Here is a 57,671-nt window from a genome sequence, read left to right as displayed (position 1 = left end):
GCCGAGTTGCTGGCCGCCGGCTGTGGGGAAACCGTGACGGTGATGGCAGAGGTTGAGACGGTTGCGGCGCGGACCTCATCGCTGAAGGTGCTGCGTGGTGTCTGTGCATCGCCGGGGTCGGCGTTTGGTCAAGTGGTGCAGATTGCCGAACAGACCCACGATGTGAGCGAATCAGGCGTTAGTCCTCAGGTTGAGCGCGAACACCTGTCCCTGGCGTTGGCGGCGGCGGTTCTGGATTTGCAGCAGTTGCGGGACAAGGCCACGGGGGACGCCCAGGCAGACATCTTCAAGGCGCATCAGGAACTGCTCGAAGACCCTGGCCTGCTGGATCAAGCCCAGGCACTGATTGACGCCGGCAAAAGCGCCGCTTTCGCCTGGCGTGCGGCCACCGAGTCGACGGCAGCCTTGTTCAAAAGCCTGGGCAATGCCTTGCTGGCCGAACGAGCGGCGGATTTGGCCGACGTCGGTCAACGGGTGCTCAAGCTGATTCTCGGCGTCGAGGATCGTGCAATGGAGTTGCCGGAAGGGGCGATTCTGATTGCCGAGCAACTGACGCCTTCCCAGACGGCTGGCCTGGACACGCGCAAGGTGCTGGGGTTCGCGACGGTCGGCGGTGGCGCCACCAGCCACGTGGCGATTCTCGCGCGGGCCTTCGGTTTGCCGGCGATCTGCGGCTTGCCGGTTCAGGTGCTGACACTGATCAATGGCACCCGGGTTTTGCTCGATGCCGACAAGGGCGAGTTGCAGCTGGATCCCGAACTGGCCGTCATTGAGCAGTTGCAAGCCAATCGTCAGCGAAAAAAGAAACGCCAACAATACGAGCTGGAAAATGCAGGGCTGGCCGCCTGTACCCGCGATGGGCGCCACTTTGAAATCACCGCCAATATCGCGTCGCTGGCCGAAGCCGAACAGGCCATGGCGTTGGGGGGCGAGGGCGTTGGTCTGTTGCGTTCGGAGTTTCTTTATCTGGATCGCAATCACGCGCCGAGCCGTGACGAGCAGGCCTCCACCTACAGCGCCATCGCCCGAGTCTTGGGCCCGGCGCGCAATCTGGTGGTGCGAACCCTGGATGTCGGCGGTGACAAACCATTGGCCTACGTGCCGATGGACCGCGAAACCAACCCGTTTCTGGGCATGCGTGGCATTCGTTTGTGCCTGGAGCGTCCGCAGCTATTGCGTGATCAATTCAAGGCAATTTTGAGCAGCGCCGGGCTGGCGCGCCTGCACATCATGTTGCCGATGGTCGCGCAGCTGTCGGAGTTGCGGCTGGCCCGTCAGCTGCTTGAAGAAGAGGCGCTGGCATTAGGGCTTACGGAATTGCCGAAACTGGGAATCATGATCGAAGTACCAGCCGCGGCACTGATGGCTGATCTGTTTGCACCCGAGGTGGATTTCTTCTCCATCGGCACCAATGACCTGACCCAGTACACCCTGGCCATGGACCGCGATCATCCACGACTGGCCAGTCAGGCCGACAGTTTTCATCCGTCGGTGCTGCGTTTGATCGCCACTACAGTGAAAGCCGCTCATGCCCATGGCAAATGGGTAGGTGTGTGCGGCGCCATGGCTTCGGAAAAACTGGCGGTTCCGCTATTGCTGGGGCTTGGGGTGGATGAACTGTCGGTGAGCGTGCCGTTGATTCCGGCGATCAAAGCGGCGGTTCGTGAAGTGGATCTGCTGGATTGCCAGGCCATCGCCCAGCAGGTGCTGGGTCTGGAAAGTGCCGAGCAGGTACGCGAGGCATTGCGGCTGCACCACGAGGCGACGGTCGATACTTCATTGATTCTGGAGAACTGAGCATGTTCGAGAAAATGCAGCGGGCGTTCTGGAAAGCGTTGACGCCGGACCTGGTGGTGGATGAGCCGAAAGTGGTGGCTCAGCCAGTTTCTGGTCTGGCGCCGAATGTCGTGGCCGCCCTGGGCGGTGTGGATAACCTCAAGTCCCAACAGCCGATGGCGCTGACCCGGGTCCGGGTGGAGTTGCGGGATGTGGCGCAGATGGATCGGCAGGCTTTGACGGTGGCTGGAGTGCCGGGAGTGATGATGCTGGAGGGTGGGATTGTTCATCTGATCACCGGGCTTCAGCCATAACCGGACCTTTGTGGTGAGGGGCTTGCCTGTGGCGAGAGAGCTTGCTCCCGCGGACAATCCTGATGTCACCAACTCAACACGGTGATCGTTCCCACGCTCCGCGTGGGAATGCCTCAAGGGACGCTCCGCGTTCCAGCCACACCGCCGCTGTCGAGCCAGACACCGATGCGACGCAGAGCGTCACGGGCTGCATTCCCACGCAGAGCGTGGGAACGATCATTCAGCAACGTTAGTCCGAAGGCCGAGCCCGAAACCGCCGCCCAATCACATCCAGCACATCACACCCATCGCGTAATGGAATGGCACAGAGCAAGGCAAAGTCACTGAGAATGAAGGACTCGCACTCGACCGAACCGCGCATCGACATGTTCTCAAGCACCTGCGTGACGGCGCGAATTCGATAGTTGGCAGCGTCATACAAAACATCGAGCGGCGCGTGGGTATCGACGAACAGGGTGGGCATCATGCGCAGGAGTAGGAGTACCGAGCACTCATGAACCTCGGCCACGCCGAAGCGTGTCCCGCGCACAGCCGCCGCGAACGATCTTACGGACACGAATCGCGGGCAAGCCTCTCTCCTACGGAATCGAGGCGGACCGCTGACTGTGACCATCCGCCGCGCTGCCCTTACTGTTTCTCATCCGCAGGTGTATCGTATTCGCCTTTTGCAGGCCTCGTGCCTGTGGCTGATACGTGAGGTAGTTGAGTTCATGTCCTTTACCCGTCGACAAATACTCGGTGGTCTGGCCGGTCTTGTGGTGGTTGGCGTGGGGGCCGGTGGCGCGTCGCGCTACTGGCTGGGCAAAATGGCCGACGCTGACGCCGGTCACGACTATGAGTTGATCGCCGCACCGCTGGACGTCGAACTGGTGGCCGGGCACAAGACGCCTGCCTGGGCGTTCGGCCCGTCGGCGCCGGGCACTGAGTTGCGCGTGCGTCAGGGCGAATGGCTGCGGGTGCGCTTCATCAACCACCTGCCGGTGGCGACCACCATTCACTGGCACGGCATCCGCCTGCCGCTGGAAATGGACGGCGTACCGTACGTCTCGCAATTGCCGGTGCTGCCGGGCGAGTACTTCGACTATAAATTCCGCGTGCCCGATGCCGGCAGCTACTGGTATCACCCGCACGTGAACAGCAGCGAAGAGCTCGGTCGCGGATTGGTCGGCCCGCTGATCATCGAAGAGCGCGAGCCCACCGGTTTCAAATACGAAAAGACCTTGAGCCTCAAGAGCTGGCACGTCGATGAGGAGGGCGCTTTCGTAGCGTTCAGCATTCCTCGCGAAGCGGCCCGTGGCGGCACGGCGGGGGGCTTGTCGACCATCAACGGCGTCTCACAAGCGGTGATCGATTTGCCCGCCGGGCAGATCACTCGTGTACGTCTGCTTAACCTCGACAATACGCTGACGTACCGCCTCAACATTCCTGGCGTCGAAGCGCAGATCTACGCGTTGGACGGCAATCCCATTGAACCGCGCCCCTTGGGCAAGGAATACTGGCTGGGGCCTGGCATGCGCATTTGCCTGGCGATCAAGGCGCCGCCGGCCGGCGAAGAACTGTCGCTGCGCAATGGCCCGGTACGCCTGGGCACCTTCCGCTCAGTGGCCAATACCGATGCGCCAACCGAGTGGCCGTCGGCGCTGCCCGCCAACCCGGTGGCCGAGCCGGACCTGGCCAATGCCCAGAAACTCAACTTCAATTTTGAATGGGTGGGCTCGGTGTCGGTCAATGTCGAAAACGGCAAGCCGCCAAGCCTGTGGCAGATCAACGGCAAGGCCTGGGACATCACCGACAAGACCTGCGCCGATCGACCGATTGCCAAGCTCGAAAAGGGCAAAAGCTATATTTTCGAATTGAAGAACATGACTCAGTATCAACACCCGATCCACCTGCATGGCATGAGCTTCAAGGTCATTGCCTCGAACCGGCACAAGGTCATCCCGTACTTCACCGACACGTACCTGTTGGGCAAGAACGAGCGCGCGCAAGTGGCGCTGGTGGCGGATAACCCGGGGGTCTGGATGTTCCACTGCCATGTGGTCGATCACATGGAAACCGGCCTGATGGCCGCCATCGAGGTGGCGTGATGCGTCAGATTCGCCCCGCAGCGATTATCGATCGCAGCCGTGATCGTGATTTCATGCGCGAAGCCCTGGCCCTGGCCGCTCAAGGCGCGGCGCTGGGTGAAGTGCCGGTGGGCGCGGTGCTGGTGCAGGACGGTGAAATCATCGGGCGCGGGTTCAATTGCCCGATCAGCCGCAACGACCCCAGCGCCCACGCCGAGATGGTCGCGATTCGCGCTGCTGCCCTGGCCGCCAGCAACTATCGCCTGCCGGGCAGTACGCTTTACGTGACCCTGGAGCCGTGCAGCATGTGCGCCGGGCTGATCGTGCATTCGCGGATCACGCGGGTAGTGTATGGCGCGCTGGAGCCCAAGGCCGGGATTGTGCAGAGCCAGGGGCAGTTTTTTACCCAGGGCTTTTTGAATCATCGGGTGTTGTATGAGGGGGGGGTGTTGGCGGAGGAGTGTGGCGCGGTGTTGAGTGAGTTCTTTAAGGCCCGAAGAGCAAAACCTTCAGAGTAAACACCGATACCTGTGGGAACGGGCTTGCCCGCGATGGCGTCGGCACATCAAGCATTGATGTTGACTGAACCACCGCTATCGCGGGCAAGCCCCGCTCCCACAGGTTTATCTAGTGTCTGGGAGATTGGGGCTACTTGCGGGCGACGATGACGGCACGCATCGGCGCCGGCAGCCCTTCGATCGTTTTGCTGTGATCTTCCGGATCCAGGAAGTCGCTCAACGACTGATACTTCATCCACTCCGTCCCGCGTTGTTCTTCGACCGTGGTCACGCTCACATCCACGCAGCGCACATCGCTGAATCCGGCGCGGCGCAGCCACAGTTCCAGCGCGGGTACCGATGGCAGGAACCACACGTTGCGCATCTGCGCATAACGGTCCTCCGGCACCAACACCTGCTGCTCATCGCCTTCGATCACCAGCGTCTCCAGCACCAGCTCACCACCCTTGACCAGGCAATCCTTCAGCGCCAGCAAATGCTCGATCGGCGAGCGGCGGTGATAGAACACGCCCATGGAAAATACGGTGTCGAAACCTTCGAGGTTCGGCGGCAGGTCTTCAAACGGAAACGGCAAGTGCCAGGCATTGGGTTCGGACAGGTAACGCTGCACCGCCTGGAACTGGCAGAAAAACAGCCAGTTCGGGTCGACGCCAATCACACTGTCGGCACCGGCGCCGAGCATGCGCCACATGTAATAACCGTTGCCGCAACCGACATCGAGAATGCGTTTGCCTTTCAGGTCCAGGTGCGGAGCTACCCGGGACCACTTCCAGTCCGAACGCCATTCAGTGTCGACATGCACACCGAACAGGTCGAACGGCCCTTTGCGCCATGGTGATAATCCCATCAATGCAGTACGCATCTGCGCACGGGTTTCATCGTCGCAATCAGTGTCCAGTTTCAAGCCATTCAACAAGTCGACTTCGCTTGGCTGAATCTTCGGCAGCGCGTCCAGCGCGCTCTGCCAGCGTTCCAGGTCGCCGTGACCCTTTTCCATTTTCTTGTCGAGTTGTGCTTGCAGGGTGTTGGCCCATTCGGCCAGCGGAGTACCGGCCAGACGGCGGGCGAGGGGGGACAGATCAATCATGGCAAGGCAATCAACGAGGCAAAGTTAAGACACTGGAACCACGGCACGACTTTCGAGAACCCGGCGGCCAGCAGGCGCTCGCGGTGTTCTTCGAGGCTGTCGGGCTTCATGACATTTTCGATGGCGCTGCGCTTCTGGGCAATTTCCAGTTCGCTGTAGCCGTTGGCGCGTTTGAAGGCCACGTGCAGGTCGGTGAGCAGCGCGTGTTCTTCGGGGTCGTTGAAGCGCAGCTTCTCCGAGAGGATCAGCGCGCCACCGGGCAACAGCGATTGGCGGATGCGCGAGAGCAGCGCAGTGCGCTGGTCCGGGGCGATGAATTGCAGGGTGAAGTTCAGCGCCACCACCGAGGCCGGCTGAAATTCCAGGGCGAGGATATCGCCTTCGATCACTTCCACCGGCAACAACTCCTGGAACATCGAATCCTGACCGTTGAGGTATTCGCGGCAACGCTCGACCATGGCGGCGGAGTTATCCACAGCGATCACTCGGCAGCCGTCAGTGCGCACGTGACGGCGCAAGGCCTGGGTCACGGCGCCCAACGACGAGCCCAGGTCGTAGAGCACGCTGTTGGGCTGGGCGAACTGCGCGGCGAGCACGCCGAGGTTTTCCACGATAGTCGGATAACCCGGCACCGAGCGCTTGATCATGTCCGGGAACACCCGCACCACGTCCTCGTTAAAGGCGAAGTCAGGCACCTGGGCCAAAGGCTGGGCGAAAAGGCGATCGGATTCTTTGCTCACGGCGGTTCCAGCGGCATAGGTGGAAAAGGCCGGCATTTTAGCCAAATTGACGGGGGGATGCGCGGGTTGTCTGATAAACCGCGTTTACCCCATGATCGTTCCCACGCTCTGCGTGGGAATGCCTCCCATGACGCTCTGCGTCACATCCAACGCGGGACGCGGAGCGTCCGTGGCTGCATTCCCACGCAGAGCGTGGGAACGATCTATAGAGGACGGCGAACTGATTGAGAAAAAGCCGACGCCGCAATCCCCCATTGCCCCAGCCAATAGCTGAGGATGATCACGTAAGGCGCGGCATGGAATGGCATCACAAACCGGTTAATGCCAATCACGCTGTCAGAAAACACAAACGCCACTGCGCCCGCCGCCGCCAGCAGCGCCGAGCGTTGGGGCACGTCGGTGCCGAGGCGGGCCAGCGCGCGCCAGAGCATGGCGCTGATGGCCAGCCCGTAGACGATCACCGGGATCAGCAGCGGTCCCAAGCCATTGGAAATCAGAATCCCCAGCAGCACCGCTCCCACGCTCAACGCAATGATCAACGGCAATAGCGCCAGACGCCGGCAATCGCTCAAATAAGCCTTCAGATACGCCAAATGCGCGACCAAAAACGCCCCAAGGCCAAACACGAACAAATCTTGCGGCAACGCCAGCAACACATCGCCAACCAGGGAGAAAATCAAACCCAGGCTGATCCAGCGCCGATAGTCACTGGGCGGTGCATCGTGCAACCAGCCGAGCAGGGCCAACACTGGCAACGGTTTGACCAGCAGGCAGAGCAGCGTCGCATGCACACTGAGGCCATAGAGAAAGGTCACCGCGCCCATCAGCGCCAGAATCAGCCAGCCCACGATCAGTTAACCGCGATGGCGCAGTCGAAGGTTTGCACCGCTGGTACTTCCGGAGCCCACGGTTGTGAGTAAGTCAGCCGCAAGCGACCCGTTCCGGTGGCAAAGGCCTGGAAGCGCCAGGTTGAGAGGCCGGCGCTGCCGACGACTCCGCCGTCTTCCGGGTTGCTGTAAACCTCGGGGCTGAGCGCGCGCAACACGCCACCGGCCGAATCCTGAATCGCCCAGCGGTAACCCGTGGTCGGGTTGCTGGGCAGGGTCAGGATCAGGTTTTGCCCGCTGTTCAGTTGCACCGGGCATTCGCTTTGTTTTTCCACGGTCACGTTCTGTTTCGATTGCGTGGCGCAAGCGCTCAGCAGGGCGAGGGCGAGGGGGATCAACAGGCGGGTGGGGGACATAAGATCAGCGGCTCCGGCATTCACGACGAACGGCGAGCATAACTGAAGATGAGACAAAGTGTGACAGCCAGCCCGGGATGGCCGTGAGGGAGGGTGTCGTCAGTGCCGACGCCTTCGCGGGCAAGCCCGCTCCCACAGGGTTTTGTGGTGAACACAAGATTTGTGAACACCCCGGATCACTGTGGGAGCGGGCTTGCCCGCGATGGCGGCGGTGCAGGCACTACTTAACTATCAGAACAATATCTTCGCCACATCCGCAAAGCGCTTGGCAAAGTGCACGGTAATCCCTTCTTTCAGATACTCGGGCAGTTCTTCAAAGCTACCGCGGTTTGCTTCCGGCAGAATCAGTTCGAAAATCTTCTGCCGCCGCGCCGCGATCACCTTCTCACGCACGCCGCCAATCGGCAGTACATGCCCGGTCAGCGTCAGCTCACCGGTCATGGCCACACCTTTTTTCGGTGGCTGGTTGCGGGCGAGCGAGAGCAGGGCGCTGGCCATGGTCACGCCGGCGCTCGGGCCGTCTTTCGGCGTGGCGCCTTCCGGTACGTGAAGGTGAACGAAGGCTTCGTCGAAGAACGTCGGATCGCCGCCAAATTGCTTCAGATTGGAGCTGACGTAGCTGTAGGCAATTTCTGCCGATTCTTTCATCACCTCCCCCAGTTGCCCGGTGAGTTTGAAACCACGGTTGAGGGTGTGAATACGCGTGGCTTCGATCGGCAGGGTCGCGCCGCCCATGCTGGTCCAGGCCAGCCCGGTGATAACACCTATACCGGACAATACTTGCTCATTGCGGAACACCGGTCGGCCGAGTGAGGCCTCCAGGTCTTTCGGGCCGAGTTTGATCACTGCTTTCGGCTCGTCGATCAGCTTCATTACGGCCTTGCGCACCAGTTTGCCGAGGTTTTTTTCCAGCTGCCGCACCCCGGCTTCACGGGCGTAGCCGTCGATCAAGGCTTTCAATGCGTTGTCGCTGATGCTCAGGCTGCCTTTGGACACGCCGGCTTTCTCAAGCTGCTTCGGCCACAGGTGACGTTTGGCGATGGCGACTTTCTCTTCGGTGATGTAGCCCGACAGGCGAATCACTTCCATCCGGTCCAGTAACGGGCCGGGTATTGAATCCAGGGTGTTGGCGGTGCAGACGAACAGCACTTTCGACAGGTCCAGGCGCAGATCCAGGTAATGGTCGAGGAATTCGACGTTCTGTTCCGGATCGAGGGTTTCCAGCAGCGCCGAGGCGGGGTCGCCCTGGTAGCTCTGGCCCATTTTGTCGATCTCGTCGAGCATGATCACCGGGTTCATCACTTCAACGTCTTTCAACGCGTGGACGAGTTTGCCCGGTTGTGCACCGATGTAAGTGCGGCGATGGCCCTTGATCTCGGCTTCGTCGCGCATGCCGCCAACGCTGAAGCGATAGAACGGCCGGCCAAGGGTTTCGGCGATGGATTTGCCGACACTGGTCTTGCCCACGCCCGGTGGGCCCACCAGCAACACGATGGAGCCGCTGATCTCGCCTTTATAAGCACCGACCGCGAGGAATTCGAGGATGCGGTCCTTGATGTCGTCGAGGCCTGCGTGGTGTTTGTCCAGCACCTTGCGCGCGTGCTTGAGGTCGAGTTTGTCCTCGCCGTACACGCCCCATGGCACCGAGGTCGCCCAGTCGAGGTAGTTGCGGGTCACTGCGTATTCCGGTGAACCGGTCTCGAGGATCGACAGTTTGTTCATTTCCTCTTCGATGCGTTTCTGCGCCTGGGGCGGCAACACCTTGCCCGTCAGACGTTGCTCGAACTGCTCGATGTCGGCGCTGCGATCGTCCTTGGTCAGGCCCAGCTCTTGCTGGATGACCTTGAGTTGTTCCTTGAGGAAGAACTCGCGCTGATGCTCGCCGATCTTGCGGTTAACTTCGGCGGAGATCTCTTTCTGCAGACGCGCGACTTCGACTTCCTTGCGCAGCATCGGCAGGACTTTTTCCATGCGCTTGAGCATCGGCACGCAGTCGAGCACTTCTTGCAGCTCGCTCCCCGTGGCCGAGGTCAGGGCGGCAGCGAAGTCGGTCAGCGGCGACGGATCGTTGGGGCTGAAGCGGTTGAGGTAGTTTTTCAGCTCTTCGCTGTACAGAGGGTTGAGCGGCAGCAGTTCCTTGATCGCGTTGATCAGCGCCATGCCGTAGGCCTTGACCTCGTCGGTCGGCTCGGTGGGCTGGTGCGGGTATTCGACTTCCACCAGGTACGGCGGGCGATGGTGTTTGAGCCAGGCTTTGATGCGTACGCGGGTCAGCCCTTGAGCGACGAATTGCAGTTTGCCGTTTTCGCGACTGGCGTGATGGACTTTGACCAGAGTGCCGTATTCCGGCAGGGCTTTGGTATCGAAGTGGCGCGGATCTTCCTGGGGGGTGTCCATGAAGAACAGGGCCAGGGAATGGTGGTCGGATTGGCTCACCAGTTCGAGGGTTTCGGCCCACGGCTCTTCGTTGACGATCACCGGCAGTACTTGCGCCGGGAAGAAGGGCCGGTTGTGGATCGGGATGATGTAGACCTTGTCCGGCAGGTTCTGGCCAGGCAGGGCGAGGCCTTTGCCGGTGGGGTGGTGTTCGACGTTGTCTGTTTCGGCGTATTCGCTCGTGTCTTCGGGGAATTCTTGCTGGTCGGTCATGGGGCACCTGCGCAATAGGATATGGGTCTTAGATGGGGCAGGTGGGGGGTGGTTTCAATGGGCCGGGATATTTCAGCGTGTGTGTTCAGGGTTTTGACAGGTGTTGGCGGCCTTCGGGCCGACCATGCTTTGGTTGGGGCGGGTGAATCAAGATCAAGAGCTGCAGGCGAACTAACGCTCGACCTGTTGAGTGGTGAGGGGCGGGTGTACGCCGCTCTATTAATGGGAGCGGGCAAGTCTCGCTCCTACAGGGGGGCGGGGATTGCAGCGCCCACAAAAAAGGCGACCCCCTCACAGGAGTCGCCTTTGCTTTAACTGCCGTTACCGCTTATTCCGACAGTTTGTACGCAATCACATAGTCACCTTGCTTGGTGCCCAGCGATCCATGACCACCCGCAACAACGAGCACGTATTGCTTGCCGTCTTTACCGGTGTAGGTCATCGGTGTGGTTTGCGCGCCAGCTGGCAGGCGGCCTTCCCACAGTTGCTTGCCGTTTTTCACGTCGTAGGCGCGCAGGTACTGGTCGAGGGTGCCGCTCAGGAAGGCCACGCCACTGGCGGTGGTGAAGGCGCCGCCCAGGCTCGGTACGCCCATGCTCAGAGGGATTGGAACCGGCGAGCTGTCGCGCACGGTGCCGTTCTTGTGCATCCAGATGGTTTTGTTGGTGGTCAAATCGACCGCCGCCACGTAACCCCAGGCCGGTGCCTGGCACGGCAGGCCCATTGGCGACAGCAGGGCTTCGAGGATCACGCCATAAGGCGCGCCTTTGTTGGGTTGCACGCCTTCGGTTTCGCTGACGCGAGGGCCTTGTTTGGCGATTTCGGCGGCCGGGATCAGTTTCGATTTGAACGCCATGTAGCTCGGGTTCACGAAAGCAATCTGACGCACCGGGTCAACCGAGATGCCGCCCCAGTCGAACACGCCGAAGTTACCGGGATAAACGATCGAGCCTTGCAGCGATGGCGGGGTGAACATGCCGTCGTAACGCAGGGATTTGAAGTCGATCCGGCACAGCATCTGATCGAACGGGGTCACGCCCCACATGTCGCGTTCCTTGAGGGTCGGCGGCACGAAGTTCAGGTCGGACATCGGTTGGGTCGGCGAAGTGTAGTCGCCTTCCACCGCGCCTTGCGGCACCGGGATTTCCTTGATCGGCACGATCGGCTGACCATTGCTGCGGTCCAGCACGTAGATGCTGCCTTGCTTGGTGGACGCCAGCACCGCCGGTTTCACACCGTCTGCGGTTTTCAGGTCCATCAGGGTTGGCTGGCCACCGACGTCCATGTCCCACAGGTCATGGTGGGTGAACTGGAAGTGCCAGCGCACTTTGCCGGTGGCGATGTCCAGCGCGGTCAGGCCGGCGGCGTGCAGTTCCGATTCAGGGGTACGCGCGCCCCCGAACTGATCCGGGGTCTGGTTGCCCATCGGCAGGTAGATCATGCCGAGTTTTTCGTCGACGCTGAAGATGGACCACATGTTCGGCGAGTTGCGGGTGTAGACCTTGCCTTCGGCAATCGGCGTGGTGTCGTCCGGGTTGCCGCTGTCCCAGTTCCACACCAGTTTGCCGGTGTGCACGTCGAACGCGCGGATCACACCGCTTGGCTCGTCAATGGAAACGTTGTCGGTCACGTGGCCGCCAATCACCACCAGGTCTTTGGTGACCGCCGGTGGAGATGTGGAGTAATAACCGCCGGCGGTGAATTCACCGATGTTGGTCGTCAGGTCAACCTGGCCACCGTTGCCGAAGTCTTCGCACATTTTGCCGGTGTCGGCGTTCAGGGCGATCAGACGGGTGTCGGCGGTCGGCAGGAAGATCCGGCGCGGGCAGACGCTGGCCACTGGCGCGTTGGCAGTGCCGGTCGGGCTCTGCTCGGACGCGTAGGCGGCGTCATCGTGATAGGTCACGCCACGGCAGGTCATGTGCGCCCAACCCTTGAAGTTCGCCGCGTTTTGCGTGGAGAGCTTCGGGTCGAAACGCCAGAGTTCCTTGCCGGTGTCCGGGTCCAGCGCGATCACCTGGCTGTGCGGCGTGCAGACATAAAGCATGCCGTTGGCTTTGAGCGGGGTGTTTTCGGCGGTGGTTTCGCCCGGGTCATTCGGGCCCGGCAGGTCGCCGGTGCGGTAGGTCCAGGCGGGTACCAGTTTGCTGACGTTCTGCGGGGTGATCTGCGCCAGTGGCGAGTAACGATCGCCATGGGCGCTGCGGCCGTAGGAGTTCCAGTCACCATCGGGCATGGCCGGGGCGGTATTGGTCATGCCAGGTACGGCGTCACGATCCAGTTCGCCTTTGATTTCACCGGGGTTGGTGAACAGGCTGGCCAGCGCGGCGATACCGGCGATGACCACAGCAGCACTCAGCACACCGGTGCCGACCGGGTTGAACTCGCCGGTACGCAACGGGCGACGAAACCATGGCAGCAGCATGACGATACCGAGGGCAAAGAGCAGCGCCAGACGTGGCACCAATTGCCACCAGTCCAGGCCAACTTCCCACAGTGCCCAGACCGTACTGGCGAACAGCACCACCGCGTACAGGCTCAGCGCTGCATAACGGTCGGCCAGCAGCAGCCCGCCGGTCAGCATCAGGCCGATACCGGCCAACAGGTAATACAGCGAGCCGCCGAGCATGCTCAGCTTGATCCCCCCGGCCAGCAAGGCCAGGCCCATTAGTAGAAGCACGATACCGAGCAGGCTCGGCAGCAGACGGCTTCGACTGAAAGCACCATCAGCGCTCATAGTGTGGTTCTCCGTGACGTTTTAAGTAGTCCTGCGCAAGTTCACTGTAGATGACGATCTGGCGCGGGCATGGTTCAGTTGAGAAAGGTGTGCGGTTGATGCAATCCCTGTGGGAGCAGGCAAGCCAGCTCCCACAGGTCTTGTGGTTTTAATTAGAACGACGACTGGATCTTGATCCCGCCAATCAGCGCGTCATCGACCTTGTCCACGCCACCGGGGTGGCGGATGTATTGCAGGTTCGGGCGCACGGTCAGCCAGTTCGTGACGTGCACGCCGTAATAGAGTTCGGCGCTGTATTCGGTGTCTTGCGGTGGCAGGAACGACGGGTCGTCGTAGTCGAAGACGGCGCGGGCCTGATTGGTGGCCTCGGCGTTCTTGCGGTAGGCCGGGTTGACGTGGACACGGGCCAGGGCGAAACCGATGTCGTCCCGGGCGCGGGCATCGAACAAGCCCTTGTAGACGACGCCAGCCTGGACGTAGTTATCGATGGCGTTGGTCTTTTTGTCGTGCATCGTGGCGTTGGCGAACACGCTCAGGCCCCGAGAGTTGTCACTGGCGCGGCTGGTCAGTTGCTGCTGTATACCGAGCCACACGCCATGCTTGCTCGATGCGCTGCGGTAAGCCTCGCCACTCAGTGCTGCCGGCTGGCCGTTGCTGTCCTTGTAGACGTCGGTGGCCTTGGCGTTGCTGTAGTAGTAACCGGCGCGGTATTCACCCGGCAGGCCATTGAATTTCGGAGTCCAGACCAGTTCCACCGGCAGGATCGCGCCCTGAGTGCCGCTGCCGCTGAGCTTGAAACCGTTGTCCCGATCCAGATTGGACGGGTTCTGCTCGTAGGCACCAACCTGCGCGTACAACTCCGGCGTCAGGTGATATTTGACCCGCATCGCCCACTGGCTGACCGGCCAGTTGTACCAGATGTCGCCCACCCAGTTACCGACCTGGGAGCCGCAGAACGCCAGGTTCTGGAAGTCGCAGGGGAAGCTGTTGAAGTCTTCACCCTCGCCGAAGCGGCCGACTTTGATATCGAGCTTCTGATCGAAGAATTTCTGCTGATACCACATCTGCGTCAAGCGCCAGGTCTGGCCGCGGCCCCAGACTTCCTGAGCCGAGGTGAAACCGCCGACACGCGGATCGTTGATCCGGTCGTTGCTGATGTTGTTGCCATTGCGCTCGGTGATGGTCAGCTGAAATTCAGCGTCGTCCCAGCCGAGAATCTTCTGCAAGTCCAGGTGGGTGCCAAAGCCGAACTGGTCGCTGTAGCGCGCGGTGCGGTCATGGTCGTAGCCACCGTGCAGATTGCTGCCCATTTCACCGGTGTAATCGACCTTGAAGTCGTAGCCTTTTTCCGAAAGCTCGGTGCGCGTGCCGTTCCAGTCACCGAGCATCCACGGCGAATCGCTGTCGAAGGCGGGTGCAGCCTGGGTGCAGGTGGCGAGGCCCAGTGCGGTGAATCCACCAATCAGGTTGAGAGCTTTTCGACTGGCCACAGGGAGTAAGACAGCGCTGTCTCGCGGAGTTTGAAAATCAGGCATAGAGAAGGAATTCTTGGTCTTTTTCTAAAAGGGGGGGGACTGAACGCAGCGGGGGAGAAGCGTTTCAGCTGGACGGGCGTAAGGATAATGTTCTGTTACACATAGAGAAAGGGCTTTTACTGACATGGATCATTTCGGATTTGGTAATAGTCGGCTGCGACCGGTCGCCGCAGTGTCCGATGGTGCCAAAAAAAAGGCGGACTGAAGCGTCCGCCCGTTATATTTCCGTGCCGTTAATTCAACAGATAGACCGGGAAACATTCACACAAATGCATCACCCGTCGACGGACATTGTCCAGCAGCGCCGCATTGGTCGGTTGCTCAAGCAGGTCGGCAATCAGGTTAGCCACTTCGGCGCATTCGGCTTCGCCGAAGCCGCGCGTGGTCAGGGCGGGTGTGCCGATGCGAATGCCGCTGGTGATCGCAGGTTTTTGCGGATCGTCGGGGATCGCGTTCTTGTTCAAGGTGATATGGGCGCTCTCGAGCAACGCCTCGGCATCTTTTCCGGTGATGTTCTTGGCGCGCAGATCGAGCAGGAACATGTGGCAGTCGGTGCCACCTGACACCACCCGCAGGCCCCGTCGAGTAAGGATGTTCGCCATGGTCCTGGCGTTGTCGATGACGCGTTGCTGATAGTGCTTGAACTCATCACCGAGGGCTTCGTTGAACGCCGCGGCCTTGGCGGCGATAACGTGCATCAGAGGTCCACCCTGATAGACCGGGAATATTGTCTTGTCGAGCAACGCCGCGTGTTCGCGTTTAGCCAGGATCAGTCCGCCCCGTGGGCCGCGTAGCGTTTTATGAGTGGTCGAGGTGACGAAGTCGGCAATGCCGACCGGCGAGGGATACAAGCCGGCTGCGATCAGTCCGGCGTAGTGCGCCATGTCAACCATCAGGTATGCCCCGATTTCATCGCAGATATTGCGAAAGCGCTGGAAGTCGATGGTCCTGGAATACGCCGAGGCACCGGCAATGATCATTTTCGGCCGATGTTCCCGGGCCAGGGCTTCCATCTCGGCGTAGTCGAGGGTTTCGTTGTGTTTTTCCAGGCCGTAAGAGTACGCGGTGTAGAATTTGCCGGAGAAGTTTACCGAGGCGCCATGGGTCAAGTGGCCGCCATCGGCCAGGGACATTCCCAGAATCGTGTCGCCAGGGTTGAGCACAGCGAGAAACACGGCCTGGTTGGCCTGGGAGCCGGAGTGCGGCTGGACGTTGGCATATTCGCTACCAAACAGTTTGCAGGCACGTTCGATGGCGAGGCTTTCAATCTCGTCGACCACTTTACAGCCACCGTAATAGCGCTTGCCCGGGTAACCTTCGGCGTACTTGTTGGTCAGTACCGAACCTTGAGCTTCCAGCACTTCTTCGCTGACGTAGTTTTCCGAGGCGATCAGCTCCAGGTGGGTTTCCTGGCGGTTGCGTTCGCGGCCGATCAGGCGAGCGAGGGTGGGGTCTAAATTCTGCAGGCTCATGGAGTCTTCCTTTAAATAAGTACTTCGGCCAAGGGGGCTGGCGCGTGATGCGGCAACACCCGTGACTGGCTTTTGCTGGTGTCGGAAAGAAAAATGGACGTGTCTTTCAGGCCGCTGCCCGTGATCAGCACCACGGCGGTCTGCGGCGTGTCGAGGTGTTCTTCGGCGTACTTGAGCAGGCCGGCGAAGGCGCTGGCGGCCCCGGCTTCGGGGAAAACGCCGGTGCTGGCGGCCAGTTTCGATGCCGCTGCGACAATGCTCGGGTCACTGACACAGATGAACTCGCCCTCGCTGGCCGTTACCGCGCGCAAGGCCTTGATACGATCGCGTGGCAGTGCCACGTTGATGCTGCTGGCGAGGCTGGTGGGCGTAATGCGTTCGGTCTGCTGTATCGGCTGGTCGCTGCGCCAGGCCCGATACATGAAATTGCTGTTTTGCGCCTGTACGCCGATCAGCCGTGGCATGCGCTCAATCCAGCCCAGTTGCAGCAGATCGAAGAAGCCTTTGTACACCGAGCCCAGGATGCAGCCATTGCCGACAGGGACAAACACCAGGTCCGGGACCTGCCAGGCGAGCTGTTCGCACATCTCGAAAGCCACGGTTTTCTTGCCTTCGCTCATGTACGAATTGATGCCGGTGGTGCGGTTATACCAACCATGGGTTTCGCAGGCGTCGAAGCATTGTTCGAACGCTTCGTCGTATTGCCCCTCGACCAGTACGATCTCGGCGCCATAGCCCTGCATTTGTGCGAGTTTCTCGCGGGGAGCATCTTTTGGCAGGTAAATCACGTTGCGCAGACCTAGGCTCGCGCTCATTCCGGCCAGCGCCGAGGCGGCGTTGCCAGTGCTGGCGACGGCGACGGTGCGCGCACCGGTTTGCATCGCGTGGGCTACAGCCAGGGCGCTGGCGCGATCCTTCAATGAGCCGGTAGGTTGTCGGGATTCATCCTTGATGAATACCTTGATTGGCGCGTTTCTGCCGAGCAATTCGGGGCGTGAATACAACGGCGTGTTACCCACCAGTAATGGCGGAATGAACTGCGTGGATTTCAGCGGCATCAGCCGGTCATAACGCCACATTCCCCGGGCGTGGTCGTGGGCCAGGCTGTCCCTTGACCATTCGCGCGCCAGTGTCGGGTAATCGTAGAGCGCATCGAGAGCGCCATCGATTTTGCAATGGGGGCAGTAGTAACTGACGTCATGTGGCTGGTAGCGGCGTTCGCAAGCCAGGCACTGCAATACATACTCTCTGTAAGACTTCTTCATGGCCAACCCTTGAAAGTACGCTTCCCTGACAACGCCGGTTCGGCGCAGAACCACGGATCACTCCGATGCGCCGGACCGACGGGCTCTTCGCTGTCTGAAGGCTTTTTCAGACCACCATGATGGCGTCGATGGCGACCAGGGTATTGCGCGCCAGGGCGCTGGCACCGGCGGTGGTGCGGGCTGGATAAGGCTGGGTGAAGTACTCTTCCATGACCCGGTTCAGGGTCGGGAACTCGCTCAGGTCCGTGATGAACGCGGTGACCTTGACCACGTTCGCCAGGGTGCCGCCCGCGGCTTCGGCCATCTGCGCCAGATTGTCCAGGGTCTGACGCAGTTGCCCTTCGAAATCCTGAGCCAGCACTTCATTGTTCAGCACCGAGACCGGAGTCTGTGCCGACAGGTAGATGGTCTGCCCGTGACTGACCTTGATGCCTTGGGAGTAAGTGCCCAGGGGCAGCGGGGCCTTGTCGGTGAAGATGACGTTTTCCTCGCCCAGGAAAGGTTTGGTCAAGGGCTGGAGTTGAGCGTTGGTCTGCATGATGACGATCCTTGTTAGTGGGTTGAGGGGTTAGTGCAAATCGGCAACCTGTCGCACGGACAGGGCCGAGAATTCCTCGTCGCGGCAACGCGCCGGGGAAAAATGCTGGTAGTTGAGGTGCAGGGCCGCCAGGTCGGACGGCATCGCGCTGCCCAGCGCGGCGTGGCTGCACAACCGGGCAATGGCCGGTGCGGCCTGAATGCCATAGCCGCCCAGTGCGGCAAGCCAGATGAAACTTTCCTGCAACGGATCCTGGCCCAATACCGGCGAACGGTCGGCAACAAAGGTGCGCAGGCCTGCCCATTTGTTGATGATCGAGCAAGGGCGCAGCCGCGTGGTGCTTTGCAGGCGCTCCATGGTGATGGCCAGGTCGAGTTCATCCGGCAGGGCATCGCAAGGCAACGACGGGCTTTCATCGCAAGGCGAAACGATCAGGCGCCCGGCTTCCGGCTTGATGAAAATGTCTTCGTCGACCGTTCCTAGGTAGGGCGTGTGGTGCACATCGCATTGCGGATCGACCGCCAGCACCGTGCGGCGCAGTGGCCGCACACCTACCTTCGGCAAACCGCAGCGCTCGGCCAATTCATCGGCCCAGGCGCCAGCGGCGTTGACCACAATCGCGGTCTCGAGGTGCTGGCCATCCTGGGTGTGCAAAGTCCAGTGACCGGCCCGGTACTGGCCGCGCAGCACCTCGGCTTCACGTCTGACTACACCACCGCGGGCGCGCAGGCCGCGAAGATAGGCGCCATGAATGCCGTGTACATCCAGATCGAAGGCGCTGGGCTCGAAAATCCCTGCGCTCCACGCGCCCTCTGCCAAGTAAGGCACCAGCTCAAGGACTTGTTTCTCGTCTAGGAGCTGCGCCGTTGGCACCTGCCCTAGAATCGCGGTGAAACGGGCGGCCAACTTATCCACACGTGCCGCCTGGGCCACGATCAGCGCACCCCGTGGTGCCCACAATGGATGTTCGGCGAGCCCCTCGGGCGGACTCTCGAAAAAGCTCCGGGAGGCACAGGTCAGCGAGCGGATCTGCTGGTTGCCGTAGCTTTCCATGGAGATCGCCGCTGAACGCCCGGTGGTGTGGTAGGCCAGTTGTGGTTCGCGTTCAAGCAGGCAAACGCTGCCGTGAGCCGCCAGTTCATAGGCGGCGGATACCCCGGCAATCCCGCCGCCGACCACGATGAAGTCGTAACGAACGGTCATGGTCGGCTGCCCTCGGCAACGGTGCTGGCTTTGCTTTCCCGGGTGTAGGTCAGTACGAAATGTGCCACGAGCCCGAAGATCAGCCCCCAGAATGCAGCGGCCAGCCCCAGGAAACTCATGCCCGAGGCGGTGACCAGGAAGGTGATCAGCGCCGCTTCACGTTGTTTCTCGTCAGCCATGGCGCCGGTCAGCCCGGCGCTGATCGCCCCGAACAGGGCCAGGCCGGCGAGGGAGGCAATCAGCTCTTTGGGCAAGGCAAAAAACACCGAAGCCAGGGTCGCGCCGAAGATGCCCATCAAAATGTAGAACACTCCGCAGGCGATCCCGGCGATGTAACGCTTGTCACGGTCTTCATGGGCTTCGCGGCCGGTGCAGATAGCGGCGGTGATGGCCGCCAGGTTTAAGCCATGGGAGCCGAATGGCGCCATCAAAATTGAACCGATGGCCGTGACCGAAATGATCGAGCGCGCGGGGGTGTTGTAGCCCGAGGTACGCAACACCGCCATGCCCGGCACGTACTGCCCGGTCAGGGTGACGAGGGCCAGCGGCAGGCCGATATTGATGATCGCGTGCCAGCTCCACTGCGGGGCGATGAAGATCGGGTGAGCGAGATCGATGGTGATCGAACCGGTGTTGAGTGCACCGAACGAGGCGGCCACGACGCAGCCGACAATCAATACCGACAGGATGGCGTAGCGCGGTGAAAAGCGCTTAAACAGCAGGTACGCCGCGATCATTGACAGCACCAGGCTCGGCTGCAGCTTGATCGAGGTGAAGAGTTCGGCGCCGAAACGAAACAGGATGCCGGCGAGCATGGCGGCGGCGATGGCTTTTGGCAGGCGACTCATCAGTTTGTCGAACGCACCGGACAGGCCGACCACCGCAATAATCACCGAAGCCACCACATAGGCGCCGATGGCCTCGGGCAGGGAGACCGTGGGCAGCATCGACACCAGCAACGCCGCGCCCGGTGTCGACCACGCCGTAATCACCGGAATCCGCAAACGCCAGCTCAATAACAGACCGGTGATGCCACTGCCGATGGAAATGGCCCAGATCCAGGACGACACTTGATCATTGGGCAGGTGCGCTTCCCGGGCTGCCTGAAACACGATGATCAGCGGGCCGGCATAGGAAATGATCACGGCGATGAAGCCTGCAATGACCGCTGACAGGGATAGATCCTTTCTGAGTGTGTCCATGATGTCTCGACTTGGCGTGGCTGGCACGCGGTGATTCAGAATTGAGATTGAGTCGATTGCTTCGATTCGATATGAGTGTATTTGAATGAATTGAGTTGATTCAATAGGTGGGTGGGTTGTTACGAGATGCTTTTTTGTTATCAAGGTGTATTTGTCAGATTTTTTTTAAATAACTAATTGATTTATAAATATATTTATTGGTTTAAAAATATTTTGTGTGAAAGATGCTTTTCGATTCATTCGCCGAATCAATCGACTCAATTTATGGATTTAGTCCATTTATTAGTTGCCTAGCCACCATGTGATATGCTCGGATATTCATCATTTCTACGATGGTAGCGGTCATTCATGTGGGTTCCTCAGCTAAGCGAATTCAACCAGCCGATGTATTTGTCGATTGCCGACGCGTTGGCGCGCGATATCAGCAACGGCGTGTTGAACGAAGGTGATCGTCTGCCGACCCTGCGGGAGCTGGCCACCACGCTGAATGTCACGCCCGGTACCATCAGTCGTGCCTATAGCGAAGCCCATCGGCGGCGTCTGGTGCAGGGGGAAGTGGGGCGTGGCACTTATGTGCTCAACCAGAAGCAGTTGGAACTGCCGGCCAGCAACAGCGCCGTCTCGCTGAATCTGGGACAGTCTGAATTACTGGACCTTTCGATCATCAAGCCTTCCAGCGAAACCCTGGAATACTGGTTGCGCGGAGCCTTGGTGGGCATGGCCAAAAGCACGGATTTTGCCCATGCCCTCGATTACGCACCCGATGGCGGTCATCCGGCTCATCGCGAGGCGGGCGCGCAATGGCTGCGCCATTCGTTGCCCGATGCGCAATGGCAGCAAGTGGTGATCACCGCCGGCGCACAGCATGGTTTGATGGTCGCGATGAGTGCGTTGACCAACGCCGGTGATCTGGTGCTCTGCGAGGAGCTCTGTTACCCCGGCATCATTTCCCTTGCCCATGGACTGGAACGACGCCTGCGTGGCGTACCAATGGACGATGAAGGGATCATTCCCGAAGCGCTGCGCGAACTGTGCCAGCGTGAGAAACCGGCGATGCTTGTCTGTGTGGCGACCTGTCAGAATCCGACGGCCGCGATCATGTCGCAAAAACGTCGGGCACAAATCGCGGCATTGGCCGAGGAGTTCGACTTCATCATCCTGGACGATGACATCTACGGTTTTCTGGCCACCGACCCGTCGATCAAACCGCTGTCGGCGTTTGCCCCGGATCGTTCGGTGTACCTGACCAGTCTGTCGAAGTCGGTCATGCCGGCCTTGCGGATTGGCTATCTCTACAGCCCGCCGAAACTGCTGTCGCGCCTGACCTCCATGGTGCGCAGCAGCGTCTGGATGCCGTCGCCATTGACCGCTCAGTTGGCCAGCAATGTGATCACCGAGGGGCTGGATAAAAAGCTGATCCGTATTCAGCGCAACGAAGCGGCTGGGCGGCAGGCGATCGCTCAGGAAATCTTCGCCAATTTCGAGCTCAAGACCCAGCCGTATTCCTACCACGTCTGGTTGACGTTGCCCGAGCCCTGGACCAGCGACGAATTCACCATGCTGGCCCGTGCCAACGGCGTGCTAGTCCTCAGCGGTACCCAGTTCCAGGCCGAACGTAGCGGCATTACGCGCTGCGTGCGACTGGTGTTGATGTCGCCCACCAGCCAGGACGAATTGCGGTTTGCCCTGACCAAGCTGGCCAGCCTGATCGATTCGGACCCGCGTCGTTATTACTGAGCCCAGGCGCTATCTACTGACGTTTTGTTCCTCAGATGATGGCCAACTCGCCTACAGTTAATTCAGCATCTGACGAATGCCTCTGTCCGGAGCCCTTCCACCGGACGAAAGCCTCCGCTAAGGTGCGCGGCTTCTCATCCTTTCATCGATCAAAGGCCCGGCATGACCGAACAGAACACCAACCCGCTGCACGGCGTGACGCTGGAACAGATCCTCAACGCCCTGGTTGAACATTACGAATGGTCGGGGCTGGCCGAGCGCATCGATATCCGCTGTTTCAAGAGTGACCCGAGTATCAAGTCGAGCCTGACGTTCCTGCGCAAAACCCCATGGGCGCGGGAGAAAGTTGAACGCTTGTACGTGAAGCTGATGCGCACCAAGCGACCGGTCTGAGCATGGTCATACCGTCGGCGCCAGGTTCTGCCGCGAGGCGTCGTTGTGTTGCCGTGGCTGCGGTTTTGGGCTGGACGGGTTTGAGCATTCAGCTGTACCTGATTCTTTATTTACGCTGGAGTGTTGCGGCCAGTCTGCTGGGCGGGCTGATGAGTTTTTTCAGCTTTTTCACCGTGCTGACCAACACGCTGGTGGCGGTGGTGCTGACCTGTGAACTGACGTCCCGAGAATCGGCGGCGCGGCGCTGGTTTCTGCAGCCGTGGGTAAGCAGTGGAGTTGCGGTGAGCATCACCATCGTCGGTTTAGCGTATAGCCTGTTGTTGCGCCATTTGTGGCATCCCGAAGGCTGGCAATGGCTGGCCGATGAGCTGATGCATGACGTCATGCCGGTGCTGTTTCTGGCTTATTGGTGGTGCTGCGTGCCCAAAGGTACATTGCGGCTGCGGCACATTGCGGTGTGGGCGATCTATCCGCTGGTGTACTTCGGCTATGCGTTATGGCGCGGGCATCTGCTGGCGGTTTATCCGTATCCGTTCATTGATGTCGACAAGCTGGGTTATCCACAGGTGTTTGTGAATGCAGGGGGATTGTTGGCGGGGTATGTGGTGATTTCACTGCTGGTGATTGGGCTGGATCGTCGTCTTGATCGTTAGTTGGAGTTCGTTGGATAAAGATCAAAAGATCGCAGCCTTCGGCAGCTCCATATGAATCGTCCACCCCTGTAAATCGTCGGGCGAACACAAATCCTGTAGGAGCTGCCACAGGCTGCGATCTTTTACGATTTATTCTTCGTCACTGTCATCCAGTCGCCAGTAACCGACAGCCTTCACAAACTGCTCGTTCAGGCCGTGCTCATCGAGCAATACCCGGCGAATCTGCCGCGACACCTTGGACTCGGTCGCCACCCACGCATACAGATTGCCATCGGGCACCTCGATCTGTTGCACGGTGGTCAGCAGGTTGTTTCTGCCACCCTCACGCAATACCCAGATCACGTCGACCTGCGCGGCGCTTTCCAGGCGTTGTTGTTCGGCGCCGTTTTCCACTTCCACGATCACCAATGCACGCCGATTGGCAGCCAGGCCTTCGAGGCGGCGGGCAATGGCGGGCAGGGCGGTTTCGTCGCCGATCAGCAGATAGCTGTCGAAGATGTCCGGCACGATCATCGAGCCCCGAGGCCCGCCGATGTGCAGGATCTGACCGGGTTTGGCCTGCTCGGCCCAGGTCGAGGCAGGGCCGTCGCCGTGCAGCACGAAATCGATGTCCAGCTCCAGCGTATTCAGGTCGTAACGGCGAGGCGTGTAGTCGCGCATCTCAGGCATCGGCCCGTTGTCCTTGCCGGCACCGAGTACCAGGGTTTCCAGCGCCGCGTGTTCCGCTGCATTTTGTGGGAACAGCAGTTTGACGTGGTCGTCCGTTCCGAGGCTGACGAAGCCAGCCAGCTCTGGGCCACCCAGGGTAATCCTGCGCATGCGCGGGGTCAGGTCGACCACCCGCAGTACTTCCAGGCGACGGCGTTTGATCTCGTGGCTGACACGATGAATGGATTGGGATGGCACGATAACGTCGGTCATTCGGCTTTCTCCGAAGCGGGTTGAACGGCAGGGCCGTCGACGATGGCTTTGGCCGTGTTGTTGAGCAGGTCGCGTACCCGCAGGATTTCTTCCGGGCTCCAGCGGCCATGGTGCATTTGCAGGGCATGGCGCAGGTTGTGCACCGCTTCGTGAATTTCAGCGGGGCGGTCATGGCCGCGCAACGAGCGCTTGCTGACTTCGATGCGCATGCGCACGCCGTCCAGGGCAATCGCCTGTTCACTTAAAGACAGACGTCCGGCGTCGGTGATGCTGTAGCGTTTTTTTCCGCCCTCGGCGTCGCCCAGGATCATTTCGCTTTCTTCGAGGAAGGTCAGGGTCGGGTAGATCACGCCGGGGCTGGGGCTGTAGGCGCCGTCGAACATGCTTTCGATCTGGCGGATCAGGTCATAGCCATGGCATGGCTGTTCGGCGATCAGTGCCAACAGCAGCAATTTCAGGTCACCGGGGGCGAAGACTCGCGGCCCACGTCCACCGCGCTCGCGGCCGGGCCCTGGGCGTTTCTCGAAGCCGTCGCGGCCGTCGCCGGGTTCGCGGTGGGGGGAATGATGGTCTCTCATTTTTTGCTTGCTCTCGTCGTGTTTAGATACAACTTAAGATATATCTTAATCCGCGAGCAAGGCTTTTTTGGGCGAAGCTAATGACTGCCGACGGGTGGTGAGCCAGTTGAATGATGCAATCGATTGAGTCAACTGCCCCTCAAGGGCGAACAACTTCCCCCCTGTTAGGGCTCCTTGAAAGTTTAAAGTTGTCGCTCTAATAATTTTGGAGTTTATATTCTAAAAAAGATGAAAGTGTCCGTATTATCTAGCTGGAACTTCTGTATGGTTTTTTCGATAAAGCTGTCTGTAGGTCGTAACTTACAGTCGCTGTTTCGTATCTGGGTTTTTTGTTCTTTTTTCTTTCCGGTCATGTAGTCGTTTAACTACGCGCTCATCGGAAGTTGCCTGCTTACTTTCCAGAGCCAGCAGTCGAAGATGTCCCGGCGTTGAAAGTCCAAATAAACACAGCCCCTCACAGGAAGCGTTTTTTGAACTTTCAATGAACCGACCCTCATCAAGAAAACAGGTACTGAACGATGTTCAAGAAATTCGCACTCGCTGCCCCGTTGGCTATTCTGGCGCTGGGCTCCTCCGGGGCATTTGCCGCAGGTGAAGCCGCTCACTCCATCAGCATTATCGCCCACGTGCCGACCAACGGTTTCTACGTGGTGCCGACCAATCCTGATCTGGTGAACAAGGATCAGGACATGAGCTTTCAGCCGACTACCGGCAGAATGGGAGAGGTTAACGGGTTCTTCGATATCCGTAACAACAATGGTTCGGTTCACGCCAGCCTGGACAGTGCGCCGAAACTTATTTCCGGCTCCAGCACTATTGATCTGAAGGTTAAAATCAATAACGTTGAATTGACCACCACGCCAAAACCAGTGGTTGGCGAAGTCGAGTCCGACGTGAACTTCCGTGCACCGCTGAACATCGCGGTTGCTAACCCTACCGGTGCAGCGCCCGCTCCCGGCGATTACACCGGGGTCGTTGCGATGACCTTCGACGCCGTCCCTCCGGTAGTCACTCCTTGATCGAAGGATCAGGCAATAAGCGCTGACTGATGCAGGTCGCGTTACCCGGCGGGACAAACAGCAATGTTCGTCCCGTCGGACTTCAACTTGTCTGTAATCAGAGTAAGAGTTCATGTTCCCGATGACACCCATCGCAGCTGCGCTTGCGCTGTTGTTTTGTGCCAGTGCAACGGCGGCTTCCGTTTCTGCTGCCGGAACGACACCGCGAAGTCTGTTGGCTCAGGCCAAAGGCCTGCCGGCGGATTTCGAGGAGCATTTCTTTGATGTACCCCTGGCTGTTCGGGTGGAACTCGATCAACAGCCCTTGGGGGAGGCCATGGTGGTTTTATCGCGTGATGATCGCATCACGTTGCTCGAATTCACCGACACCAGTGAAAATCGCTTCGGCCCTGCCGAGCGGGAAAAATGGGCGAGTTACCTCAAACCGGGCGTACCACTGGGCAATTGCACCGGCTCTTGTCCAGATCAGGTGTTGGCCGTGCATTACAACCTGGAAAACTCGTTGGTCTCGATCCTCACCGAAAACGCTGAGCGCGATGTTGAAGCCAGGCGTTACTACGAGCAACCCGAGGGCGGAAGCAGCGGTCTGATGCTGCGCAACCAGCTCAACCTCAACGGTGGTCAGGATCAGGACCTTGGCGGGCGTTATGGCCTCGAAGCCAGCGCGAGCCTGGGCAACTGGAGCCAGACGTTCAACATGCAAGTGGCCCGCCTTGGCGGCCCGGATGACAAGTTGTATCACGCGGTGCATGAGCTTTACACCCAGCGCGAACTGCAAGGCAGTTTCCTGCGCCTGGGTTACTTCACCCCCAATTCCGAAGGATTGACCCGTCAACCGCGCACGTTTGGCACCAGCCCCGACACCGCTGTCGGCGTCATGTACGGCAGCTCCGACAGCCTGGCCATCAACAGCCCGATGCCCAGCGTCTATCCGATCTACGTCACGGCCAATCGCCAGGGGTCGGTGGAGATCTATCGCGACGGCCTGTTGATCAATACCCAATCGGTACCCGCCGGTTTGCAGACCCTCGACACCCGACCGCTGCCGGGTGGTATCTATGAAGTGGAAGTGCGCCTGATCGAAGACGGCCAGATCACCTCCACCACCCAGGAGTTGGTGTACAAGCCCAGCAACTGGCGCAACCTCGACGAGCGCTGGCGCTACAACCTGTTTGCCGGGGAAGAAAGCAAACTGCTCAGTAACTGGGATCAACAGGCCAGCGGCGGTGTAACGGCAGGGGCTTCGGTCAACTACCTGATGCATCCGCGGGCGATTCTCGGCCTGTCGGCGCGCCAGATTCGCGAAAAACTGCAATTCGGCACGTCCATCGACTGGACCCTGGCCAATCACATCAGCCTGTACGCCAATGTGTACCAAACGCAGGATCATGGCACCGGCCTCGATCTGCAAAGCCTATATAACTACGGTTCCGGCAGTTTGGTGATAAGCCACAACCGCAGCTGGCTGGATACCACCAACCTCTATGAGACCTTGCCGGACGGTACCCGGATTCGCCAGCGCAATGTGTTCGTCGGCGAGACCAGCAACTCGTCCCTGGCGATCAACCATCGGGTCAGCAGCAAAAGTTCGATCAACGCCAGGCTGTTCCACAGCGAAGGCAACACCGAAGGCTTCGGCATGGACCTCGGCTGGAATCAGCGCGCCGTACTGTTCGGCAGCGATGGCAATTGGCGGTTGTCGCTGTTCGATCGTCCAGGCAGTTTCAGCAGCGGCAATGCGCGCAATCGTGGTGTCGACTTGAGCATCAACCTGGCGATGGGTGCACCAGGCCAGCAGCTTACGGGCAGCATTGGCTCGCGTACCGCCCGTGATGGCAGCCGCGACAACAATGCCTCCCTCGGCTGGCGCAAAGACCTGAAGGATCATGTGCTGCAAAACGTATCGGTGACCGCACTCACCGATACTTACGGCGTGGGCTTGTCCAGCCTGGCCAATTTTCGTACTGACGCAATCAATGGCGATGGCTTCGTCCAGCGTTCGTCCTACAACGGCAACTTCACCGGTGGCCTGAACCTGGACAGCACGCTGGTAATGGGCGCTCAGCAAATGGTTCTGACCAGCCAGCATGAAATGCGCGGCGCGGGGCTGATTGTCGATGTGGAATCGGATATCGATGACATCACCCTGCGTGCGGACGATTACAGCGGTGGCAGCGCGGCGTTGAGGCCGGGGCGCAATTTCATCCCGATTACCGCTTACAAGAACAGCTCGGTGAGTTTCGACTTCGAAGGCAGTCATGTGCCGGCGGCCAGCATCGAGCCGGCGCGCACCCGCTATCACCTGAACAAGGGTGGGGTGGAGTACCGCCAGGTGCGGGTGATGAAAACCCTGACCGTGCTGGGTCGGCTGGTCGATGCACAAGGCCGGGCGCTCAAGGGCCATCACGTGATCAACCACGCCAGTCGCGGGGTGACGGAAGTCGATGGTTTCTTCTCGATGGAAATGAACGCCGGCTCGCCGACCCTTGAAGTGCGTCAGGGCAATCAACTGCTCTGCCAGTTCCGCCTCGATGCGAGTCGTCATCGCAGCGAAAACAATGTGTTGATGATCGGTGATCTGCGGTGCACGCCGGACACACTCGCCGACGTCACGTCCACCGAACAGAAGGCGGGTTGAAACATGAAAAAGTCTATGTATTGGCTGGGGCTATGGGCAGCGCTGAGCGTGCCGTCGGCAGAGGCGGTGAATCGGGAGATCAGGGCGTTGTTCCAGCCGGATCCTGCCCAGCCGAACAAGAATATATTTATCAATAAAACGCCGAACAGCGGTTACTGCGCGATCTATCCGGGACAGTGCGTCGACAACAATACGTTCAGCATTCAGCTGCCAATCAGGTTCAATTCCACTCGCGCCATTGCAGCTGGCGAAGGCGTTCCATTGAAGGTGCCGGCCAACTGGCGGCAGCTGACGGTGACCAATAGGGATACGCAGGAAACGGAAATCGTCGAAGTGCGAATCAGCGGCGTTGGCTCCAGGTACATTCTGAGCGCTCCGGCCACCGAACTGACCGGAGAGACGGATATGCGCGAAGGGCATAGCAAGCTTTGGATCGGGAGCACCTGGGTTAATACTCCGCCACCTTGTCAGTACAGCGGAGTTGGAGGATACGGCCCTGCGTTTTATCTGTTTTTCTGGAAAGCGCCGGTCGAGGCGGCGTGCACCAAGGTGGCCACTTTCCCCATCCCGGCTATGTCGTTTAATACCGTCGATTTTTCCTATGAACTACGAACCCCAAACCCCCTGAGTATGACATCCGGGCTGTACACCGGTTCCTTGGCCTACAGCATCGGCCCCGGCGCTGATTTCGACTTCGGACCGTTAATGCAGCCGGATGACAGCAACCTCACTCTGGACTTCGTTCTGGATGTGCAGCACACCCTGAAGGTCGATCTGCCACCGGGTGGTAACAAGATCGCTCTGGAGCCCCAGGGCGGCTGGCAACAGTGGATCGACGGCGGTCGCAAGCCCACCAAAATCTATCGCGATCAGTTGTTCTACATTTCGGCGTCGTCGCGTTTCAGGGTCATGTTGCTGTGTGACTCGCTCGGCGGTAGCCGATGCAGACTGCGCGGTAGCAAGGGTAACGTCACCGAGGTGGAAACAAGAATCAGCCTGCCTGCCGGGATCGACGGCCCCGGCGGAGGGCTGGTCAATCTGCTACTGCTCAGACACAACGCGTGGACAGGCCCGTTTCAGCCTGGACATTACGTGGATCGAAAGGGCGGCTCGCTGCGTTTTGAGATGCCCCGGGACGCCATCGACTTTCTGCTGCGCCCCGGCTTCAGTGATGACAAGCTCAGCGGCAACATCACCGTTATCTGGGACTCTGAAGTCTGACTTTCCGAGCCTGACCATTTCATTTTTTCATGGGGTTGAAATCGATGAACCGTTTGTTCTTGCTGTCGGTGCTCAGTGTGTTTTGCGTGGCGGTGCAAGCCGGGCCGCAGATCAATGTAGGCACCGTGTACGACTATCTGGATGCCGACAAAAGTACCTATCTGAAACGGGTATTCAACAGCGGCGACAGCACTGCTTTCGTCAAGGTCAACGTGCTGGAAATCGTCTACGACGCCGACGGCACCCCGCGGGAAATTCCGGTGGAGGCGGCTGCCGATGGCGCCTCGCGCAACGGCGTAATGGCCAGCCCGGCGCGGCTGATCGTGCCGGCCCAAGGCATGCAGGGCACTCGTCTGCTGTACATGGGCGAGCGTGACCGTGAGCGCTACTTCCGCCTGCGTTTTGTGCCAGTGGTGCCGGAAAAGGAAGATGACTTTGTGGTGACCAGCGAAGAACGCGAAGAGTACAAACAGAGCCTGTCGGCCGGGGTCAACGTGATGACCGGGTTTGGCACGGTCTTTTTCGTGCGGCCAAAAAACGCCCGTTTCGAGACCGCCATCTACGACTCCGACAGTCGCTATGAACTGCGCAACAACGGCAATACGGTGATCATTATCGATGAGTTCAAAAGTTGCTCTCTCACCAATGAAACCGACTGCGGGGCAACCACCAAGCACCATGTGCTGGCGGACAAGACTTTTGGCTTCGACAAGGAACAAGGCCGTGAATACCGCTTCTTGCTGATCGAAGGCGGCACCAGGAAAGCCCTGAAGGTAGCGAGCCGCTAGACCGGCTGTCCATTGACGCAACGGGTAACGAACATGATCAAGCAATGCGCCGTCGTCGCCCTGACGGCAATGACCGTTATGATGGGCTCTGTGACATGGGCTGCCCGGGAAGAGCACACCTTCGAGGTGTCCCTGACCATCCCGAATCGCTCGTTCTACATCGTGCCGACAGAGCCGGACTGGATTCACCGACCCCAGCGGCTCAACTGGGACTACCCCACATCGACCCTGAGCAGTGTGCGCAAGAATTTCGATGTGCGGCATGACACCAGCGCGATCGAAGCGCGGCTGGATAGCCTGCCCTACCTGTCGAACGGCAGGCCGGGCGAGGACATTGTGTTGCGCGTCCGTTTCAACGGGGTGGAGTTGAAATCCGACCTCCTACCGCAGGAAGTCGTTACGCAGGCAGAAGCCGCCGCGGGCAAGCGGGTATTACTGGAGATCGAGCCGGTGAAACCGGCCAGTGGGTACCGGCCGGGGGATTACAGCGGCAACGTGATGCTGCTGTTCAACGCCAAGGCGCCGGGAGCCTGAGACCCTGAAAAAATCTATCGGGTGGCTGGGGTTGTTATGGCACTGAGCGTCGCTTCGGCCGAGGCGGCGACCACCATTAGGCAAACCCAGGAATGTCTGTGAAAGCGGGCAAGCCCGCTTTCACAGTTGGGCATTTTGAGTGACGCAAGTTTCAGGGTGAAATTATCTCAATCCGACTTTTGCCAACGCTTCGCGGGTCAGTCGTCTGGCCAACTCGTTTCGAGCGTAGCCAATGTCCTGCACCAGCCTGTCATAGAACCCTGTGCTCATTTCCTCGCGACGGAAAACTTCTTGTTCTGGAACGTTCAGCGCTCGGGCCAGATCTTCCAGTCTGCGGTGGAGCCTGGTTGTTTGTGTCGGATCCTGGTTTTTTGCCCATTCGCTTTGAGCCTCGCGCAGTTCTTCGAGCTGCTGTTGCTTCTTTTCGAACAGCCTGTCATTGGCCTGGAACTGATCCGGGTGGGTTTTTTGCAAATGTTGCTCCCAGAACGGGTTTTCGAATAAATCGATCATCCCGTTGACCAACCCATCACCTTTCTCGCGTTCGATCACCGTATCGTAGGCCTTGTCGATTGCATCGGGCGACAAGCCCGCTCGCTTTCGATACCGCAAGTCTTCAGACTGCCAGGGTAAATCCAGACGCTTGGCCAGCCCCGTTTCGTAGGCCAGGTGCACTTCCACATCATCCGGCGGGTCGAGTCTGGGATCGAGGTCAAATCTTTTCTGCTGTTCACGTATCTCGGCTCTGGCAATATCGCCCACGCGTTCCAGGCGTGCAGCGCTCCTGGCCAGTTTGACCAGCTTGTTTTCGAGAACCACGGCAGACGTCGACTCCGCATGCGCCTGCGACACCAGCACTTTGATCCCCATGTTATTGAACAGTTGAGACCCGGCGTCAGCGCAGGTCTCAGGGTGACTGGCTTGTTTGAACAGTTCCTCGCGCAGGTGGGTGTCCAGAGCGGCGGCATCGATCATCTGCCAGACCCGCCTGGTCAGTTGCCAGCGCGATTTAGCGTCCCGGTAATCCTGGCTTTCTCTCTGCTTGCGGATCACTTTGAAAAAATCGGTGGAGTCAGGCTCAGCCGCCAGATCGTGCCAGGACTCTTCCCTGTAGGTGCCGATCCCCGACGATGGACTATAAAACGCTGAATCGTCCGGCAACGATCGCCAATGCGATATCTCATCGGCCGCCACCTGTTCATAGGTTTGTTGCGGAGCAAGGCCTACGGACCGGCGATAGTCTTCATAACGGAACCGCTCGGCATCGGAAAGCTTCGTTGCATCAAGGCGTGTGCGGGCCACGATGAAGGCATGCCCGGAGCCTGGAGTGACATCGGGTATGTGTTTGATCGGACAGTCGCGCAGGTCGAGAAAAAAACCCCGCGGGCGAGGTTTCTGGATAATCCCGTCACTGAAGAGACCTTCCGGCCAGGTGTCGATACCGGTTCTGATCAGGCTCAGTATTTTTAATCTGGGCATGCGGCCGACATCCGGAGGCTGCACCAGCGGATTGAAATCCAGCCTTAGTGTTTCCAGGCGCGTGAGGTCTCTCAACAGCCCGACAGACTCAGGCGTCAGCATGATTGCATTGTTTGTCAGACGCAGGGTCTCGAGAAAATGCATCTTGCCGATACTCGGCGGCAACCTGGTCAGCCCACATCGGCGGGCACTGAAATGACGAACGTTGGTGAAGTCGTTCAACAGGCCTTCGGCGCCGGTAGAAAAGCGGGTGTTATCCAGATTCAGCACAGTAATCTGGTCGAGGTATTTTTTGATATTCGGCAGTTCAAGCAATTCCTTCCACCAACGATCGAGCTTGGGGCTCAAGAGTTGGGAGGACAAGTCCAGGGTATAGCCGCGTTCTGGATGGTTGCCGCGTTCGCCGAATGCCTCGCCTCTGCGTTCGAAGCACTCAAGGAACCGTTCTGAAATGTGCCTTCCGCCCGTGTGGTTGAAGGCCACCATCTTCCTGGCGGGGTCAATGACATCCGGGGCGCTCATGAGTAGTTGGTTTTCATGCCACAGGTCCAGTATTTTGCGCAGCTCGGCGAGTTCGTCTCTGAGCAGGTCGATCGCCTGATCGGGATCGCCCTTGGTGCGCAAGGATTCAACGATGCTGCTCGCCTCCTGTTCGCTTAATGTCGGGTACAGGTTCCTGACCTTTTCTTCCGGGGTTCTTGCCGCTCTGGACAGGGCCGGACCACGCACCAGGTTGACGGTTTCAAGCGTGGCAACGGGGCGAATGGGCGGTTCTGCCAGTGACACGCGGCGTTCGGCCGGCGAGGCGGATTTTTCCATGATCCACACTTTGAGCAGACGCCCCTGACCCCGTTGATAACCTAATGCCGCGCGCTGGTCGGCAGGCAGGGCACGCAGGATCGATTCGTAGAAGTTGTCGGCGTCATACAGTTTCCTGTTGGTTCCATCGAGCACCTCGTACTGGCCGTGCTCATCTCTGACCAACCGTCTGACCGTCGAGGCGTCTTGTGGGCCGACGCTGCAGCGCAGCGTGCCGTCATAGGTGCCGTCTCGTACTTCGATGCGCAAATCGCCGAAACTGTCGGAATTGAATTTGAGCGTGTTCAGCGTCAACCGTTCGGTGTCCGGTACCACCTGTTCATCGTGATAAAAGCCGTCGTAGGCGCGAGCGGTGGCGGCTTCGACATTCGCTTCGCGGGCCTGGGTTTTGATTCGTAGCGGCAGGCGATTTTCATCGACCATTCTCTGCAGTTCGTCTGGCCGGGCTTGAGCCAGGACTGTTTCCGTGAGGGTGAGCGGCATGTCCGGGAACGCTTGCTTGAGCAAGCGGACATCCATTTTGTTCGACCGTTCTCCAGCCTGGTACACGCGCTGGGTTAGCTCGCCTTTACGTGCCGCGACGGCACCCGCCAGTCGATCGCGCAATGCCTGGGGGCGTTCGGCGCTTGGTATGTCGCGACCTAGCAGGGTGTTGATCTCGGTCTCATTCAGAAAGCCCACGACGCGTTCGGGCAGTTTGCCGGACATGACATGCGTGAGACTGATGCTCAGGGTATCGGCTTCGGTGGCGTGGGCGTTGCCATACTGGCGTGATGGCCCCGTCAAGTCAGCGTTTTGATACACCTTCAGCGCTCGCTCGCGCGGCCATCCGGGCAGGCTGGTCAGCAGCGGTTCAAACCAGACGGATTGTGGGTCGATCGGTCGGCCGGCGCGGATGTTCTCACGGACTGTCCGCACCTCGTCATACGCGCTGTAGCGCTTGATGGCGTCGGCCAGCAGTGGCGGTGGCGGACGGTTGTCGACATGCATCCGGCGCAGCTCATTGTTATCAGTGCCGCTGCTGATGCGGATCTGCTCCAGCTCGGTGGGCGAAAAGCGATCGACGCTGTGGCCGAGGCGGCGCATCAATGTCTCGCCTTCCCAGTTTTGCGGATTCTCCCCCTCGTGCACCCAGGCGCCGTGGCCGTTATGTTCTATTTTCGGCGCGTAGGCATTGGGGCGGGTGGGGTGTTTGACTCGGTGAGTATTGGATGTCGGGTCTTTCGATGCTTTTTCTACGCAATAGAGTTTGGGTTTTATCCGCAGGATGTCCTGATTGGCGTGTCGATGCAGGCCGAGCTTGTCGGGTTGCGAGTCAGTCGAGAGGGTGAGGTTCTTCTGTTCGTAAGGGGCGAGGTCGGGATGCCACAACGAGGGTTTGCCATCGGGCAACCGTACGGGTTTCATGCCCTCGACCAACGGCGACAGCTTGAGACGAAAAGCGATGCCGATCTCAGCGGCCGCTCCAAACGTAGCCAGTTGAATGACATCCGTCACCACGCCGATCACATGCTCGGCCGCTTCGCTCTCGAGGCCTTCGGCCAGGTCGACGATCCCCTCGATGACGTCGCTGGTCAGTTGATAAACGGTATAGGCCATCATCAGTTCGCCCAATCCCGGTACGAACGGCGTGGCGATCAACAGGGCGGCGTTGAAAATGTCCGATACGATTTTCTTGAGGTTATCCCACCAGGCCCAGCGCGCCCTGGAGTCCGTGTCTGCGGTGGACACGGCGATTTCCCGAGCATCGTTGAGGATCTTGTTGAGCTTTTGCTGGTAGGCGTGTCTCCAGTAATTCCGGGGCAGTGGCACGTGCTGGAGTCGCAAGCGGGGGTGAAGCACGGGCTCCTTGCGCCACGCCGGACGCTGATCCGTCGGATCCTCTTTCGTGTGCCATTTGACGGTAAAGAGACATTGCTCGAGCTCGGCGAAAAAGTGCCCGCGCTGTTGCTGATCGACGAACTGACTGAAGAATTGTCGATAGCTCAACTGCGATGAAGCGGCAATTTTGTCTTCGCGCAATTGGCGCGCCAGTTCATTCGTGAACGCCTGCGGCGATTCGTACTCCTTCAGCGGATGTTCAGGGTCATGGGGAACATACGCAATGAGCCGTCGAATGCCTCTGCTGTCCTGCTTGGCGGGAATCAACAGGACCACTCCGGTCAGACGCGTCTCCATCATGGACAGGTCGCAGCACTGCATCTGTCTGCCATTGAGGAGTAGTTGAGGTTTGTCCTGTGCCAGATCCAGCATCAGCTTGTACGCATCGTACTGGATATCCCCGTTCATCAACGCCAGCTGCGCGGCGACGGTGAGTGCGTCTTTCTGACTTTCGGTCACCTTGTGCTTCATGAAGGCTTCGGCAACCGGTTCGCCGGGCAGCAGAAAGCTTTCGAGATGTGCCTTGTAGCGCGCGCCAATATCCAGTTCCCGGCACAGCGCCTGGAACTGTTTGATGGTCATTTTTTGTTTGATTGGAAGGACATCGAAGTGCCCGCGTTTGTCGGGTTGAGTGATGAACTCCGAGCCGGCATCGACCGTTTCGGTCTGTGCGAAGTTATGCAGCGCCGCATCCAGCAGGGAAACGGTTCGGGTCGTGACTCCGCCCGACAGATCAATCGCGTACCAAGGGGTTTCTTTAGGGATGTACAGGCGCAAGCAGGTCGTCTTCACGTCATGCTCGACGCCGTAGCGCTCCTTGAGCTTCGCCTGGAGCAGGGGAGCGGCAAACGAATGGATGTCCTGCAATTTTTCGAACAGCTGATCGACCTGGTTCTGCGAGCTCCAGGCCTTGAGGTTCGCTGCGTTCAGATGGGCGGCGAGCGCGGTGGCGTACCACGGCTCGATCTTCAATCCAGTGGCCGCCAGCGCCCGGGCTCTGCTGATCGTGGCGGTTTTAAAAGTGTCGTTGATGTTGTTCTTGATGAACTCGTAGTGCCGCCCCTTATTGGTGTTTTTGGCAGGCGTGGGGGTGTCGGTCATGGCAATCATCCTTGATTGTTATAGGAGTGATCAGCCTACCGGTCGAGGCTCAAAAAAAAAGTCTGAATATCTGTGCTGGAACGGTGCTTCTTGCCTGTAACCCGTTGAATATTCGAATATGAAAAATAACTAAATACCACCTGCTGCGGGGGAAATGGCGATATCGCAAGCGCTGACACTCGAATGACAGGGGCGGGCAATCGAGTGCTGCTGCAAATGCTGGCAGGGACTGTTCAATGAGGTTTACCCGTGGATGTATCGGCTACCGCCAGGGACGAACCTTGCACCGGGCGGCATTGTGAAGCGCTGCCCGGTTGCAGATACGGCGTCAGGATCGGCGCCATGCCCTTGAGCACCTGCACCGGCAACGCCGAGGTGAATTTGAAGGCTTCGGCCGTGCGCCCGGGCACGAACGCGGTCATGGTGCCGAAGTGGGTATCACCGATAAAGAACACGAAGGTCGCGGTGCGGTTGATCGATTTCGAGCTCAGAATCCGCCCACCAGAACCGACGGCTTCGATGCGGTTATCCCCGGTGCCCGTTTTGCCGCCCATCGCCAACGGTTTGCCATCCGGCGTTACAAAACTGCCGGACACCCGTTTGGCCGTACCGGCATCCACCACCTGTGACAAGGCTTCGCGCATGGCCGTGGCGACTTCGGATGGCATGACCCGTTTGCCAACGTCAGGATCATTGATCAATTTGGTTTCATACGGTGTATTTGCCGCGAAGTGCAGGCTGTCGACACGCAACGTCGGCATGCGCACACCGTCATTGAGGATGGTACCGATCAACTCCGCCAATGCCGCCGGCCGGTCGCCGGAACTGCCGATGGCGGTGGCCAGTGAGGGCACCAGATGATCGAACGGATACCCGACTTTCTGCCAGCGCTGGTGAATGTCGAGGAACGCCTCGATCTCTAGCATGGTGCGGATTCGGCTGTCGCGGGCACCCTTGTGTCGGCTCTTGAACAGCCAGCTATAGACTTCCTGACGCTCGAACTGGCTGGCTTTGACGATCTGGCTGAACTTGGCGTCCGGGTTGTTCAACAGATAGCCGATCAGCCACAGATCGAGCGGGTGCACCTTGGCGATGAAGCCCTGGTCCGGCAGATCGTAGCTGCCGGGGCCGTAGCTGAGGTAGAGGCGTTCGAGGCGTTCGTCGGTCAGTTTTTCTTTAAGCTTGGCGCCTTTGAGGTGCGAGCGCACGAAGGTGTTGAAGCTTTCCTGGTCGGCCTGGGGGAATAGGTAACGATGCACGGCGGCCATGCGAATCGGGGTCGGACGCATGCCGTCGAGAAAGGTCTCGAGCCGCGCCTGGGTGTCTTTGTTGCGGTATTTCTTCCAGAACTTCAGCAGGAACGAAGTACCTTCCCTGTCGGCGAATGAGGCCAGGTATTCCTGACGCCGTGGGTTGCGATCATCTTTGAGCAATTCGGCTCTGTTGTCAGAGCCCGCATAGGTGCTGTAGCGCACCAGATCGCGCATCAGCCGAATGAATGGCAGGTTGATCGACTCACGCAGGGCATCGCGCAGGGTCGGCAGGCGGCCATTATCCTCCTTGCGGAAGTTAACGAACGTGTGCCGCCCGCCACCCGTGAAAAAAGCTTCGCCGGGGCTGGCGGAGTATTTGCGATCCAGCGCGGCACTCAGCATGTTTGGCAGGTTGCGGTCTTTGTTCTGCATCAGGTAATCGATGGCCCAGCGGCTCAGACGGTCCTGATCCGGGACCTCGATTTTTTTCAGTTCAGGGATGCTCATCTCTGCGTACTTTTCATGCAGCTCGGCGATGATTTGCAGATAAGTGGTGAGCACGCGCATTTTTGCGGTGGAGCCCAGTTCCAGCTTACTGCCTTCATTGATGTCGAACGGCTGGTCGGTGCTGTCGGTTTGCACCCGTACCCGCGAACCATCCGGGGTCAACTCGAACAGAGTGAAGCTGTAGCGCACCTGCGTGGTGCTGGTGGGTGTGAGCAGGCGTTCGCCAATCAGGCCGATTTCCGCGGCATAGGCCGGGTCGGCCAGATGCTTGAGGTAGGCGGTGGCCTGGGTTTGCAGCTTGCCTTGCAGGGTGCTGGTAGCGGACAGGTCGAGGCGGTCGAGGTCATACAGCGGACGGTTGAGCAAACCGGCCAGACGGCTGCGCGCCACACTGATGCCCTTGTTGGTTTCGATTGGCTGAATGGTGGGCTGGGTGGCCCAGTCGCGGTAAGTCACTTTACTGGCCAATGCCGCCGTCGCGAGTGGCGCATCGATTACGCCATTCTGGGCCAGCAGGCGAATATGGCTGTCGGTGAGACTGGCCAATTCATCACGGCCCTTGGTCAGGTAATGGGAAGGGCGGCGCTGAGCGATCATCAGTGACAGCACTTCACGCAGGGCCAGGCCTTTTTCCGACAGACTCTTCGGATCGGTCTCGGTGCTGGTCAGCCGTTCATTGGCCTTGTTGAAATCGGCGCCGTACCAGACGCGCAAACCTTCGGCCATGCCATGCACTTCGCCATGGCCAGGTACCGCCGACAGCGGAACACTGTTCAGGTAGTCACGCACTACATTTTGCCGGGCCTGGAGGGTTTCCGGCCCCGCCTGATAAGCCCGCACGCTGGCGGAAATCATTTGCCGGATCTTCTCCGCCCCCGACACCGTCAAGCCATCGGGCGAGTGTCGATATTTCTCAAGTTGCGTCGCCAGCGTACTGCCGCCCGCCGACTGACCGGGCAGGCGTAACAACTTGGCCACCTGTGACCACGCCGCCATGCCGAACCGTGGCCAGTCCACGGCGGGGTTGGCCAAGGGCTGACGGGGATCGAGCAAAAAGCGGTTTTCGATGAAGAGCAAACTGTTGACCACCACCGGAGGAATCGCCGCAAAGCTTGAATAGAGTTGTTGCGGGTATTTGAACTGGTAAAGCGGGGCCGCGCGGCAATCGGTGATCGACAGCCCGGCCTGGATTTTCTCTGCATAGGGCACGAAAAAGCCCTTGTCGCTGTACTTCATCAGCGCCGGGGAAAAGCGGGTTTGTGCTGACACCACGTAATTGCGCTTGAGCAGGCGCGGTAGAAACTCATCCATGGCGCTGTAACCCAAACGCTGATCGAAAGGGCCTGCGCCAGGGTAGCGTATGGCGTCGCTGGGGCCAGGCTGCAGCTCGTACTTCAGCGAGGCGGCATATTTGCTGATTTCCCGGGCCTGAAACTTGGAGGTGCGCATTTCCTTGGCCGCGGCGAGGCCGAGGACAATCACAATAATCAGCAGCAGCAACCAGAAAGCCCCCCAGCCGTGCCGGGAGCGACGGGGTTTCTCAGGTAAAGGCGCTTCATCCACTCGTTCAGTCGGAACCACAGTTTTACTCGAATCGGTTTGCCACAAAGCGCCCATAGTCGACTGATCCATTCACGCAGATTGATCGGACTTGTTTGAAGCTTAGACGGTGGTTGGGGTTGGTGAAAAAATTGTGAACAACCAAATGTCGAGTATGCATCCTTACCCGTGGCAAGCCCCCTCGCCACAACAGCTGCCCTTGCCACAGGGATGGTTATCGTCTGTAACAGCTGAGCTAGAGCCATCAAAGAGGTAAATGCTGCCTGCATAGGAGCATGACGACGCATCATTGCTGTGCAATACTCGGCGCCATTTTAAAGGCGAATAGTCCTACATCAGTCAGGTAATGCCCCTCCGAAAACCCCGATTTTGCCGAGAGTTATGGCTGAATGTTGTGGTTTATAGAGTGAAAAACCCTACTGGAAGCTTTTTATACTGCACGCCCGCTGATCTTGCAGGTTTTGTCCTGCAAGACGGGTCTGCCCATGAGGCTGGCCCGGTTTCGCAGAAGCGCTGGCTTATCGGTCGGTGCTTCGACACTCGGTGGTCAAATCCAATAACAAGACGAGGTTGTACCTATGCCAGTCGGCAATCACCTGCCTCACGGCGAGACCGCTCAGGGCGGCCCGCTTAAACGCGAACTCGGCGAACGGCATATTCGCTTGATGGCGCTCGGTGCCTGTATCGGCGTCGGCCTGTTCCTGGGTTCGGCCAAGGCCATCGAAATGGCCGGCCCGGCCATCATGCTCTCCTACATCATTGGCGGTCTGGCGATCCTGGTGATCATGCGCGCCCTCGGCGAGATGGCCGTGCACAACCCGGTCGCCGGCTCGTTCAGCCGTTATGCACAAGACTACCTTGGCCCATTGGCAGGCTTTCTGACCGGCTGGAACTACTGGTTCCTGTGGCTGGTGACCTGCGTCGCGGAAATCACCGCGGTGGCGGTGTACATGGGCGTCTGGTTCCCCGACGTGCCGCGCTGGATCTGGGCACTGGCGGCGTTGGTCAGCATGGGCTCGATCAACCTGATCGCGGTGAAAGCCTTCGGTGAGTTCGAATTCTGGTTTGCCCTGATCAAGATCGTCACCATCATTGCGATGGTGGTCGGTGGCATCGGCATCATTGCTTTCGGTTTCGGCAACGATGGTGTGGCGCTAGGGATTTCCAATCTCTGGGCCCACGGCGGCTTCATGCCCAACGGCGTGCAAGGCGTATTGATGTCCCTGCAAATGGTGATGTTCGCCTACCTCGGTGTCGAGATGATCGGCCTGACCGCCGGTGAAGCCAAGAACCCGCAGAAGACCATCCCCAATGCGATCGGCTCGGTGTTCTGGCGGATTCTGCTGTTCTACGTCGGCGCCTTGTTCGTGATCTTGTCGATCTACCCGTGGAACGAAATCGGCACCCAGGGCAGCCCGTTTGTGATGACCTTCGAGCGTCTGGGCATCAAGACCGCCGCCGGCATCATCAACTTCGTGGTGATCACCGCTGCGCTGTCGTCCTGCAACGGCGGCATCTTCAGCACCGGGCGCATGCTCTACAGCCTGGCGCAGAACGGCCAGGCCCCGGCCGGTTTCGCCAAGACCTCGAACAACGGCGTGCCGCGTCGTGCGCTGCTGCTGTCGATCGGTGCCTTGCTGTTGGGCGTGTTGCTTAACTATCTGGTGCCGGAAAAGGTCTTCGTCTGGGTCACCGCGATTGCCACCTTCGGCGCGATCTGGACCTGGGCGATGATCCTGCTGGCGCAACTCAAGTTCCGCAAAGGCCTGAGCGCCAGCGAACGTGCCGGCCTCAAATACCGCATGTGGCTCTACCCGGTCAGTTCTTACCTGGCACTGGCCTTTTTGGTGCTGGTGGTCGGCCTGATGGCGTACTTCCCGGACACTCGCGTGGCGCTGTATGTCGGGCCTGCTTTCCTGGTGCTGCTGACGGTGTTGTTCTACGTGTTCAAGCTGCAACCGACCAATGTGTCGCAAGGCGCGGTGCGTTCGGCTTCGTAAGTCGTAACGTCGGAAATGCCACAAGCCCCGGTCTGAATGATCGGGGCTTTTGATCTTAAGCTGCTGTCACCACAATTGGCCGGTTCAACCGCTTGTTGAAATCCAGCCAAGCCCCCAACAGCGCCATCAACCCGACCCCCAACAGTGCACTGGATAACTGCATCGCCAGTGTGTTCCCACCCAAGGCGTTAAGCATGTCTGCCAACGGCGCCAGCAACACACCAAAGCAGAAGACTTCCAACGAATAACGACCCATGCAACAGCTTTGTTGCGCCAGCCAGTGTCGGGTCCAGCCCGTGTCCGGCAACAACCTGGCGGTGACGTAGGCGAGGGCGAGGAAGTGCAGCAGGCGCGCTGGCGAAAGGTTGGTCTTGCTGATCGGATAGAGCCATTCGCCGAGCCGTTGGGGCATGAAGGCGTCATGCACACTCGGCCACTTCCACGACAGTGCGATCAGCCCGGTCACCACCAGATAGGTCAGCGTGGTGATGAAAACCGGCTGCTGAGTCAGCGGTCGAGGTTGCGACACCCGAGGCCTTTGCCCGTGAATCGCCGCCGCGCCCCCGAGAATAAACAGCAGCTGCCAGGCCATCGGATTGAAAAACCACACGCCACCGTCGGTACCCGCCAGGTTCCACTGGAGCCATGGCGCCAGCAGATACAAAACCACCGACAATCCCACCACGTATTCAGCCTTGCGCAGCAGCATCGGCAGCACCAGCGGCAGGCCGAGCAGCAACAGAATGTACAGCAGCAACGGGTCCATCAGGTTCGGCTTGAAGCGCAGCAACAGCTCATCCATCAACGCCTGCTGCGGATTACTGAGGAAGTACTGCAAGCCCATTTCCTGCACCAGATCACGGGTTTCCACGTGGCTGTTGGCGAAAAACACGATGCCCATCAGCAGCGCCAGCAAGAAGATATGCACCACATAAAGCACCCAGGCCCGTCGCAGGATCTTCACGGTGGCGACCATGAAGCCGTCGCGCCGGGCGATTTTGCCGTAGGCCAGCACGGCTGCGTACCCGGCCAGGAACACGAAAATCTCCGCCGCATCGCTGAAACCGAAATTGCGCACCGTGAACTGCGCGAGCGGGTTCTGCGGCACGTGATCCCAGAAGATGAAGATCAGCGCCAGGCCGCGAAAAAAGTCGATTCGGTGATCGCGTTCAAACGTCATGACGGCGGGCTCTTGAACGGGGTTGTTGAGTAGGAGCGGCACGCAGGGTGGCGTGATTCGCGGCTAATTGCAAAAGGGCTGGATATTACCGAATGTCTCAGTTGCCTATAGCGAACGGATGGGGCTGCGTGTCCGTTGGTCTGCCGGGCAGTTCGCGCGCCAGAACGCCCCCTGATGGCGGTCTGTCGAACATCTACACTTCGATTTTCAGGAGTGTGAAACGTGAAAGTTTCGCTGATTGTCCCGGTATTCAATGAAGAACAGGCGATCAACCTGTTTTATCAGGCGGTGCGTCGCGAATTGAAACTTGACCCGTGTGAGGTCGAGATCGTGTTCATTAATGACGGCAGTACCGATCGAACAGCTGAGCAAGCCAAGGCGCTGGCACAGGTCGATGAACAGGTATTGCTGATCAACTTTTCGCGCAACTTCGGCAAGGAACCGGCGTTGTTTGCCGGGCTGGAATATGCCACCGGCGATGCGGTGATCCCCATGGACGTGGACCTGCAGGATCCGATCAGCGTCATCCCGCAGTTGATTGCCGAGTGGCAAAAGGGCGCTGATGTGGTGCTCGCCAAACGCCGCAATCGTGACAGTGACAGTTATTTGAAACGCCACAGCGCATCGCTCTTCTATCATTTGCTGAACAGGATTTCCTATACCCGGATCGAAGAAAACGTCGGGGATTTCCGGCTCATGGACCGCAAGGTGGTCAATGTGATTCGCGCACTTCCCGAGCATCAGTTGTTCATGAAGGGCGTTCTGTCCTGGGCCGGGTTCACCACGGCAGTGGTCGAATATGAACGGGCCCGGCGAGTGGCAGGACGCAGTAAGTTCAACGGCTGGAAACTGTGGAACCTGGCGCTGGAAGGCATTACTTCGTTCAGCACCGTGCCGTTGCGGTTGTGGACTTACATCGGTGGCGGCATTTCGATCTTCGCGGTGCTGTACGCGGTGTACATGGTGCTGGACAAGATTTTCTTCGGTAACAATGTCCCCGGTTACCCCTCGCTGATGACGGCCATTCTGTTTCTCGGCGGCGTCCAACTGATCGGTATCGGCATCCTCGGCGAGTATGTCGGCCGCATCTACATCGAAGCCAAGCACCGGCCCCGTTATGTGGTCAAAGACGTCATTGGCGGCAAAGACCGGATCGGGCTTTAGCATGGGCAGACTGGGCGACTTTTTCAGTAGAGAGCTCGGGCGTCGTCGGGTCTGGCTGTTTTTCTTCATCGCGATTCTGATTTATGTCATCCCGCTGATCCTCGCGGACTATCCCTACATCGATGACAACTGGCGCTCGCTGTCGGCCGGTACTGCCTGGGCGGAGCAGGGGCGGTTGTTCACCGAGCTGTTCTACAACCTGCTGACGTTCAGCGACGGCGCGCCGAATATCTTTCCGTTGCCGCTGTTGATCGCCACGCTGGCCATGGCCTTTGCCTTGACCAGCCTGACATTCCATTACTACCCGCAGCCGACGATATCCTGCTGCCTGGTGGTGTTGCCGCTCTGGTACAACCCGTTCTTCCTGCAGAACCTGTCTTATCAATACGACGGGCCGGCCAATGCCTTGAGTCTGGTGGCAGTGATCTATGCGATCACTTTTCGCCATCCCTCACGCATTTTGCAGTGGCTGGTGCCGGCCTTCCTGATTGCGCTGGCGCTGGGGCTCTATCAGGTGAGCCTGAATGTGTTTCTGGGCCTGTGTTGCCTGGAGCTGCTCAGGGGCGCGAATGACAAGTGGGCCTGGCGGCAATGGTACGAATTGATCGGCTGGAAACTCGCGCAGGTGGGGCTCGGCGGGTTGATCTACAGCGTCACGGCTTATCCGTACATGAATCACGATCGCACCTTGTTGCTGAACTGGGCGGCGGCGCCTTTGCTGCAAGTTGAAATCAATATCGGCCGGGTGCTGGAAAAAGTCGCGCTGCTGTTTCACGGTGGATTCACTTGGGTGTTCGCCGTGCTGCTGTTGTGTGCCCTTGTGGGCAGCGCACGGTTGGCCCGCAGCGTGATTGAACGCCAGGACTCGGGGCTGAGAAAAATCGTGATGGGCCTGGTGTGTGTGCTGACAGTGCCGGTCGTGACTTTACTGGTGTCGGGTGCTGCGCTGTTTTTTCGCGACTTCAATGAAGGCGCCAGAACCTTGATGGGTTTCGCGGTGTTGCTGGTGCTGTTGTTCTATTTGAGCCATCTGGCGCTGGCGCCCATCCATGAGCGGCTGCCGCTGCTGTTGGCGGTGCCTCTGCTGGCCATGCTTTCGCTGTCCTACGCTTATGGCCGCGTGCTGACGGTGCAAAACACCTTCGCGTCCAGCGCGTTGTTTTCCCTGGGGCAGGACATTGCGGCCCATCGACAACTGCACGAGGCCAAGCGCATTTATCTGTCGGTGAGTTATTCCGATCACTGGCTGGTGGGGGCCGCCGGCTCGTTCAAGCAGATGCCGGTCTTGCATTATCTGTTGAACATCAACTTTTTCATGCTGGCTGAAAACCTGCCGAAGGCGGGTATCACCAACGTGGAGGTGGAGAGGGAGCGGCGTAACGCGACCCTGATGGGTTATCAGGGTTATCCACCGCTGGTGGAGAGCCAGTTCTATCGCATCTATCTGCTGGGCGATTACGGATTTATCGTCATGAAAGAGCCGACCCCGATCACCAGTCTGCAGTGGTGAGCCTGGTGATTACCTCTTTGATCCATCCCGAAAGTTTTCTATCTCGAGTGGCCGACAAGGCAGGTCTGGTGGCGGTGATAATCCTCGCGTTGGGTGCAAGGTTTCACGCCATCACCGTGCCGGTCATCTGGTACGACGAGGCCTACAGCCTGTTGCTGGCCGAGGGCTCACCTGCGTATATCTGGGCCACGACAGCGCGGGATGTTCATCCACCGCTTTACTACGTCTTGCTGCATTTCTGGATGTTGCTGTTCGGCAATGGCGTGTTGGCTGCGCGATCCCTGAGTGCACTGGCCGATGTCGGCACGCTGTTGCTGTGCATTAAATTGATGAGTCTGGTGACAACGCGAAAGGCGACCTGGATAGCGGCATTGCTGTTGGCATTGCTACCAATATCGGTGCGCTATAGCCAGGAAGTGCGAATGTACACCTTGCTCGGTTTCTGGCTGATGGGCGCGACCGTGGCGCTGGTGTGCTGGATCAAGGCACCGGATCAAAAGCGTTATCCGGTTTTTTACGTGCTGTTGATGACGGCTGCTTTCTATACACATTACTTCGCCGCGTTGTGTGTTTTGGTGCATTGGCTGTGTTGGTGGCGAGTGCGAGATGAAGGTCGGTCCACGGCAGTACCGTTTCGTGCGTGGGTCTTGGCCAACAGCGCAATCGTCGTGTTGTACCTGCCATGGATACCTTCTTTCATCGATCAATTGCTGCGAATGGACGGGCTCGAGTGGATACCGCCGCTCACTTGGCAAACAGCCCTGACCTTCGTTTGGCAACTGGTGATGATGGAGGGAGCGGTCAGCCCTTCATCCTTATGGCGTGTGTTGCCCTCGGTGTTGATCGTTGTTTGCGCCGCAGCGGCGCTGCTCAAGGCACGCCATGAGCGACCTTTCAGCATCTTATTGGTGGGCTATTTTTTTGTGCCGGTGCTGAGCGTTTTTCTGGTGTCGCTGATCGTTCCGGTATTCAACGCCAGATATCTGGTGTTCGCTGCCGCCGCGTTACCCCTTATCGTTGCGCTCGCGTTGGACGCATGGAGCCAACGCCACGCCGTTCTTGCCGCTGTCGCCATGGCTTTGGTTTTATTGGCAGAAGTACACGGGCTTTCGGCGGTCTATGCACAAACGGATGAGATGAACGGGACAAGCATTCGCAAAGATGCAAGGCTGGACGCCGTGGTCGAAGGTCTTGGCAACGAAGTCCGTCCGGGTGACGAAATCATTGTCGATAACCTGTATTGGTACTTGCCATTCACGTACTACAACTCGACCGGTATTCAGCCGAGGCTATACGCGTTCAAAACACCGACAGGCGCCCTGTGGGGAACCGCCGAATACGGTGGCTGGGCACTCATTCCCCGTCACCTGCACTCGATTCTCTTCAACGATTTTTCAACCTTGAAACTCAATACCAGGCGGATCTGGTGGGTAACGGGTTACGCTCGCCCTGAACATGACGCATTGTTTCCCAAACACTGGAAACATGTGCTGACGTTAAAGGCAGGGGATAGCGAAGCCCGCTTGTTCATTCTTGATCTAACGCCAACCACCCTTGAGGCTGGCGTGCAAACGCAATCTAAGCGGCAGCTGCTTCATTAGGCTCAAAACTATCCGCCCGCGCCATCTGCCACATCCGCGAATACAACTCGCCGTTCACCTCACCGGTCAGCAATTCCCCCGGTTTCAAAAACACATGCAACTGCGAGAACAGTTTGATTTCGGTGGCCGACATGCGTCGCACCAGATGCTTGGCCGTCAGTCTGGGGTGTTGCGATTGTTAGTATGGTTAGTGATCTGGAGAGGATTTCCGGGCGAATACCCTCCACCAGATAACGAATATTGCCCAGGATCGGGTAATTACGGCGCACCGCGTGGGGGTTTTGCAGCAGATCGAACAGCCCTACGAGGCTGAGGACGCCGGTGACGGCAGTGATCGGCCAGAGTCAGTCGTGTTGCAGAAAGGGCAGGCTGGCGAGGGTGAATATCACACACACGGCAAAGAAGGCGTAGAGGCTCAGGAGGGACAGGCTCATACGGTTTCCTTGGGTTCGGACTCGGTTGTTTTCAGCACAGTGGAATGCCTGAGCTCCCACAGTAAAAGCTAAAAGCGCTCCAATGGCCGGTCAGGCATTCTGCGCCTGGAGAATTAACGAAAACAGCTCGGACTGGGACTTATGGTCAATTGTGCGCCTTTGACCGATCATTCCCACGCTCTGCGTGGGAATACAGCCCGGGTCGCTCCGCGTCCCAAGAGCGGACGCAGAGCGTCCATTGAGGCGTTCCCACGCAGAGCGTGGGAACGATCAAACACTTTGACAGGTGTTCAAGCCGCTGTTTTTGTCTGCCGTACCGGCAACTCGACCCGAAAGGTGCTACCCATCCCGACTTCGCTACGCACCGAAATATCGCCCTGATGTTTTTTCACGATGCCATAGGACAGGGACAACCCGAGCCCTGTCCCTTGGCCCACCGGTTTGGTGGTGTAGAACGGGTCGAATATTTTCTGCAGGTTGTCCGGCTCGATGCCTATTCCCGTGTCCGCGACCTCGATCGACACCGTTTCACCTTCAAGCCTGGTGCGTAGCGTGATGGTGCCCCGTTCCGGCCCCATCGCCTGAGAGGCGTTGACGATCAGGTTCATGATCACCTGATTGATTTGCGACGGCAGGCATTCGATATCGGGCAGCTGTTGAAACTCCTTCACCACATCGGCCTTGTACTTGAGTTCATTGGCAACGATGTTCAGGGTCGACTCGATGCCTTGTTGCAGATTGGTCCACTGCCATTCCTGATTGGAGTCCACGCGGGAGAAGTCTTTCAGGTCTTTGACGATCTGCCCGACTCGGCCGATGCCTTCCTTGGATTCCTTGATCAGCAACGGAATGTCTTCGCGCAGAAAGTCCAGTTCCACCCGTTCACGTAATTGACCGAGACGGTCAATGACCTCGCTTGAGCCAATGGCGTTTTCCGCCTCCCGATAGGCATCGAGCATGTCCTGCAGTTGCTTGAAGTAGCCATCGAGGGCGCCGAGGTTGGAGGAAATGAAGCCGATGGGGTTATTGATTTCATGGGCGACGCCCGCCGCCAGTTGCCCCAGCGAAGCGAGTTTCTCCGACTGCACCAATTGGCTTTCCAGTTGTTTGCGCTCGTCGATTTCCCGCTGTAACGCCTCGCTGGCCTGCTTGAACTGGGCCGTGCGCTGATCCACCAGATGTTCCAGATGGCTCATCTGAATGGACGCCCGTTCGGTCATTTCCCATTTGGTGAGCAGGGTGTTGGCCATCTGCTGGACTTCAATGTTGTCGAACGGTTTTTTCAGAATCAGCAGGCGGTCGTGAGCGTGCAGGCGTTCCAGCAGTTCATCCCAGGAATAGTCGGAATAGGCGGTACACACTACCACTTGCAGTTGCGGGTCTTGCTGCCACAGGTGTTCGATGGTCTGCGCACCGTCCCAACCCTCGGGCATGCGCATGTCGACGAAGGCCAAGGCGTAGGGACGGTTTTCCTGTAATGCCTGGATGAGTTTGCCCAGCCCCTCCTGACCGCCATAGGCAGAGTCCAGTTCGAACAAGGCGCTGGCGGACTTCACTTCCCTGCCGAACAGCGCGGCCTCCATTTCGTCCAGCTCCACATGCTGCGCCGATGTCGGGGTGAGGATCTTGCGAAAGTCTTCGTGGATGGACGGCGTGTCGTCGATCAGCAGAATGCGTCGGTTCGAAAGATCGCTCATGCTTCCTCCATGACGGGTTTCAACGGGATCTGCAACGTGAACAGTGCACCTTTGCCTGGCCCGTCGCTGTGGGCGGTGAGGTGGCCGTTCATCTCGATCGCGGCCAGGGCACAGCTGTGCAGGCCGAAGCCGTGACCTTCCTTGCGGGTGGTAAAGCCGTGGGCAAAGATCCGCGTCATGTTCTCCGGGTCGATGCCTTCACCGTCATCCTTGACGCTGATTTGCAGGATCGTGTCCTCGACGACTTTCACCCCAAGGGTCATTTGCCGAGGGCGGTTGCTGAGGTCGGTCATGGCGTATTTGGCGTTACTGATCAGGTTGATCAGGATCAGCAACAGCCGGTGCTTGTCGCCCATGACTTGCGGTACATCGCCGTACTCCTTGACCACCGTGACGTGATGCCGGGTCAGGGCGCCGGCGTTCATCCGCAGGGCGTCTTCCAGCAGTTCGCTGATGTGCAGCGGTTCCATCAGGCTGTTGGCGCCCGCGTAGGACTGCTGGGTGGCGACGATGTCCTTGATGTGGTCGACGCTTTTGCTCAGTTGCGCGAGTTCGTCGGTCATGCCTTGTTGTTCAAGGGCAATGGCATCCACCAGTTGGTTCAGGTAACCGGGCAGCAGTTTTCCTTTCTCGTCCTGGGTCAGGAAAGCGCCCAGGTCGTCTTGATGCGCGTTGATCAGCTGCATCGCCTTGCCCAATCCCTGGGCCTTGCTGCTACGCAGCTTGCGGGTGACCAGGTCGGCCGAGATGTTCACGCTGTTGAGCACGTTGCCGACGTTGTGCAACACGTTAGTGGCGATTTCAGCCATGCCGGCCTGGCGCGCGGTGTCGAGCAGTTCACTCTGGGTATCCTTGAGTTCTCGGGTGCGCTCTTCGACACGTTGTTCGAGGATGTCGTTGGCCGTTTGCAGTTCCTTGTTGACCCGATTGATCTCGCCGAAGCTGCGCATAAGGCGAGTTGCCAGGTACACCAGCACCATCACCAGCAGTGTCGAAAACACCAGCATGTACAAGTGGTAGCGCCGGTCGATTGCCTCGGTTTGCTGCTGATCCTTGTTCAGCAGAGCAGTAATGTCGTCCAGCCGTGCGGCCACAGGAACGGCTTCGATGTTTTGCAGCAGCCGATTGACCACGGGTTGTTCGCGCAGGATCAGCGCGATGTGATTGCTCAAGACATCGATCGGGCTATGAAACTGCTCCGGTAATCGTTCCTTGTTCACCTTCAGTTTGTTCAGCCCGACCAGGATATCGGCGGCTTTGTCGTCGGAGGTGACCTGGGCGAACTCCAGGCTGCTGAGCAGCAAGTCGTAGGTGTCGGTGGCGATGTTCTGGAGTTGCAGTTTGTCTTCGTCGAGCAGTCGGGTAAGCGGTTCCTGGATGTCGTCTTCGGCAGTGGGCAAAAACGCCAATGAGTTGCGCAGCACCGCGTTGTGGGATTTGAACTGCTCCACCAGCCGGGTTTTTTCCTGCACGGCGGTGTGGTAGGCGTCATGGCCGGCATGCCAGATGGGGTCGTTGCGGCCGTGATTGGTCTCCTTGGTCTCGAACTGCTCCCACAACTGTGTCATCTCGTTCAGCGGTGCAACCAGGGGATCGTAATTGTGGCTGATGGCAATTCTGGCCTTGAGAATCTCGGTTTCCCACTGCGCATTGAGCTGTTTGATCTGGCGGATCAGGTCCCGGGACTCGGCGTACGTCGCGGTCTGGTCGGAGCTTGATTTGAGGTACAGAAACAGCAATGTCGAAGCCAATAGCAAGGCCACGCCACTGAGCACCAAGAGGTTGCGACGGTGGTACGTTTTCATAAAGGTTTACCTCCCCACTCACCGGTCAGTGTCTTGAGGAATTTGATGATCAAGGTCTTGTCCTTCTCAGAGGGCACGCGACCGAGCTGGAACTTGAACATGACGTCTACCGCGTCTTCGAGCGTCTTGGCCGAGCCGTCGTGAAAGTACGGCGCGGTCACGGCGACGTTGCGCAGACTCGGCACCTTGAACACGTTGCGGTCCTCTTCAGCCTTGGTGACCAGATAGCGGCCCAGATCGGCTTCGGTGGGGTTGCCCCGGACCTCGAAGTAATCGCCCATGACCCCGAATTTCTGGAACATGTTGCCGCCGATGTTCACCCCTTGATGGCAGGCGATGCAGCCGTAGCCCTTGAAGCGTTGGTAACCGTACTTCTCCTCGATCGTCAGAATCTCGGTATTGCCCAGCAGGTATTGGTCGAAACGCGAGTTGGCGCTGATCAGCGTGCGCTCATAGGTGGCCAAGGCTTTTTGCACATTGTTCATGGTCACGCCGTCCGGGTAGGCCTTGGCGAAAGCGCTTTTATAAGCTGGGTCGGCGGAGAGTGTCTTAACGACATGCTCCCAATGACTGCCCATTTCGTTGGGGCTCTGCACCACTTCGTGAACCTGGGTTTCCAGGGTATCGGCGCGGCCGTTCCAGAATTGCCGGAAATTCAGACTGGCGTTGAAAACGCTGGGGGTGTTGATCGTCAAGGGGACGCCGTTGAAGCCGATGGAAAACGCCTGGGTGTCAGCGCCGCCGGCTTCCAGACGATGGCAGCTGGCGCAGGACAGGGTGTTATTGACCGACAGGCGTGGCTCGTTGAACAACCGGCGACCGAGTTCGACTTGCAAGGGATTCAGCTCGGGCACCGCGGGCAAGGGTTTGAGCGGTTCGTCCAGCGGTGCGCCGCTGGCTATCAGACAGTATCCAAGCAAAGGCGCAAGAAGCAGAGAGTAGAAGGGGCTCGACATCTTATGATTCCTTGGCGCAGGGCCCTGAGTGTCGTTGCACATCGTTCATGGGGTGGTGGATGAAGCGGTCTGCACGGACGTCAGGTATTGCACGAAGGCGTCCGGCTCCACGGCTTTGCTGAAGTAGTAACCCTGGCCTTCCTCGCACTGCAGGCCCTTGAGAAAATTCAGTTGCTCAAGGGTTTCCACCCCTTCGGCAATGACGGTCAGTTTGAGGCTCTTGCCCAGGCTGATGATGGCGCTGACCAGGGCCGCATCATTGCTGTCCCTGCTCAGGCCACGAATGAACGACTGGTCGATTTTCAACACATCGATGGGAAACCGTTGCAGATAACTCAGGCTGGAATAGCCGGTGCCGAAGTCATCGATGGCCAGCCGCACGCCCAATGCCTTGAGCCGATTCAGCGAGACCATCGTGGCATCGATATTCTGCATCAATACGCCTTCGGTAATTTCCAGCTCCAATAAAGTGGGGTCCATACCGGTTTGCTTGAGTATCTGTTCGATACCTTCGACAAAGTCCCGCTGACGGAAATCGATGGCCGACACATTCACCGACATGCAGAGCTCCGGCAGGCCTTTCGCTTGCCAGGCGCAGGCTTGTTGACAGGCCTGCGCGAGCACCCATTTGCTCAACGGTACGATCAGGCCGCTGTCTTCGGCTACACCGATGAAGTCTGTCGGATAAACCCAGCCTTGCCCCGGTTTTTGCCAGCGGATCAACGCCTCGGCGCCGACCACCTTGCCGCTGCTCAGGTCAAGTTTGGGCTGGTAGTGCAGGACGAATTCGTTGCGTTCCAGCGCCAGGCGAATACCCGACTCGATGCTCTGCTGTTCCCGGGCGCGCTGGTTCATCTCATCGATGAAAAAGCTGAAATCGTTCGGGCCGGTTTCCTTGACGTTGCGCATCGCGGTTTCGGCTTTTTTGATCAATGCGATGGCATCGAAACCGTCCTCTGGATAAATACTGATGCCCAGGCTGGCCGTCACGCTCAGGTCATGGCCGGCGATGTGTTGAGGCGTGCGTATGGCGTTCAGGAGCTTTTCGGCGATGCCCTTGGTCTGTTGGGGGTGGTGGATGTCAGCCAGGATCACCACAAATTCATCGGAGCCGTAGCGAAACACCGAGTCGGATGCGCGCACGCAGGCCACCAGGTTTTGCCCGACACGTTTGAGCATCTCGTCACCGGTCGGATGACCCAAGGCATTGTTGATGCGCTTGAAGCGATCGAGCCCCAGAAACATCACGGCCAGTTGCTTGTCATGGCGCCTGGACAGGGCCAGTGACTGGTTCAGCCGGTCGCCCAGCAAGGTGCTGTTGGGCAATTCGGTCAATACGTCGTACTGCAACAAGTGCGATACCTTGAGCAGCTCATGGACACGGGCCTCGATGGTTTGCTCCAGGGTCTGCACTTTAATGGCCGCGTCCTGCGCCATCTGCCACTTCCAGGTCAGGGCGCTGGCCATCTGGCGGATTTCCAGGCTGTCGAAGGGTTTTTTCAGCACCAGCAACTGATCGCCGAACTCCAGTCGTTCGGCCATGGCTTCCCAGGTGTAATCGGAGAAGGCCGTGCACAGCGCGATTTGCAGGTGAGGATCTGCTTTCCAGAGCCGTTCGATGGTTTCCAGGCCATCCCAGCCCGGTGGCATGCGCATGTCGGTGAACGCCATGGCGTAAGGGCGGCCTTGTGCCTGGGCGCGCGTGACCAGTTCGAGCGCTTCCTCGCCCTGGTAGGCGGAGTCGAGCTGGAACACCAGCCGCGCCGACTGGGGGCTGCCGAACAGCGCTGCTTCAGTGCCGGCGAGGGTTTGTTCGTCGTCGGTATCCGGGCCGAGAATCTTGCGGAAATCCTGATGGATCGAAGGTGTGTCGTCGATGATCAGAATGCGCCGGTTGGCCTGGACGGACGGAGTTTTCATTCCTTGTCCTCCGTGGCACGCCGCGAGTCATCCGGCATCGCTCCGGTTTCGTGGGTGGCATGCACGATGCTCCCGGCCTTCAGCAACTCGGCGGCCTGTTGGCTGCTGACCGCTCGGCTGAAGTAGTGCCCCTGGGCGTTCATCGGTGAGCCGGTGGCCATCAGCGAACTGCGTTGCTCCTGGGTTTCGACGCCCTCGGCGATAATGCCGATCCCTACCTCGCGGGCGAAGTTGATGATGGCCCGCAAGGTGGTTGCACTGGCCGGGTCGCGTGCGGCCATGTCGATGAAGGTCTGGGCGAGTTTCAGGTGATTGACCTGATAAGTCTTGAGGTAATCGAACGAGGAGTATTCGGTGCCGAAGTCGTCGATGGCTATTTTTACCCCCAGCTCACGCAGGCGCGGCAGTACATCGTTGTGCGTCCACTTGGTCTGGGCCAGGGTCGCTTCGGTGACGTCGAAGCGCAGGTCCCATGGGCACAGTTCCCAGCGTGCGGTGGTGCGCAACACGTCATAGATCAGCTCGGGACCGCTCTTGAGCTGAGCCAGGGACAGTTTTATCGCCACCACCGGTGGCGCCATGCCTTCGTCTCGCCACTGGCGCATTTGTCGGCAGGCGCGCTCGAGCACCCAGTGACCGAGGGCGACGATGGTGCCGGTCTTTTCCGCCGCGGGCAGAAACGCCGGGGCTTCCAGCAAACCGCGCACGGGGTGGTTCCAGCTGACCTGCGCTTCCATGCCGAGGATCCTGCCACTGCTCAAGTCCACTTCCGGCCAGTAACGCAGTTCGAGTTCGTCGTGTTCGATGGCCGTTTTCAAGTCGTTGGCGATGGTCATGCGCTCGACCACTTCCTGATTGATCTCCTCGGAGTGGAAGTGGTACTGGTTGCGGCCCTTTTCCTTGGAGCGATACAGCGCCATGTCGGCCTGGGTCAACAGGCTGTCGGCGCTGAGGCTGACCGGTGCGTAGCTGCTGATGCCGATGCTGACCGAGACCCGCACATCATTGCCGGCCAGGGAGTAGGGCAGCACCAGTGCATCGCGGACCTTGGCGGCCAGGGCCGCTGATTGGGTCGGATCGCCGACGTCCAGTTGCAGTATCGCGAACTCGTCGCCACCCAGGCGGGCAACCACGTCGTTTTCGCGCACGCAGTCTTTGATACGCCTGGCAACCTCCTGCAACAACAGGTCGCCCACCGGATGGCCCAGGGTGTCGTTGATGCGTTTGAAGTGATCAAGGTCCAGGTAAAACATGGCGAACGGTGTGGCCCCGCGCCGGGCGGCGGCGAACGCCTGGTGCAGCCGTTCGATCAGCGTCGCGCGGTTGGCCAGCCCGGTCAGCCCGTCGGTGCGGGCCAACAGGGCGATTTTTTCCTCGGCCAGTTTGCGTTCGGTGATGTCGATGATGATGCCTTCGACTTCCAGCAAACGGCCTTCATCATCGCGCACCGGAATATAGCGGTTTTCGACCCAGCGCCAGTCACCGTCACCGGTGCGCATCCGGAACTCGATGGAAGCACCTGCCGCATGGCGATCCAGCACTCGGGCCATGGCGGTGTCGACTTTCGATTGATCGTCGGGATGGATCAGCTCCTGCGCCCAGTTGGACGACGCCACCAGGGCCGCCGCGATGTGACCGTATTTGGTGATGTTGTGGGAGATGTACATCAACGGAAACGACGGTTCGCCTCGCAGCCGATACAGAATGGTCGGGCTGTTCTGCACGATGATGTTGGCGTCGGACAGCTCCCGGGTACGCTCTTCGACCGCATGCTCCAGCAGCGACATCTTCAGTGCTGCGTCTTCGGTCATTTGCCACTTGGCGGTCAATGCGCTGGCCATCTGGCGAATTTCGATGGCATCGAAGGGCTTTTTCAGGATAAGCAGGCGATCGCCCAGTTCCAGGCGTTCGGCGATGTCTTCCCAGGAATAGTCGGAATACGCGGTGCAGAGCGCCACCTGCAGCTTGGGGTCGACTTGCCACAAGCGTTCGATGGTTTCCAGACCGTCCCAGCCCGGCGGCATGCGCATGTCGATGAAGGCCATCGCGTAGGGCGAGTCATTCGCCAGCGCGGTCTCGACCTTGTCCAGCGCTTCGCGGCCCTGAAACGCGGAATCGATGACGAAACTTTGCAACGATACCGACGCAGGGGTACCGAACAGGGCGTTTTCGGCGCTGAGCAGGCTGTCGTCTTCGATCGATGGCGGGCTGAGAATCTTGGCAAAATCCTCATGGATCGACGCCGTGTCATCAACGATGAGAATCCGACGATTAATCCGCGCAAGCAGCGTATTCACTGACATGCGCCTGTACTGACAGCAGGTTGGTGCAATGAGCTCATAGAGGGTATCCCTTCCCTGATCGCTGGATGGAGCGGGTATCGTTCTGGATCCGAGTGATCTGAGCATAGTCGCCCGGCCAGCACTTCGCCCGGTTGACTGAAACGAATCATTTCCGGGGTCGGGCTGAAAATCATCTAGCCTGTAGGTCAGGCTCGGGAACGCCAGGACGTTCGCCCCGCGCGCAACATAAAGGCACACGTTTCACTTGAGGTAATGCCATGGAAGAGCAACTCCCCACGACTGTGACCGATAAACCCAAATTACTGCTGGTCGACGATGAGGAGTCGATTCTCAACAGCCTGCGCCGCCTGCTGCGCGGTCAGCCCTACGAGGTACTGCTGGCCACCAGCGGTGCCCAGGCCCTGGAGATCATGGCGCAGCAGCCGATCGATCTGGTGATGAGTGACGCGCGCATGCCCAATATGGACGGCGCCACGTTGCTGGCCCACGTCCATCAGCGCTATCCCGACACCACACGGATCATGCTGACTGGTTACGCTGATCCGTCGGCCATTATCAAAGCCATCAATGAAGGGCAGATTCATCGTTACATCAGCAAACCCTGGCACGATGAGGAGATGCTGCTGACCTTGCGACAATCACTGGCCTATCAGCATTCCGAGCGTGAACGATTGCGTCTGGTGCAGGAGACACGGGATCAGAACGAGAAACTGAAGCTGCTCAACGCCACCCTGGAAAAACACGTCGCGGCCCGTACCAGCGAACTGCAACAGACCGCCGACATGCTGGACCTGGCCTACGAAGAGCTCAAGCGCAGCTATGTCACCGGCACCGAAGTGTTTTCATTGCTGGCCAACCTGCGCCTGCCGCCCGCCAAACAGACCAATCGGCAGATCATCGAACTGGTGCGGGTGTACTGCAAACTCCATGGCCTGGACGAAGGCACCAGTCGTGACCTGACCATGGCAGCGGCGCTGTACAACATCGGTAAATTGAGCTGGACCGACAGCATGATGAGCACGCCTTCGGACCTGCTGCACCACAATGACCGCGAGCGCTATCGGGGGTATCCGAAGCAGAGTGAGTCGCTGCTGATGACGCTCGATCCGATGAAGGATGCCGCCCGGCTGATCCTGCATCACCAGGAGCGTTGGGACGGCAGCGGTTTTCCGGATCGGCTCAAGGGCGAAGCGATTCCGTTCGGTTCGCGGTTGCTGAAACTGGCGGTGGATTTCATCGAGTTGCAGCGCGGGCTGATCCTCGAACGGCAGATGAACAGTGACGAAGCCCTGGTGTATATCCGCCAATACGCTGGTCGCCTCTACGACCCGGAGCTGGTGGAGGATTTCATTCAGGTCTGCGCCACTTATCTGAGCGACGTGACGCTGGCCGATCCGATGGTCAAGGTGCTGACCACTCGGGATCTGGTGGCGGGCATGATCCTGGCGCGCAATCTCAATGCCGACAACGGCATGCTGCTGCTCAATGCCGGCAAGGTGCTGAATGGGCCGCTGGTGGAGAAGTTGATCGCTTTCGAGGCGATGGAAGGTGCCAAGTACAGCATTTTTGTGAAAGTGCCGGAGGAAGTGGCGATTCTCGAGACGAGTTGAGTCTGTAGGAGCGAGGCTTGCCGGCGAAGAATGCACCGCGGTTTTTCAGGTATTACGCGTCATC

The 57,671-nt window shown here is 59.0% G+C and carries 41 protein-coding genes and 1 pseudogene (1 of these 42 running past the window's edge); 17 read left to right on the top strand and 25 right to left on the bottom strand.

The genetic code is table 11. The features are described from left to right. Both ptsP and MMG91_RS16745 read left to right on the top strand, forming a co-directional pair. A protein-coding gene (ptsP, locus tag MMG91_RS16750) for a phosphoenolpyruvate--protein phosphotransferase (RefSeq protein ID WP_310660196.1) crosses the window boundary here: on the top strand, window positions 1-1,797 show its 3' portion. It extends 738 nt beyond the left edge of the window; 1,797 of the gene's 2,535 nt are visible here — the last part of the coding sequence; the start codon falls outside the window, past its left edge; its stop codon occupies window positions 1,795-1,797. A 2-nt stretch (window positions 1,798-1,799) separates the two neighbouring features. After that, entirely contained in the window at window positions 1,800-2,090 is a 291-nt protein-coding gene (locus MMG91_RS16745; protein ID WP_305446764.1) for a PTS transporter subunit EIIB, read from the top strand. 229 nt (window positions 2,091-2,319) lie between these two features. Here the strand turns inward: MMG91_RS16745 and MMG91_RS16740 are convergent, their stop codons facing one another. Next, window positions 2,320-2,556 (bottom strand): short-chain dehydrogenase, encoded by a 237-nt coding sequence (locus tag MMG91_RS16740; RefSeq protein ID WP_305449855.1) that lies wholly within the window; start codon window positions 2,554-2,556, stop codon window positions 2,320-2,322. A 244-nt stretch (window positions 2,557-2,800) separates the two neighbouring features. Here MMG91_RS16740 and MMG91_RS16735 point away from each other — a divergent pair, with 244 nt between their 5' ends. Both MMG91_RS16735 and tadA read left to right on the top strand, forming a co-directional pair. Next, window positions 2,801-4,177, top strand: coding sequence for a multicopper oxidase family protein (locus tag MMG91_RS16735; protein ID WP_310660195.1), 1,377 nt, complete (start codon window positions 2,801-2,803; stop codon window positions 4,175-4,177). Further along, complete coding sequence (gene tadA / locus MMG91_RS16730; RefSeq protein ID WP_305503130.1) at window positions 4,177-4,674, top strand: tRNA adenosine(34) deaminase TadA; 498 nt, start codon at window positions 4,177-4,179, stop codon at window positions 4,672-4,674. The genes MMG91_RS16735 and tadA overlap by 1 nt, the downstream gene beginning before the upstream one ends. 130 nt (window positions 4,675-4,804) lie before the next feature. On the opposite strand, the gene cmoB is transcribed toward tadA, so the two are convergent. The 12 genes from cmoB to MMG91_RS16670 form a co-directional block, all read right to left on the bottom strand. Beyond that, complete coding sequence (cmoB, locus tag MMG91_RS16725) at window positions 4,805-5,761, bottom strand: tRNA 5-methoxyuridine(34)/uridine 5-oxyacetic acid(34) synthase CmoB (protein ID WP_305446761.1); 957 nt, start codon at window positions 5,759-5,761, stop codon at window positions 4,805-4,807. After that, window positions 5,758-6,537: a carboxy-S-adenosyl-L-methionine synthase CmoA gene (cmoA, locus tag MMG91_RS16720; protein WP_305446760.1), complete on the bottom strand. Its 780-nt coding sequence runs from the start codon at window positions 6,535-6,537 to the stop codon at window positions 5,758-5,760. The genes cmoB and cmoA overlap by 4 nt, the downstream gene beginning before the upstream one ends. Before the next feature lie 167 nt (window positions 6,538-6,704). After that, window positions 6,705-7,349: a lysoplasmalogenase gene (locus MMG91_RS16715; RefSeq protein ID WP_305446759.1), complete on the bottom strand. Its 645-nt coding sequence runs from the start codon at window positions 7,347-7,349 to the stop codon at window positions 6,705-6,707. 2 nt (window positions 7,350-7,351) lie between these two features. Continuing rightward, window positions 7,352-7,744, bottom strand: a complete 393-nt coding sequence (locus MMG91_RS16710) for a protease inhibitor I42 family protein (RefSeq protein WP_310660194.1) — start codon at window positions 7,742-7,744, stop codon at window positions 7,352-7,354. Window positions 7,745-7,975: 231 nt separating this feature from the next. Further along, window positions 7,976-10,393, bottom strand: coding sequence for an endopeptidase La (gene lon / locus MMG91_RS16705; RefSeq protein ID WP_305503126.1), 2,418 nt, complete (start codon window positions 10,391-10,393; stop codon window positions 7,976-7,978). 328 nt (window positions 10,394-10,721) lie between these two features. Further along, window positions 10,722-13,130, bottom strand: coding sequence for a glucose/quinate/shikimate family membrane-bound PQQ-dependent dehydrogenase (locus MMG91_RS16700; protein WP_305446755.1), 2,409 nt, complete (start codon window positions 13,128-13,130; stop codon window positions 10,722-10,724). A gap of 152 nt (window positions 13,131-13,282) precedes the next feature. Then, on the bottom strand, window positions 13,283-14,665 hold the full coding sequence (locus tag MMG91_RS16695; protein WP_310660193.1) for a carbohydrate porin: 1,383 nt from the start codon (window positions 14,663-14,665) through the stop codon (window positions 13,283-13,285). A gap of 233 nt (window positions 14,666-14,898) precedes the next feature. Then, the gene (gene glyA, locus MMG91_RS16690; RefSeq protein ID WP_305503120.1) at window positions 14,899-16,137 is read right to left on the bottom strand and encodes a serine hydroxymethyltransferase; all 1,239 of its coding nucleotides are present in this window, start codon (window positions 16,135-16,137) and stop codon (window positions 14,899-14,901) included. Window positions 16,138-16,148: 11 nt separating this feature from the next. Then, window positions 16,149-17,402 (bottom strand): threonine synthase, encoded by a 1,254-nt coding sequence (gene thrC, locus MMG91_RS16685; RefSeq protein WP_310660192.1) that lies wholly within the window; start codon window positions 17,400-17,402, stop codon window positions 16,149-16,151. Window positions 17,403-17,508: 106 nt separating this feature from the next. Further along, the gene (locus tag MMG91_RS16680; protein ID WP_310660191.1) at window positions 17,509-17,940 is read right to left on the bottom strand and encodes a Rid family detoxifying hydrolase; all 432 of its coding nucleotides are present in this window, start codon (window positions 17,938-17,940) and stop codon (window positions 17,509-17,511) included. Window positions 17,941-17,970: 30 nt separating this feature from the next. Beyond that, window positions 17,971-19,143 (bottom strand): FAD-dependent oxidoreductase, encoded by a 1,173-nt coding sequence (locus tag MMG91_RS16675; RefSeq protein ID WP_310660190.1) that lies wholly within the window; start codon window positions 19,141-19,143, stop codon window positions 17,971-17,973. Further along, window positions 19,140-20,345, bottom strand: a complete 1,206-nt coding sequence (locus MMG91_RS16670) for a benzoate/H(+) symporter BenE family transporter (RefSeq protein ID WP_310660189.1) — start codon at window positions 20,343-20,345, stop codon at window positions 19,140-19,142. The genes MMG91_RS16675 and MMG91_RS16670 overlap by 4 nt, the downstream gene beginning before the upstream one ends. A gap of 348 nt (window positions 20,346-20,693) precedes the next feature. Here MMG91_RS16670 and MMG91_RS16665 point away from each other — a divergent pair, with 348 nt between their 5' ends. The 3 genes from MMG91_RS16665 to MMG91_RS16655 all read left to right on the top strand — a co-directional run bounded on the left by MMG91_RS16665 (window position 20,694) and on the right by MMG91_RS16655 (window position 23,128). Then, a complete protein-coding gene (locus tag MMG91_RS16665) occupies window positions 20,694-22,082 on the top strand; it encodes a PLP-dependent aminotransferase family protein (protein ID WP_305503115.1) in 1,389 nt (462 codons plus the stop codon). Between the two features lie 162 nt (window positions 22,083-22,244). Beyond that, the gene (locus MMG91_RS16660) at window positions 22,245-22,475 is read left to right on the top strand and encodes a VF530 family DNA-binding protein (RefSeq protein ID WP_007941719.1); all 231 of its coding nucleotides are present in this window, start codon (window positions 22,245-22,247) and stop codon (window positions 22,473-22,475) included. 2 nt (window positions 22,476-22,477) lie between these two features. Beyond that, complete coding sequence (locus MMG91_RS16655) at window positions 22,478-23,128, top strand: Pr6Pr family membrane protein (protein ID WP_305446753.1); 651 nt, start codon at window positions 22,478-22,480, stop codon at window positions 23,126-23,128. Between the two features lie 129 nt (window positions 23,129-23,257). On the opposite strand, the gene MMG91_RS16650 is transcribed toward MMG91_RS16655, so the two are convergent. Then, the gene (locus MMG91_RS16650) at window positions 23,258-24,049 is read right to left on the bottom strand and encodes a siderophore-interacting protein (protein WP_305446752.1); all 792 of its coding nucleotides are present in this window, start codon (window positions 24,047-24,049) and stop codon (window positions 23,258-23,260) included. Continuing rightward, on the bottom strand, window positions 24,046-24,627 hold the full coding sequence (locus tag MMG91_RS16645; protein WP_305446751.1) for a PadR family transcriptional regulator: 582 nt from the start codon (window positions 24,625-24,627) through the stop codon (window positions 24,046-24,048). Before MMG91_RS16645 ends, MMG91_RS16650 begins: the two co-directional genes overlap by 4 nt. Window positions 24,628-25,145: 518 nt before the next feature. On the opposite strand from MMG91_RS16645, the gene MMG91_RS16640 reads away from it, so the two are divergent. The 5 genes from MMG91_RS16640 (at window position 25,146) to MMG91_RS16620 (ending at window position 30,827) form a co-directional block, all read left to right on the top strand. Continuing rightward, a complete protein-coding gene (locus MMG91_RS16640) occupies window positions 25,146-25,646 on the top strand; it encodes a CS1 type fimbrial major subunit (RefSeq protein WP_310660188.1) in 501 nt (166 codons plus the stop codon). Window positions 25,647-25,758: 112 nt separating this feature from the next. Continuing rightward, window positions 25,759-28,284 (top strand): CS1-pili formation C-terminal domain-containing protein, encoded by a 2,526-nt coding sequence (locus MMG91_RS16635; RefSeq protein ID WP_310660187.1) that lies wholly within the window; start codon window positions 25,759-25,761, stop codon window positions 28,282-28,284. 3 nt (window positions 28,285-28,287) lie between these two features. Next, window positions 28,288-29,505, top strand: coding sequence for a hypothetical protein (locus MMG91_RS16630; RefSeq protein WP_310660186.1), 1,218 nt, complete (start codon window positions 28,288-28,290; stop codon window positions 29,503-29,505). Window positions 29,506-29,549: 44 nt separating this feature from the next. Beyond that, window positions 29,550-30,293: a molecular chaperone gene (locus tag MMG91_RS16625; RefSeq protein ID WP_305446747.1), complete on the top strand. Its 744-nt coding sequence runs from the start codon at window positions 29,550-29,552 to the stop codon at window positions 30,291-30,293. Between the two features lie 33 nt (window positions 30,294-30,326). After that, window positions 30,327-30,827, top strand: a complete 501-nt coding sequence (locus MMG91_RS16620) for a CS1 type fimbrial major subunit (RefSeq protein ID WP_305446746.1) — start codon at window positions 30,327-30,329, stop codon at window positions 30,825-30,827. A gap of 162 nt (window positions 30,828-30,989) precedes the next feature. On the opposite strand, the gene MMG91_RS16615 is transcribed toward MMG91_RS16620, so the two are convergent. Next, window positions 30,990-36,107 (bottom strand): NEL-type E3 ubiquitin ligase domain-containing protein, encoded by a 5,118-nt coding sequence (locus MMG91_RS16615; protein ID WP_310660185.1) that lies wholly within the window; start codon window positions 36,105-36,107, stop codon window positions 30,990-30,992. Window positions 36,108-36,340: 233 nt separating this feature from the next. Continuing rightward, window positions 36,341-39,484 carry a transglycosylase domain-containing protein gene (locus tag MMG91_RS16610; protein WP_310660184.1) on the bottom strand — a complete coding sequence of 1,048 codons (3,144 nt, stop codon included), beginning with the start codon at window positions 39,482-39,484 and terminating at the stop codon, window positions 36,341-36,343. Window positions 39,485-40,005: 521 nt separating this feature from the next. On the opposite strand from MMG91_RS16610, the gene MMG91_RS16605 reads away from it, so the two are divergent. Beyond that, window positions 40,006-41,427 carry an amino acid permease gene (locus MMG91_RS16605; protein WP_305446742.1) on the top strand — a complete coding sequence of 474 codons (1,422 nt, stop codon included), beginning with the start codon at window positions 40,006-40,008 and terminating at the stop codon, window positions 41,425-41,427. Window positions 41,428-41,482: 55 nt separating this feature from the next. On the opposite strand, the gene MMG91_RS16600 is transcribed toward MMG91_RS16605, so the two are convergent. Then, the gene (locus MMG91_RS16600) at window positions 41,483-42,607 is read right to left on the bottom strand and encodes an OpgC domain-containing protein (RefSeq protein ID WP_310660183.1); all 1,125 of its coding nucleotides are present in this window, start codon (window positions 42,605-42,607) and stop codon (window positions 41,483-41,485) included. A gap of 222 nt (window positions 42,608-42,829) precedes the next feature. Between MMG91_RS16600 and MMG91_RS16595 the strand changes: the two genes are divergently transcribed. The 3 genes from MMG91_RS16595 to MMG91_RS16585 are packed head-to-tail and all read left to right on the top strand — an operon-like array spanning window position 42,830 to window position 46,882. Next, window positions 42,830-43,771 (top strand): glycosyltransferase family 2 protein, encoded by a 942-nt coding sequence (locus tag MMG91_RS16595; RefSeq protein ID WP_310660182.1) that lies wholly within the window; start codon window positions 42,830-42,832, stop codon window positions 43,769-43,771. 1 nt (window position 43,772) lies between these two features. After that, window positions 43,773-45,281 carry a glucosyltransferase domain-containing protein gene (locus MMG91_RS16590; protein ID WP_310660181.1) on the top strand — a complete coding sequence of 503 codons (1,509 nt, stop codon included), beginning with the start codon at window positions 43,773-43,775 and terminating at the stop codon, window positions 45,279-45,281. Then, on the top strand, window positions 45,278-46,882 hold the full coding sequence (locus MMG91_RS16585) for a glycosyltransferase family 39 protein (protein ID WP_310660180.1): 1,605 nt from the start codon (window positions 45,278-45,280) through the stop codon (window positions 46,880-46,882). The genes MMG91_RS16590 and MMG91_RS16585 overlap by 4 nt, the downstream gene beginning before the upstream one ends. Here MMG91_RS16585 and MMG91_RS16580 read toward each other — a convergent pair. From MMG91_RS16580 to MMG91_RS16550, 7 genes and pseudogenes are all read right to left on the bottom strand, one after another. After that, complete coding sequence (locus MMG91_RS16580) at window positions 46,860-47,015, bottom strand: hypothetical protein (RefSeq protein WP_310660248.1); 156 nt, start codon at window positions 47,013-47,015, stop codon at window positions 46,860-46,862. The genes MMG91_RS16585 and MMG91_RS16580 overlap by 23 nt on opposite strands. Before the next feature lie 10 nt (window positions 47,016-47,025). Then, window positions 47,026-47,316 (bottom strand): annotated as a pseudogene (locus MMG91_RS16575) (FMN-binding glutamate synthase family protein); the annotation flags it as partial. A gap of 290 nt (window positions 47,317-47,606) precedes the next feature. Beyond that, the gene (locus MMG91_RS16570) at window positions 47,607-49,013 is read right to left on the bottom strand and encodes an ATP-binding protein (RefSeq protein WP_310660179.1); all 1,407 of its coding nucleotides are present in this window, start codon (window positions 49,011-49,013) and stop codon (window positions 47,607-47,609) included. Next, the gene (locus MMG91_RS16565; protein WP_310660178.1) at window positions 49,010-50,818 is read right to left on the bottom strand and encodes a DAHL domain-containing protein; all 1,809 of its coding nucleotides are present in this window, start codon (window positions 50,816-50,818) and stop codon (window positions 49,010-49,012) included. Before MMG91_RS16565 ends, MMG91_RS16570 begins: the two co-directional genes overlap by 4 nt. Further along, a complete protein-coding gene (locus MMG91_RS16560) occupies window positions 50,815-51,774 on the bottom strand; it encodes a cytochrome c peroxidase (protein ID WP_310660177.1) in 960 nt (319 codons plus the stop codon). Before MMG91_RS16560 ends, MMG91_RS16565 begins: the two co-directional genes overlap by 4 nt. A gap of 45 nt (window positions 51,775-51,819) precedes the next feature. Beyond that, a complete protein-coding gene (locus MMG91_RS16555; RefSeq protein WP_310660176.1) occupies window positions 51,820-53,694 on the bottom strand; it encodes an EAL domain-containing protein in 1,875 nt (624 codons plus the stop codon). After that, window positions 53,691-55,997 (bottom strand): EAL domain-containing protein, encoded by a 2,307-nt coding sequence (locus tag MMG91_RS16550; RefSeq protein ID WP_310660175.1) that lies wholly within the window; start codon window positions 55,995-55,997, stop codon window positions 53,691-53,693. Before MMG91_RS16550 ends, MMG91_RS16555 begins: the two co-directional genes overlap by 4 nt. 257 nt (window positions 55,998-56,254) lie before the next feature. Here MMG91_RS16550 and MMG91_RS16545 point away from each other — a divergent pair, with 257 nt between their 5' ends. Continuing rightward, a complete protein-coding gene (locus MMG91_RS16545; protein WP_305446732.1) occupies window positions 56,255-57,607 on the top strand; it encodes an HD domain-containing phosphohydrolase in 1,353 nt (450 codons plus the stop codon). Window positions 57,608-57,671: the final 64 nt, after the last annotated feature.

Origin of the sequence: Pseudomonas sp. JL3, from assembly GCF_031570575.1 — a bacterium.
In the GTDB taxonomy this organism is placed as follows: Bacteria; Pseudomonadota; Gammaproteobacteria; order Pseudomonadales; family Pseudomonadaceae; genus Aquipseudomonas; species Aquipseudomonas cucumis.
This window is presented reverse-complemented; position numbering and strand designations above follow the sequence as displayed.

What these genes read in the sequence shown, in the direction of transcription:
- MMG91_RS16640 (WP_310660188.1), top strand. Translation starts at nt 25,146, where the DNA reads ATGTTCAAGAAATTCGCACTCGCTGCCCCGTTGGCTATTCTGGCGCTG.
- MMG91_RS16545 (WP_305446732.1), top strand. Translation starts at nt 56,255, where the DNA reads ATGGAAGAGCAACTCCCCACGACTGTGACCGATAAACCCAAATTACTG.
- MMG91_RS16590 (WP_310660181.1), top strand. Translation starts at nt 43,773, where the DNA reads ATGGGCAGACTGGGCGACTTTTTCAGTAGAGAGCTCGGGCGTCGTCGG.
- lon (WP_305503126.1), bottom strand. Translation starts at nt 10,393, where the DNA reads ATGACCGACCAGCAAGAATTCCCCGAAGACACGAGCGAATACGCCGAA.
- MMG91_RS16615 (WP_310660185.1), bottom strand. Translation starts at nt 36,107, where the DNA reads ATGACCGACACCCCCACGCCTGCCAAAAACACCAATAAGGGGCGGCAC.
- MMG91_RS16610 (WP_310660184.1), bottom strand. Translation starts at nt 39,484, where the DNA reads ATGGGCGCTTTGTGGCAAACCGATTCGAGTAAAACTGTGGTTCCGACT.
- MMG91_RS16655 (WP_305446753.1), top strand. Translation starts at nt 22,478, where the DNA reads ATGGTCATACCGTCGGCGCCAGGTTCTGCCGCGAGGCGTCGTTGTGTT.
- MMG91_RS16550 (WP_310660175.1), bottom strand. Translation starts at nt 55,997, where the DNA reads ATGTCAGTGAATACGCTGCTTGCGCGGATTAATCGTCGGATTCTCATC.
- MMG91_RS16570 (WP_310660179.1), bottom strand. Translation starts at nt 49,013, where the DNA reads ATGAGCGATCTTTCGAACCGACGCATTCTGCTGATCGACGACACGCCG.
- MMG91_RS16650 (WP_305446752.1), bottom strand. Translation starts at nt 24,049, where the DNA reads ATGACCGACGTTATCGTGCCATCCCAATCCATTCATCGTGTCAGCCAC.
- MMG91_RS16740 (WP_305449855.1), bottom strand. Translation starts at nt 2,556, where the DNA reads ATGATGCCCACCCTGTTCGTCGATACCCACGCGCCGCTCGATGTTTTG.
- MMG91_RS16560 (WP_310660177.1), bottom strand. Translation starts at nt 51,774, where the DNA reads ATGTCGAGCCCCTTCTACTCTCTGCTTCTTGCGCCTTTGCTTGGATAC.
- MMG91_RS16620 (WP_305446746.1), top strand. Translation starts at nt 30,327, where the DNA reads ATGATCAAGCAATGCGCCGTCGTCGCCCTGACGGCAATGACCGTTATG.
- MMG91_RS16605 (WP_305446742.1), top strand. Translation starts at nt 40,006, where the DNA reads ATGCCAGTCGGCAATCACCTGCCTCACGGCGAGACCGCTCAGGGCGGC.
- cmoB (WP_305446761.1), bottom strand. Translation starts at nt 5,761, where the DNA reads ATGATTGATCTGTCCCCCCTCGCCCGCCGTCTGGCCGGTACTCCGCTG.
- MMG91_RS16660 (WP_007941719.1), top strand. Translation starts at nt 22,245, where the DNA reads ATGACCGAACAGAACACCAACCCGCTGCACGGCGTGACGCTGGAACAG.
- MMG91_RS16710 (WP_310660194.1), bottom strand. Translation starts at nt 7,744, where the DNA reads ATGTCCCCCACCCGCCTGTTGATCCCCCTCGCCCTCGCCCTGCTGAGC.
- thrC (WP_310660192.1), bottom strand. Translation starts at nt 17,402, where the DNA reads ATGAAGAAGTCTTACAGAGAGTATGTATTGCAGTGCCTGGCTTGCGAA.
- MMG91_RS16645 (WP_305446751.1), bottom strand. Translation starts at nt 24,627, where the DNA reads ATGAGAGACCATCATTCCCCCCACCGCGAACCCGGCGACGGCCGCGAC.
- MMG91_RS16695 (WP_310660193.1), bottom strand. Translation starts at nt 14,665, where the DNA reads ATGCCTGATTTTCAAACTCCGCGAGACAGCGCTGTCTTACTCCCTGTG.
- MMG91_RS16565 (WP_310660178.1), bottom strand. Translation starts at nt 50,818, where the DNA reads ATGAAAACGTACCACCGTCGCAACCTCTTGGTGCTCAGTGGCGTGGCC.
- MMG91_RS16670 (WP_310660189.1), bottom strand. Translation starts at nt 20,345, where the DNA reads ATGGACACACTCAGAAAGGATCTATCCCTGTCAGCGGTCATTGCAGGC.
- MMG91_RS16555 (WP_310660176.1), bottom strand. Translation starts at nt 53,694, where the DNA reads ATGAAAACTCCGTCCGTCCAGGCCAACCGGCGCATTCTGATCATCGAC.
- MMG91_RS16675 (WP_310660190.1), bottom strand. Translation starts at nt 19,143, where the DNA reads ATGACCGTTCGTTACGACTTCATCGTGGTCGGCGGCGGGATTGCCGGG.
- MMG91_RS16625 (WP_305446747.1), top strand. Translation starts at nt 29,550, where the DNA reads ATGAACCGTTTGTTCTTGCTGTCGGTGCTCAGTGTGTTTTGCGTGGCG.
- MMG91_RS16580 (WP_310660248.1), bottom strand. Translation starts at nt 47,015, where the DNA reads ATGTCGGCCACCGAAATCAAACTGTTCTCGCAGTTGCATGTGTTTTTG.
- MMG91_RS16680 (WP_310660191.1), bottom strand. Translation starts at nt 17,940, where the DNA reads ATGCAGACCAACGCTCAACTCCAGCCCTTGACCAAACCTTTCCTGGGC.
- tadA (WP_305503130.1), top strand. Translation starts at nt 4,177, where the DNA reads ATGCGTCAGATTCGCCCCGCAGCGATTATCGATCGCAGCCGTGATCGT.
- MMG91_RS16600 (WP_310660183.1), bottom strand. Translation starts at nt 42,607, where the DNA reads ATGACGTTTGAACGCGATCACCGAATCGACTTTTTTCGCGGCCTGGCG.
- cmoA (WP_305446760.1), bottom strand. Translation starts at nt 6,537, where the DNA reads ATGCCGGCCTTTTCCACCTATGCCGCTGGAACCGCCGTGAGCAAAGAA.
- MMG91_RS16630 (WP_310660186.1), top strand. Translation starts at nt 28,288, where the DNA reads ATGAAAAAGTCTATGTATTGGCTGGGGCTATGGGCAGCGCTGAGCGTG.
- MMG91_RS16635 (WP_310660187.1), top strand. Translation starts at nt 25,759, where the DNA reads ATGTTCCCGATGACACCCATCGCAGCTGCGCTTGCGCTGTTGTTTTGT.
- MMG91_RS16665 (WP_305503115.1), top strand. Translation starts at nt 20,694, where the DNA reads ATGTGGGTTCCTCAGCTAAGCGAATTCAACCAGCCGATGTATTTGTCG.
- glyA (WP_305503120.1), bottom strand. Translation starts at nt 16,137, where the DNA reads ATGAGCCTGCAGAATTTAGACCCCACCCTCGCTCGCCTGATCGGCCGC.
- MMG91_RS16735 (WP_310660195.1), top strand. Translation starts at nt 2,801, where the DNA reads ATGTCCTTTACCCGTCGACAAATACTCGGTGGTCTGGCCGGTCTTGTG.
- MMG91_RS16700 (WP_305446755.1), bottom strand. Translation starts at nt 13,130, where the DNA reads ATGAGCGCTGATGGTGCTTTCAGTCGAAGCCGTCTGCTGCCGAGCCTG.
- MMG91_RS16745 (WP_305446764.1), top strand. Translation starts at nt 1,800, where the DNA reads ATGTTCGAGAAAATGCAGCGGGCGTTCTGGAAAGCGTTGACGCCGGAC.